Source organism: Pseudomonas sp. Irchel s3h9 (assembly GCF_900187475.1).
Taxonomy (GTDB): domain Bacteria; phylum Pseudomonadota; class Gammaproteobacteria; order Pseudomonadales; family Pseudomonadaceae; genus Aquipseudomonas; species Aquipseudomonas neuropathica.
Genome location: NZ_FYDH01000008.1, coordinates 170,105 through 225,677, shown reverse-complemented (window position 1 = coordinate 225,677; position 55,573 = coordinate 170,105). Strand labels below are relative to the sequence as shown.

58 protein-coding genes, 1 tRNA gene and 1 pseudogene (2 of these 60 cut by a window edge) are annotated in these 55,573 nt (G+C 56.8%); 22 read left to right on the top strand and 38 right to left on the bottom strand.

The genetic code is table 11. The features are described from left to right. A protein-coding gene (locus tag CKW26_RS15560) for an RNA methyltransferase (RefSeq protein WP_007911337.1) crosses the window boundary here: on the top strand, nt 1–154 show its 3' portion. Its footprint begins 317 nt before the window's first position; 154 of the gene's 471 nt are visible here — the last part of the coding sequence; its start codon lies off the left edge, out of view; the stop codon is at nt 152–154. 81 nt (nt 155–235) lie between these two features. Next, nucleotides 236–613, top strand: coding sequence for a DUF2892 domain-containing protein (locus CKW26_RS15555; RefSeq protein WP_095049253.1), 378 nt, complete (start codon nt 236–238; stop codon nt 611–613). Nucleotides 614–782: 169 nt separating this feature from the next. On the opposite strand, the gene CKW26_RS15550 is transcribed toward CKW26_RS15555, so the two are convergent. After that, nucleotides 783–2,012: a hypothetical protein gene (locus CKW26_RS15550; protein WP_095049252.1), complete on the bottom strand. Its 1,230-nt coding sequence runs from the start codon at nt 2,010–2,012 to the stop codon at nt 783–785. 35 nt (nt 2,013–2,047) lie between these two features. Further along, nucleotides 2,048–2,497, bottom strand: a complete 450-nt coding sequence (locus CKW26_RS15545) for a YcgN family cysteine cluster protein (RefSeq protein WP_093438229.1) — start codon at nt 2,495–2,497, stop codon at nt 2,048–2,050. A 279-nt stretch (nt 2,498–2,776) separates the two neighbouring features. Between CKW26_RS15545 and CKW26_RS15540 the strand changes: the two genes are divergently transcribed. Then, nucleotides 2,777–3,370: a nitroreductase family protein gene (locus tag CKW26_RS15540; RefSeq protein WP_095049251.1), complete on the top strand. Its 594-nt coding sequence runs from the start codon at nt 2,777–2,779 to the stop codon at nt 3,368–3,370. A gap of 132 nt (nt 3,371–3,502) precedes the next feature. Here CKW26_RS15540 and CKW26_RS15535 read toward each other — a convergent pair whose 3' ends face one another. The 4 genes from CKW26_RS15535 to CKW26_RS15520 form a co-directional block, all read right to left on the bottom strand. Then, a complete protein-coding gene (locus tag CKW26_RS15535) occupies nt 3,503–4,435 on the bottom strand; it encodes a D-2-hydroxyacid dehydrogenase (protein ID WP_095049250.1) in 933 nt (310 codons plus the stop codon). A gap of 104 nt (nt 4,436–4,539) precedes the next feature. After that, nucleotides 4,540–4,833 carry a YcgL domain-containing protein gene (locus CKW26_RS15530; RefSeq protein ID WP_093438239.1) on the bottom strand — a complete coding sequence of 98 codons (294 nt, stop codon included), beginning with the start codon at nt 4,831–4,833 and terminating at the stop codon, nt 4,540–4,542. Next, nucleotides 4,830–5,963 (bottom strand): ribonuclease D, encoded by a 1,134-nt coding sequence (gene rnd / locus CKW26_RS15525; RefSeq protein WP_095049249.1) that lies wholly within the window; start codon nt 5,961–5,963, stop codon nt 4,830–4,832. The genes CKW26_RS15530 and rnd overlap by 4 nt, the downstream gene beginning before the upstream one ends. 163 nt (nt 5,964–6,126) lie before the next feature. Beyond that, on the bottom strand, nt 6,127–7,776 hold the full coding sequence (locus CKW26_RS15520; RefSeq protein WP_095049248.1) for a phosphoethanolamine transferase: 1,650 nt from the start codon (nt 7,774–7,776) through the stop codon (nt 6,127–6,129). A 410-nt stretch (nt 7,777–8,186) separates the two neighbouring features. Between CKW26_RS15520 and CKW26_RS15515 the strand changes: the two genes are divergently transcribed. Both CKW26_RS15515 and CKW26_RS15510 read left to right on the top strand, forming a co-directional pair. Beyond that, on the top strand, nt 8,187–9,371 hold the full coding sequence (locus tag CKW26_RS15515) for a cyanate transporter (RefSeq protein ID WP_095049247.1): 1,185 nt from the start codon (nt 8,187–8,189) through the stop codon (nt 9,369–9,371). A 185-nt stretch (nt 9,372–9,556) separates the two neighbouring features. Continuing rightward, entirely contained in the window at nt 9,557–10,492 is a 936-nt protein-coding gene (locus tag CKW26_RS15510; RefSeq protein WP_095049246.1) for a LysR family transcriptional regulator, read from the top strand. A gap of 3 nt (nt 10,493–10,495) precedes the next feature. On the opposite strand, the gene CKW26_RS15505 is transcribed toward CKW26_RS15510, so the two are convergent. From CKW26_RS15505 to CKW26_RS15480, 6 genes are all read right to left on the bottom strand, one after another. Next, complete coding sequence (locus CKW26_RS15505) at nt 10,496–10,861, bottom strand: 5-carboxymethyl-2-hydroxymuconate Delta-isomerase (protein ID WP_093438263.1); 366 nt, start codon at nt 10,859–10,861, stop codon at nt 10,496–10,498. Nucleotides 10,862–11,029: 168 nt separating this feature from the next. Next, nucleotides 11,030–11,950 carry a LysR substrate-binding domain-containing protein gene (locus CKW26_RS15500; RefSeq protein ID WP_007911372.1) on the bottom strand — a complete coding sequence of 307 codons (921 nt, stop codon included), beginning with the start codon at nt 11,948–11,950 and terminating at the stop codon, nt 11,030–11,032. A 73-nt stretch (nt 11,951–12,023) separates the two neighbouring features. Continuing rightward, nucleotides 12,024–14,120 (bottom strand): DUF6311 domain-containing protein, encoded by a 2,097-nt coding sequence (locus tag CKW26_RS15495; RefSeq protein ID WP_095049245.1) that lies wholly within the window; start codon nt 14,118–14,120, stop codon nt 12,024–12,026. Then, entirely contained in the window at nt 14,117–14,503 is a 387-nt protein-coding gene (locus tag CKW26_RS15490) for a GtrA family protein (protein WP_095049244.1), read from the bottom strand. The genes CKW26_RS15495 and CKW26_RS15490 overlap by 4 nt, the downstream gene beginning before the upstream one ends. After that, nucleotides 14,500–15,210: a bifunctional 2-polyprenyl-6-hydroxyphenol methylase/3-demethylubiquinol 3-O-methyltransferase UbiG gene (locus tag CKW26_RS15485; RefSeq protein WP_095049243.1), complete on the bottom strand. Its 711-nt coding sequence runs from the start codon at nt 15,208–15,210 to the stop codon at nt 14,500–14,502. The genes CKW26_RS15490 and CKW26_RS15485 overlap by 4 nt, the downstream gene beginning before the upstream one ends. A gap of 3 nt (nt 15,211–15,213) precedes the next feature. Further along, nucleotides 15,214–16,179 (bottom strand): glycosyltransferase family 2 protein, encoded by a 966-nt coding sequence (locus tag CKW26_RS15480; RefSeq protein ID WP_095049242.1) that lies wholly within the window; start codon nt 16,177–16,179, stop codon nt 15,214–15,216. Nucleotides 16,180–16,455: 276 nt separating this feature from the next. On the opposite strand from CKW26_RS15480, the gene CKW26_RS15475 reads away from it, so the two are divergent. After that, on the top strand, nt 16,456–16,647 hold the full coding sequence (locus CKW26_RS15475; protein ID WP_016984684.1) for a DUF1508 domain-containing protein: 192 nt from the start codon (nt 16,456–16,458) through the stop codon (nt 16,645–16,647). Nucleotides 16,648–16,764: 117 nt separating this feature from the next. On the opposite strand, the gene CKW26_RS15470 is transcribed toward CKW26_RS15475, so the two are convergent. After that, entirely contained in the window at nt 16,765–20,265 is a 3,501-nt protein-coding gene (locus CKW26_RS15470) for a glycosyltransferase (protein WP_095049241.1), read from the bottom strand. A 978-nt stretch (nt 20,266–21,243) separates the two neighbouring features. Between CKW26_RS15470 and CKW26_RS15460 the strand changes: the two genes are divergently transcribed. Genes CKW26_RS15460 through CKW26_RS15450 form a run of 3 tightly spaced genes read left to right on the top strand, consistent with a single transcriptional unit; the run spans nt 21,244 to nt 24,478 of the window. Next, nucleotides 21,244–22,548 (top strand): HD domain-containing protein, encoded by a 1,305-nt coding sequence (locus CKW26_RS15460; RefSeq protein ID WP_177409258.1) that lies wholly within the window; start codon nt 21,244–21,246, stop codon nt 22,546–22,548. Next, complete coding sequence (locus CKW26_RS30380) at nt 22,535–23,719, top strand: DNA methyltransferase (RefSeq protein ID WP_305883318.1); 1,185 nt, start codon at nt 22,535–22,537, stop codon at nt 23,717–23,719. The genes CKW26_RS15460 and CKW26_RS30380 overlap by 14 nt, the downstream gene beginning before the upstream one ends. Before the next feature lie 18 nt (nt 23,720–23,737). Next, nucleotides 23,738–24,478 (top strand): methyltransferase domain-containing protein, encoded by a 741-nt coding sequence (locus CKW26_RS15450; protein WP_095049237.1) that lies wholly within the window; start codon nt 23,738–23,740, stop codon nt 24,476–24,478. Here the strand turns inward: CKW26_RS15450 and CKW26_RS15445 are convergent. From CKW26_RS15445 to CKW26_RS15435, 3 genes are all read right to left on the bottom strand, one after another. Then, nucleotides 24,475–25,035: an AAA family ATPase gene (locus tag CKW26_RS15445; protein WP_095049236.1), complete on the bottom strand. Its 561-nt coding sequence runs from the start codon at nt 25,033–25,035 to the stop codon at nt 24,475–24,477. The two genes, CKW26_RS15450 and CKW26_RS15445, sit on opposite strands and share 4 nt — an antisense overlap. Beyond that, complete coding sequence (locus tag CKW26_RS15440; RefSeq protein ID WP_095049235.1) at nt 25,011–25,925, bottom strand: hypothetical protein; 915 nt, start codon at nt 25,923–25,925, stop codon at nt 25,011–25,013. The genes CKW26_RS15445 and CKW26_RS15440 overlap by 25 nt, the downstream gene beginning before the upstream one ends. A gap of 237 nt (nt 25,926–26,162) precedes the next feature. Then, complete coding sequence (locus CKW26_RS15435; protein ID WP_095049234.1) at nt 26,163–26,957, bottom strand: DNA adenine methylase; 795 nt, start codon at nt 26,955–26,957, stop codon at nt 26,163–26,165. 288 nt (nt 26,958–27,245) lie between these two features. On the opposite strand from CKW26_RS15435, the gene CKW26_RS15430 reads away from it, so the two are divergent. Further along, nucleotides 27,246–27,422, top strand: a complete 177-nt coding sequence (locus CKW26_RS15430) for a DUF3606 domain-containing protein (protein WP_095049233.1) — start codon at nt 27,246–27,248, stop codon at nt 27,420–27,422. Nucleotides 27,423–27,453: 31 nt separating this feature from the next. On the opposite strand, the gene CKW26_RS15425 is transcribed toward CKW26_RS15430, so the two are convergent. From CKW26_RS15425 to CKW26_RS15400, 6 genes and pseudogenes are all read right to left on the bottom strand, one after another. After that, nucleotides 27,454–28,014: a lysis system i-spanin subunit Rz gene (locus CKW26_RS15425; protein ID WP_095049232.1), complete on the bottom strand. Its 561-nt coding sequence runs from the start codon at nt 28,012–28,014 to the stop codon at nt 27,454–27,456. Next, complete coding sequence (locus tag CKW26_RS15420; protein ID WP_095049231.1) at nt 27,996–28,559, bottom strand: glycoside hydrolase family 19 protein; 564 nt, start codon at nt 28,557–28,559, stop codon at nt 27,996–27,998. Before CKW26_RS15420 ends, CKW26_RS15425 begins: the two co-directional genes overlap by 19 nt. Before the next feature lie 330 nt (nt 28,560–28,889). Beyond that, complete coding sequence (locus CKW26_RS15415) at nt 28,890–29,939, bottom strand: phage late control D family protein (protein WP_095049230.1); 1,050 nt, start codon at nt 29,937–29,939, stop codon at nt 28,890–28,892. A 74-nt stretch (nt 29,940–30,013) separates the two neighbouring features. Continuing rightward, nucleotides 30,014–30,337 carry a hypothetical protein gene (locus CKW26_RS15410; RefSeq protein WP_095049229.1) on the bottom strand — a complete coding sequence of 108 codons (324 nt, stop codon included), beginning with the start codon at nt 30,335–30,337 and terminating at the stop codon, nt 30,014–30,016. A gap of 88 nt (nt 30,338–30,425) precedes the next feature. Next, nucleotides 30,426–30,632 carry a tail protein X gene (locus tag CKW26_RS15405; RefSeq protein WP_095049228.1) on the bottom strand — a complete coding sequence of 69 codons (207 nt, stop codon included), beginning with the start codon at nt 30,630–30,632 and terminating at the stop codon, nt 30,426–30,428. Further along, a pseudogene (locus CKW26_RS15400) lies at nt 30,607–31,308 on the bottom strand (phage tail protein); the annotation flags it as partial. The gene CKW26_RS15405 and the pseudogene CKW26_RS15400, both read right to left, overlap by 26 nt. A 125-nt stretch (nt 31,309–31,433) precedes the next feature. Between CKW26_RS15400 and CKW26_RS15395 the strand changes: the two are divergent. Genes CKW26_RS15395 through CKW26_RS15375 form a run of 5 tightly spaced genes read left to right on the top strand, consistent with a single transcriptional unit; the run spans nt 31,434 to nt 34,321 of the window. Further along, a complete protein-coding gene (locus CKW26_RS15395) occupies nt 31,434–31,853 on the top strand; it encodes a hypothetical protein (protein WP_095049226.1) in 420 nt (139 codons plus the stop codon). Then, nucleotides 31,850–32,392: a phosphohydrolase gene (locus tag CKW26_RS15390; RefSeq protein WP_095049225.1), complete on the top strand. Its 543-nt coding sequence runs from the start codon at nt 31,850–31,852 to the stop codon at nt 32,390–32,392. The genes CKW26_RS15395 and CKW26_RS15390 overlap by 4 nt, the downstream gene beginning before the upstream one ends. Continuing rightward, nucleotides 32,389–32,892 carry a hypothetical protein gene (locus CKW26_RS30065; protein WP_177409257.1) on the top strand — a complete coding sequence of 168 codons (504 nt, stop codon included), beginning with the start codon at nt 32,389–32,391 and terminating at the stop codon, nt 32,890–32,892. The genes CKW26_RS15390 and CKW26_RS30065 overlap by 4 nt, the downstream gene beginning before the upstream one ends. After that, nucleotides 32,889–33,104: an excisionase family protein gene (gene xisR, locus CKW26_RS15380; protein ID WP_095049224.1), complete on the top strand. Its 216-nt coding sequence runs from the start codon at nt 32,889–32,891 to the stop codon at nt 33,102–33,104. Before CKW26_RS30065 ends, xisR begins: the two co-directional genes overlap by 4 nt. Continuing rightward, nucleotides 33,101–34,321 carry an Arm DNA-binding domain-containing protein gene (locus tag CKW26_RS15375; RefSeq protein WP_095049223.1) on the top strand — a complete coding sequence of 407 codons (1,221 nt, stop codon included), beginning with the start codon at nt 33,101–33,103 and terminating at the stop codon, nt 34,319–34,321. Before xisR ends, CKW26_RS15375 begins: the two co-directional genes overlap by 4 nt. A gap of 32 nt (nt 34,322–34,353) precedes the next feature. Here the strand turns inward: CKW26_RS15375 and CKW26_RS15370 are convergent, their stop codons facing one another. The 6 genes from CKW26_RS15370 to dapA all read right to left on the bottom strand — a co-directional run bounded on the left by CKW26_RS15370 (nt 34,354) and on the right by dapA (nt 38,996). Continuing rightward, complete coding sequence (locus CKW26_RS15370; RefSeq protein WP_095049222.1) at nt 34,354–35,100, bottom strand: hypothetical protein; 747 nt, start codon at nt 35,098–35,100, stop codon at nt 34,354–34,356. Between the two features lie 201 nt (nt 35,101–35,301). Continuing rightward, a tRNA-Ser gene (locus CKW26_RS15365) sits at nt 35,302–35,391 on the bottom strand. Nucleotides 35,392–35,474: 83 nt separating this feature from the next. Continuing rightward, entirely contained in the window at nt 35,475–36,188 is a 714-nt protein-coding gene (purC, locus tag CKW26_RS15360; protein WP_007911389.1) for a phosphoribosylaminoimidazolesuccinocarboxamide synthase, read from the bottom strand. A gap of 28 nt (nt 36,189–36,216) precedes the next feature. Next, the gene (locus CKW26_RS15355) at nt 36,217–36,978 is read right to left on the bottom strand and encodes an MBL fold metallo-hydrolase (RefSeq protein ID WP_095049221.1); all 762 of its coding nucleotides are present in this window, start codon (nt 36,976–36,978) and stop codon (nt 36,217–36,219) included. Between the two features lie 6 nt (nt 36,979–36,984). After that, nucleotides 36,985–38,100 carry an outer membrane protein assembly factor BamC gene (gene bamC, locus CKW26_RS15350; RefSeq protein ID WP_093438304.1) on the bottom strand — a complete coding sequence of 372 codons (1,116 nt, stop codon included), beginning with the start codon at nt 38,098–38,100 and terminating at the stop codon, nt 36,985–36,987. Between the two features lie 17 nt (nt 38,101–38,117). Beyond that, nucleotides 38,118–38,996: a 4-hydroxy-tetrahydrodipicolinate synthase gene (dapA, locus tag CKW26_RS15345; RefSeq protein ID WP_095049220.1), complete on the bottom strand. Its 879-nt coding sequence runs from the start codon at nt 38,994–38,996 to the stop codon at nt 38,118–38,120. A gap of 330 nt (nt 38,997–39,326) precedes the next feature. Between dapA and CKW26_RS15335 the strand changes: the two genes are divergently transcribed. Next, complete coding sequence (locus tag CKW26_RS15335; RefSeq protein WP_034153153.1) at nt 39,327–39,887, top strand: glycine cleavage system protein R; 561 nt, start codon at nt 39,327–39,329, stop codon at nt 39,885–39,887. Between the two features lie 10 nt (nt 39,888–39,897). Further along, nucleotides 39,898–40,371, top strand: a complete 474-nt coding sequence (locus CKW26_RS15330; RefSeq protein ID WP_038358361.1) for a peroxiredoxin — start codon at nt 39,898–39,900, stop codon at nt 40,369–40,371. A gap of 134 nt (nt 40,372–40,505) precedes the next feature. On the opposite strand, the gene CKW26_RS15325 is transcribed toward CKW26_RS15330, so the two are convergent. Beyond that, on the bottom strand, nt 40,506–41,576 hold the full coding sequence (locus CKW26_RS15325; RefSeq protein WP_095049219.1) for an AI-2E family transporter: 1,071 nt from the start codon (nt 41,574–41,576) through the stop codon (nt 40,506–40,508). A 31-nt stretch (nt 41,577–41,607) separates the two neighbouring features. Continuing rightward, on the bottom strand, nt 41,608–41,847 hold the full coding sequence (locus CKW26_RS15320; protein WP_007911399.1) for a sulfurtransferase TusA family protein: 240 nt from the start codon (nt 41,845–41,847) through the stop codon (nt 41,608–41,610). Between the two features lie 98 nt (nt 41,848–41,945). Between CKW26_RS15320 and CKW26_RS15315 the strand changes: the two genes are divergently transcribed. Next, entirely contained in the window at nt 41,946–43,379 is a 1,434-nt protein-coding gene (locus tag CKW26_RS15315; protein ID WP_034153149.1) for a M48 family metalloprotease, read from the top strand. 82 nt (nt 43,380–43,461) lie between these two features. Here the strand turns inward: CKW26_RS15315 and CKW26_RS15310 are convergent, their stop codons facing one another. The 4 genes from CKW26_RS15310 to rpoE all read right to left on the bottom strand — a co-directional run bounded on the left by CKW26_RS15310 (nt 43,462) and on the right by rpoE (nt 47,279). After that, nucleotides 43,462–44,895 carry a DegQ family serine endoprotease gene (locus CKW26_RS15310; RefSeq protein ID WP_034153148.1) on the bottom strand — a complete coding sequence of 478 codons (1,434 nt, stop codon included), beginning with the start codon at nt 44,893–44,895 and terminating at the stop codon, nt 43,462–43,464. 210 nt (nt 44,896–45,105) lie between these two features. Continuing rightward, a complete protein-coding gene (locus tag CKW26_RS15305; protein WP_093438329.1) occupies nt 45,106–46,071 on the bottom strand; it encodes a MucB/RseB C-terminal domain-containing protein in 966 nt (321 codons plus the stop codon). 8 nt (nt 46,072–46,079) lie between these two features. Then, nucleotides 46,080–46,667, bottom strand: a complete 588-nt coding sequence (locus tag CKW26_RS15300; protein ID WP_007911408.1) for a sigma-E factor negative regulatory protein — start codon at nt 46,665–46,667, stop codon at nt 46,080–46,082. A 30-nt stretch (nt 46,668–46,697) separates the two neighbouring features. Then, nucleotides 46,698–47,279: an RNA polymerase sigma factor RpoE gene (rpoE, locus tag CKW26_RS15295; RefSeq protein WP_093425570.1), complete on the bottom strand. Its 582-nt coding sequence runs from the start codon at nt 47,277–47,279 to the stop codon at nt 46,698–46,700. 558 nt (nt 47,280–47,837) lie between these two features. Here rpoE and nadB point away from each other — a divergent pair. Further along, the gene (nadB, locus tag CKW26_RS15290) at nt 47,838–49,454 is read left to right on the top strand and encodes an L-aspartate oxidase (RefSeq protein ID WP_095049218.1); all 1,617 of its coding nucleotides are present in this window, start codon (nt 47,838–47,840) and stop codon (nt 49,452–49,454) included. Here the strand turns inward: nadB and CKW26_RS15285 are convergent. Beyond that, nucleotides 49,423–49,875, bottom strand: coding sequence for a protein YgfX (locus CKW26_RS15285; protein WP_095049217.1), 453 nt, complete (start codon nt 49,873–49,875; stop codon nt 49,423–49,425). The two genes, nadB and CKW26_RS15285, sit on opposite strands and share 32 nt — an antisense overlap. Further along, entirely contained in the window at nt 49,859–50,113 is a 255-nt protein-coding gene (locus CKW26_RS15280; RefSeq protein WP_095049216.1) for a succinate dehydrogenase assembly factor 2, read from the bottom strand. The genes CKW26_RS15285 and CKW26_RS15280 overlap by 17 nt, the downstream gene beginning before the upstream one ends. Nucleotides 50,114–50,263: 150 nt before the next feature. Here CKW26_RS15280 and CKW26_RS15275 point away from each other — a divergent pair, with 150 nt between their 5' ends. Both CKW26_RS15275 and CKW26_RS15270 read left to right on the top strand, forming a co-directional pair. Next, nucleotides 50,264–51,205: a folate-binding protein YgfZ gene (locus CKW26_RS15275; RefSeq protein WP_095049215.1), complete on the top strand. Its 942-nt coding sequence runs from the start codon at nt 50,264–50,266 to the stop codon at nt 51,203–51,205. Nucleotides 51,206–51,240: 35 nt separating this feature from the next. Continuing rightward, nucleotides 51,241–52,062 carry an HDOD domain-containing protein gene (locus CKW26_RS15270; RefSeq protein ID WP_093438380.1) on the top strand — a complete coding sequence of 274 codons (822 nt, stop codon included), beginning with the start codon at nt 51,241–51,243 and terminating at the stop codon, nt 52,060–52,062. A 106-nt stretch (nt 52,063–52,168) separates the two neighbouring features. Here CKW26_RS15270 and CKW26_RS15265 read toward each other — a convergent pair whose 3' ends face one another. Then, nucleotides 52,169–53,554, bottom strand: a complete 1,386-nt coding sequence (locus CKW26_RS15265; RefSeq protein WP_095049214.1) for a sensor histidine kinase — start codon at nt 53,552–53,554, stop codon at nt 52,169–52,171. After that, on the bottom strand, nt 53,547–54,218 hold the full coding sequence (locus CKW26_RS15260; RefSeq protein WP_007911422.1) for a response regulator: 672 nt from the start codon (nt 54,216–54,218) through the stop codon (nt 53,547–53,549). Before CKW26_RS15260 ends, CKW26_RS15265 begins: the two co-directional genes overlap by 8 nt. A 236-nt stretch (nt 54,219–54,454) precedes the next feature. On the opposite strand from CKW26_RS15260, the gene CKW26_RS15255 reads away from it, so the two are divergent. After that, on the top strand, nt 54,455–55,573 hold the 5' portion of the coding sequence (locus CKW26_RS15255) for an OprD family porin (protein ID WP_038358338.1). It continues 174 nt past the right edge of the window; only the first 1,119 of its 1,293 coding nucleotides appear in the window; its start codon is at nt 54,455–54,457; its stop codon lies off the right edge, out of view.

Below are 55,573 nucleotides of genomic sequence, written 5' to 3'. Positions count from 1 at the left end.
CGGTTCGCTGGACAAAGAGATCCGCGACTGGTGCGAAGACGTCGTGTACATCCCGACCACCGGCTGCATGAACCTCGCCGCCACGGTCAACGTCGTGCTCTACGACCGCATGGCCAAGGGCTTGAACACCCGCTCCGGACCAAAATTCCGCTAAAGCGTCGCACATCCGATGGAACGAGCTGACCGCTCCGGCAGTCAGCTTGTTTATCCATTACTCATTGCCTGGAGAAAGATCATGACCGAGCTCAAACGTGTCGAACGTATCGAATCCACCCCGTTCCAGAGCCGTTCCGAGCAGAACGTCGAAGGCTGGGAGCGCATCGGCTCACTCGCGGGCGGCGTGATCATGGTCGGTAAAGGCCTGCGCCGTGGCGGCGTGTTCGGGTTGATTCAGGTGGCGATTGGCGGCGTGGCCATGGCGCGCGGGATTACCGGGCACAGTTCGGTGAAAAGCCTGTTTGAGAAAAGTCGTCAGGACATGAACAACGTGCGGGCGAAGATCGAGCGCGCCGGGGAAGAGTTGAGCAAGCTGAAAGCCAATGCCGAAGCGGCGACCAGCACTGCCACCGTGACCGGCAATGATTCGGTGAAATCGCCGAAAGCCGGGGTTTGATCCGAGAATTGCGGTGGGGCTGACGGCCTCATCGCTGGCAAGCCAGCTCCCACAGGTTCTGTGGAGACCACAGAATTTTTGCCCAGCCCAAAATCGGCTTATGGGTTGTGCACTGATTTTGTGCCCATCCCAAAGCACTGTGGGAGCTGGCTTGCCAGCGATAGCGGTATTACTGCAGTAATGCGGTATCGAGGACCTTGGAGGACTCGTCGAGCACGCTCTCGGCCAGTTGCACAAACTCTTTGGTACTCACCGTCCCCAGATGCATCGCCCCACGCAACACGTCATCCAGCGAACGCTTGTTGCGCGTCTTCAAGCGAATTTCGCGATCCAGTTCCTGCAACAGCAACACCGCTTTCGCCACCTGCGCCGGGCTGATCTGCTCGCCGCGCAACGTGGTGACTTTCTGGCCGTCCCTGGCCAGTTTCGTCTGTAGTGCCTGATAACGCTCATCGCTCATGCCGCCGGCACGGCGCACCAGTTCAATGGCGTAATACTCGGCAAAACCCTCGCTGATCCAGTCGCTGCGCTGCTCGTCGTTAATCCGCCCGAACACCTGCGCCAGCTCGCGCACCAGCGCACTGCTGCCGCTTTCGCTGACCAGCGGCAATCGCGTGTTCACGTAGATGGATTCATGTGCGCCGAGGCTGCCGCGCCACATCGGGTCATTGGCACCGACGATCAACAGTTTCGCCGGATGGCGTGGATAAACCGCCTGCACCTGCGGCCAGACGAACGTAAGCAGGGTCAGCACGTCCATCCGGCGCATGCCCTGCCCTTGCGGCGAGGCCACGGTGACTTCGGTTTCGCCCAGGCGCGTACGGCGGCTGCCGAGATGGCCGGCGAGCATCCAGCCAGTCGGACGATCAAACAGGCGTGACGGGTTGTCGATGCGGAATTTGTTCTTGCCGATGCGCGGCCAAGCGGTTTCGATACTTTTCCAGCCATCGGGCAATTCGAATTGCAGACGCGCGATCAGTTCGGTGCCGTCCTGCTGATCGAGTTTGGCTGGCGGCACCAGTTCATCGCCACGCATCAACGCCCAGTTCGGGGTCATGCGGGTGTCGAAACTGCCGTTCTTGCGCCCGTGGCTGATGCGCACGCGGTAAGTCAGGCTGGCCTTGTCACTGGTCGGGCGCCAGACGCCCCGGGCGTTTTTGCCCGGGGTCAGCAGCCAATGGCCGTCAGCCTTGAAATCGCTGTAATGGCTACCGTCGCCAAGGTCGAAATCGAGACTGCGCACCGCCTCGCCTTTGCCCAGGGTCAGGCGCACCTCGGCCTGATCGCTTTGCGGCAACAGGCGCACGTGATAATCCAGATCGACTTTCTTCGCCGCCCACACCGGGGCGCTCAGCGCCAGCAGCGCAATCATCAACGCTCGCTGCAATCCGACAGCCATACGCACTCCTTGGTAAAGCTTGAATCAGCAGGTATTCAGCCCGCGCGGAAAATCAGGTGATCCTCCCAGTCATCCTCCGGCACGCTGCCTTCGGCGAGCATGCGCCCGGACTGGGAAATCCGCTCGTGGTGCACCGCGTCGCGATCGCCGCAGACCAGGTGGTGCCACAACGGCAGATCCTTGCCTTCGCTGACCAGTCGATAACCGCAGGTCGGCGGCAGCCATTTGAACTCTTCGGCCTGCCCCGGGGTGAGCTGGATGCAGTCCGGGACAAACTTGATGCGGTTCGGATAATCGCTGCACTGGCAGGTTTTCAGGTCCAGCAGTTTGCAGGCGATGCGCGTGTAATAAACGCTGTTGTCTTCCTCATCCTCAAGCTTTTGCAGGCAGCACAGACCACAGCCGTCGCACAGCGATTCCCATTCCTGGTGATCGAGTTGATCGAGGGTTTTGCGTTTCCAGAACGGTTCGACTTTGGCGGCCATGGCTCAAGCATCAACATCAGGTGGTGAAAAGGCCGCCAGTCTAGTGCCCAAGGCCTTGCGGGCCAAGCGTCGGCGACTGCCGGTTGCGCGGGGCTTGTCAGTTTTTGTGGCGGCGCGTAGCTTTGCCAGTCGCAAGGAGCCTTGCCCGCAAGCCATTAACGCGCGACCGCGTTGCATTGTGGTGAACCCTCAGGCTCGGAAAACCCCATCGTTCAGCGCAACTGATCCCGCCGGGTTTTCATTCAAATCCCTGACTCAAACGTAGCAAGGAATCTCTCGATGAGTGCCAACCCACGCGTTGCCGATTACGCCATTCACCCGCAATTCACCGACCGCTGGTCACCGCGCGCCTTCACCGGCGAAGCGATCCCGGAAGAAACCCTGCTGAGTTTCTTCGAAGCGGCCCGCTGGGCGCCCTCGGCGTACAACTCGCAACCTTGGCGTTTCCTCTATGCGCGTCGCGATACGCCAAACTGGGAGCGTTATCTGGGTCTGCTCAACGAATTCAACCGTAGCTGGGCGCAGCATGCCTCGGCGCTGGTAATCGTGATTTCGAAAACCACCTTCACTGCACCAGGCGCCACTGAAGAAACCCCGGCGCTGTGGCATACCTTCGACACCGGCTCGGCGTGGGGCCATCTGGCGCTGCAAGCAAGCATCAGTGGCTGGCACACCCACGGCATGGCCGGGTTCGATCAGGAACTGACGCGCAAAGAGCTGAACATTCCTGAAGGTTATGCACTGCATGCGGCCGTTGCCGTTGGCAAACTCGGTGACAAGGCAACGCTGGCTGAATACCTGCAGGCCCGTGAAGAGCCGAGCCCGCGCCGCCCGCTGAATGAACTGGCGGTGGAAGGCGACTTCACCCTCTAAGCCACACCGCAAATGATCGTTCCCACGCTCCGCGTGGGAATGACTCAAGGGACGCTCCGCGTTCCAATGGGACGCAGAGCGTCCCCGGCTGCATTCCCACGCGGAGCGTGGGAACGATCTGAAGCAAGGAGATCAATATCCGCGGTTGAAATCCACTTCCCCGCGCAACGCTTCACCCGCCTGATACGCCTTCAGGTTCTCGACAAACAGCTGCACCATCAACGCCGGTGACGTCGGCGCCGAACTGTGCCCGGTCAGCAGCAAGCCCCAAGCGGTCCAGAATGGATGGCGTTGCGGCAGTGGTTCCTGACGGCAAACGTCGATCACCGCCCCCGCCAGATGGCCTTCCTTCAACGCGTCCACCAGATCGGCATCGACCACCGCGACACCGCGCCCGGCGTTGATGAACAACCCGGTTGGCTTGAATTGCTTGAACAGCGCCGCGTCGTAGATATCGTGGGTGTGTTCGGTGTTCGGCAGCAGATTGACCACGTAATCCACTTCACCCACCAGTCGCGGCAGATCAGCCATCGAACCGACCTCGACAAACGGCGCCTGCTCACGGGCGCTGCTGGCAATCCCGTACAGCTCAATGCCGAAGGGCAGCAGGAACTGCGCGACACTCTGGCCGATATCCCCGGTGCCGACGATCAGCACTTTGCGCCCGACCAGGCTCTGGCCGCTGCGGTTGTCCCATTTACGCTCGACCTGGCTGACCAGTCGCGCCAGCACTTCGCGCTCATGGCCAAGGATGTAGGTCAGCACATACTCGGCCATCACCTGACCGAAAATCCCCACTGCACGGGTCAAACGGTAATCGCGGCGCAAGCCGTCAGCGAGCAATGGTGTGATACCGGCCCAGGTCGATTGCAGCCATTGTGGCTGGTGCCCCTGGCGCAACAGAGTCGCGAGCAAATCCGGCTGGCCCAGCCACACCGGGCAATCGGCGGCCTGCCGGGCCAGCTCGGCGGAGTCGCCGCTGGTCAGTATTTCAAGCTCGGGCGCTGCCTGACGCAGCAGCCGGGCGTATATCGCGTGGTCGTGTTCAGCAATCAGAACGCGCATCTTCAAACCTTTCGCAAACCGTGCAGATGGCCGCCGGATTAAGCCGGCCATCGCGGTAAAAACAGTTCCAGGGTAAACCGAGACTCAGAACAGAGCCGCGCAGATCAGACCGGGTCGTTGCGTCGCAGCAACTCTTCGGGCAAGTGCTCGATGTACTCGTCCTCGGCCGGCGGCATTTGCAGGTGATAGCCCTGCTTGTCGAGGTTTTCCAGGACCACGACGATGTCCTCGCTGGCCAGTTTGCGCTCAGGCGTCAACACCAGACTGAAGGCAAATATGGCTTTGCCGAAAGCCGCCATCAGGGCCTCGGGCACGCGTTCCAGCTCATCGCTCTTGAGCACATAGAGATACATGCCCTTGCGCTTCGAGCTTTGGTAAATAGAGCAAATACGTTTCAAGGCTGTTCTCCGGCGGTGGCCAGGCTGTCGAGCAGCATCTGGCCCATGAGTTCGCGGCGCCAGCCACGCAACGACTCAGGCAATTGGTAAGGACCCTCGGGGTAGCCACTTTTGACTAGGGCTTCGAGGGTTTTCTTGCGCAGCATCAGTTCCGGGGCAATGCCCAGACGCTCGGCCTCAGCCTGGCCCAATGCGCGCAATTGTTTGATCAACGCGGCGGCTTCGATCGGCAAGGGCTCCGCTACGGCGGGCGGCCATTGATCAGGCCCCACACTGCCAGAGCGCTTGATCAGATCAAGCAGAAATTGGCCGTCCTGACGCACGGTACGCGGGTGCATGTCTTCGATTTTGCCCAGCGCCGCGAGGTTGTCCGGTTGCGTGCGGGCCAGTGGCCACAGCGAATGCTCGCGGACGATGCGGTTGCGCGGCAGATCGCGGGCGCGGGCTTCCTTTTCCCGCCAGGCGCACAGTTCACGCAGAACCGCCAGTTGCGCACGGGAGAGTTTCCACGCCAGTTTGGCCTCGCGATAGACCTCGTACGGGTCGGTTTCACGTCGCAGGTTGGCGACCAGTTCAGCGCCGTCCTCCAGCACCCAGGCGAATTTGTCGTCAGACAGTTTCGGCCGCAGCTGTACGAAAACCTCCGCCAGATGCACGGCATCTTCGGCGGCGTAGCTGATTTGCGTCTCGGACAGCGGACGCTGCAACCAGTCGGAACGTGTCTCGCCCTTTGGCAGTTCGATGCCGAGCACTTCTTGCACCAGTCGCGAATAGCCCATCGAGAAACCGAGGTTCAGGTAAGCGGCGGCCAGTTGCGTGTCGAACATCGGGGCCGGCAGGCTGCCGGTCAGGCGCAACAGCACTTCGAGGTCTTCGCTGCAGGCGTGCAGGACTTTGAGTACCGCCGGGTTCTCCAGCAACGCAGCCAGCGGTTGCCAGGCATTGATGGTCAGCGGATCGATCAGGTAGGCGCGTTTGCCGTCGCCCACCTGCAACAGGCCGGCAATCGGGTAGAAAGTGTCGACCCGCATGAATTCGGTGTCGAGGGCAACGAACGGCAGCTGCTGCCACTCGGCGCAAAACTGCGCGAGGCTTTCGTTGTCGCGAATCCAGTGAATATCGATGGCCACACGGCTCTCCCTTGAAGAATGGCGCGCAGTATATATCGCCACTGGCGATTTACGCGCCTGTGAAGGGCAAGAGCTGTAACGAAATGTCCTTCCAGAGAGCAAGAATAGTCTGACAAAAGAAGCAGAAAGCCCCGTCGTATCAGAACGACGGAGCCGATTGGCCTCAGTCCTTGGCGAGTACGCCGTCGATCACCGCACCTCGGCAACCGGCAAACATGTCCAGACCCGGCTGATAGACCTTGCTCCTGACCTCGAGCAGGCCAAGCATCGAGTGGAACAGGTTGTCCTGGCTCAGCGGTTTGTCACGGCTCATTTGCAAGCAATGCGTGTCGACCGAATAGGCCTTCTGATAGTTATCGGAGAACCACGCCAGCATCGCTACATGCTTTTGTTGCTCTGGCGCCAACATGTAAGGCGTACCGTGCAGGAACAAGTTGTACTCGCCCAGCGACTCACCGTGGTCCGACAGGTACAACATCGCGGTATCGACTTTGTCCTGATTGCTGCGCAATACATCGATCAGGCTCGATAACACATGGTCGGTATACACCAACGTGTTGTCGTAACCGTTGACGATACTTTCGCGGCTGCAATTGTTCAGCGCGTTACTTTCACACACCGGGGTGAAGTGCTCGTATTCCTTGGGATAACGCTTGAAGTATTCCGGGCCGTGACTGCCCATCTGGTGCAAAACCAGCACGGTGTCCTTGTCCAGATGGTCGATAAAACTTTGCAGACCTTGCAGGAGGATTTCGTCGCGGCACTCGCTGTTGGCACACAGCGCCGGGTCTTTCAGGTTGCTGACATCTTGCAGGGTGACCCGGTCGCAAGTGCCTTTGCAACCGGACTGGTTGTCACGCCAGATCACATCGATACCGGCACGTTTGAGCACATCGAGCAGGCCTTCCTCATTCTTCGCCTTGCTGGCGTCATAATCCTTGCGGCCCATGTTGGAGAACATGCACGGCACCGAAACAGCCGTTTCCGTTCCGCAGGAATGCACGTCAGTGAAGGCGATCAGCCCGGCTTCCTTATCGAGTGTCGGCGTGGTGTCACGGTCATAGCCGAGGATACCGAAGTTCTCCGCCCGGGCACTTTCACCCACCACCAGCACGGTCAGGGATTTACGCGGTTGAAGCTTCACATCCGGATTGCGCTCGGCGTCCTCGCCGATCTTGATGAATGGCTGCCGCGCCGAGACTACTTGCTCACGCAGATAACCCGCCGAAGCACCGATGTAATTACTGGGCACCAGCATCAGGCGAATTTCGTGGTGATTGCGAAACAGCGATGACAAGCCCTGATAGTTGGCCAGCGCCACCCCACCAATCACCGCCACAGAAGCAACACCGACAATAACTTTGCTGATTAACTCACGATGCCAACGACGATAGTTGACTGGAACTTTCCACAACAACCAGGACGGTAATACACCGAGCAGTAGAATATAAGCAAACAACTTCAACGAGAGCAGATCACGCACTTCCGTTGCATTGGTTTCGGCAAAGTTGCGCAACATGCCGGCATCGATCATGACGCCATATTGACTCATGAAGTAAGCTACGCCGCCGCTGATCAGAAATATCACGGTCAACAGCGGCTTGAGCAGCGGACGGAAGGCGAGGACCGTCAGCACGATATTGAATGCCGCGAGAATCATCACCCCGAACGCCACACGCATGGCGATGCCCTTACCATCGGCGGCGGTGATCTCGAACAGGTGTTGCCAGAGGACAAAATTGCAGCCGATTAAAAGAAAGGCACTGGCAATTAACGTCACCCATTCCGGGCGCACGGCTTTTAACTTCAACATAGAAAGGGCGATTCCTGAAAAGAAGAGCCTCGGTCCATGAAAGAAATTTCAATTGTGAAAATTTCATTAACTAAGGCACGAGAAACTTTAAGCAGGCAACCATCAATTTTTTGTGAAAAAGACGCCAACGATTAGTTGGCTGTTGGCCATGCGATGAAAGTGTGAAGTATTTGAGAATGGTTCAGGTTTTATTCAGAAAAACAGCACGGTTGTCCATTGTGGGAGCGAGCCTGCTCGCGAAGAGGCCGGCACATTCAATATTTTTGCTGACAGACAATCCGCTTTCGCGAGCAGGCTCGCTCCCACAGAGAGTGGGGATATCGACTTTTTAAATACTGCTGTGGATTTTCTGGTTTGCCCGAACCAGACCGCTCCGCGCTTAATCATCTGCCCCGCCCAAAGGTCTGATGATGGAAAACGTCCGCACTACCGCTCGCCCCGCTGCCTGGTTGATGCTCGCCATCATTCTCGTAGCCCTCAATCTGCGTCCGTCGATGGCGGCAATCGGCCCATTACTGTCAGCCATTCGCGCTGACATCCCGCTGAACTTCAGCGTCGCGTCGCTGCTGACCATGCTGCCGGTGATGGCAATGGGGCTGGCGATGTTTTTCGGCATTGGCATCGGTCAGCGGCTGGGCGAGCAACGGACGGTTTTCCTGTCACTGCTGATCATTGGCCTGGCGACGCTGTCGCGGCTGTTCATCGAATCGGCCGCCGAAATGATCGTCAGCGCGGTGCTGGCCGGCCTCGGGATTGCACTGATTCAGGCATTGATGCCGACGCTGATCAAATCGCGCTTCGCCGACAATGTCGCGCTGTGCATGGGTCTGTATGTCACGTCGATCATGGGTGGAGCGGCCATTGCGGCCTCGTTCGCACCGCTGGTGATGCTGCAAACCGGGAGCTGGCGCGGCGGTTTGGCGATCTGGGCGATCCTGGCATTCATCGCGCTGCTGTTCTGGTGGTCGCAACGCAACCAGCTGTCCTCCACCGTAACGGCGACAGCCGGCAAGGATTCGTTCTTCAAGTATTCCCGTGCCTGGTTGCTGGCCCTCTTCTTTGGTCTGGGGACAGCGTCCTATACCTGCGTGCTGGCCTGGCTCGCGCCGTACTACGTGGAAAACGGCTGGAGCGAACAGAACGCCGGATTGCTGTTGGGTTTGCTGACGGCCATGGAGGTGATTTCCGGTCTAGTGGTTCCGGCTATCGCCAATCGCTGCCGGGATCGGCGTGTGATTCTGATGACACTACTGGCACTGATCATCGGCGGATTTTGCGGCCTGATCCTCAGCCCGCAACAATTCAGCCTGCTATGGCCATGCCTGTTGGGGCTGGGCATTGGCGGGTTGTTCCCGATGAGCCTGATTGTCTCGCTTGATCACCTCGACAACCCGCAACGTGCCGGTGGCCTGACTGCATTTGTGCAAGGCATTGGCTATCTGATTGCTGGTCTCTCGCCGCTGATGGCTGGAATGATCCGCGATCAACTGGGCAGCTTCGAGTGGGCGTGGTGGTCGTTGACAGCGGTAATGGTGGTGATGCTGTTGATGGTGTGGCGCTTCGATCCCCGGCATTACGCGAGGCACTTTTCCTGATCGGGCTAAAGGCCTCTGGCCATCTTTCTGCGGTTTGCCCCGTGACGTCGTGTTACTAAAACTTTCTGTCCCACAACTGACTGTGAAACGTCCTACAGGGCTTTGTCCTGGCACCATCGTTCCGTTAGGATCATTCGCACACGTTTGCGCGGATTCAGCGCAAGGAGCACAGCGAGACGGAACGGATGCTGAACAGTAACTTGCTTAGAAAGCTCGACATGCAGGATCTCATGGTGTTCATCGCTGTTTATGAGCAGAGCAGCGTCACTGATGTGTCAGAAACCCTGTTCGTCAGCCAGTCCACGGTCAGTTATTGTTTGAAAAAACTGCGCACCAGTTTCGAAGACGAACTGTTTATCAACACCCGCACCGGCATGCGTCCGACCTACAAGGCCAGCACCATGTATGGCCATGTGCAGAAAATCCTCGAAAGCATCAACCTGTGCCACGCCGGTGCCCCCACGTTCGACCCGACCCGACAAGCCGTCACCTTCAATATCTGCGCCCCGGAATACTTCGAGCAACTGATCCTGCCGCGTCTGTTGAAGCGTTTCGACTTCGACGATTTGCCGGTGATGGTCAACATGCACAAGTTCGAGACCGATGTCCCGGCGGATGAGCTGCGCGACGGCAGCCTCGATCTTGTCATCAGCTTCGGCCCCAACTTCCACCGTCATCACGCTGACCTGAAATCACAAATGCTGCTGGAGGACGATCTGGTCTGCGTCTTCGACAAACGCGCCACGCCACTGGAGCCGCGCCTGAGCCTGCAGGCTTTTACCGAACGCCGGCACGTGTTCCCGACGCCATGGACATCAACCACCAACATGGTCGATGGCTGGCTGGCGCGGCAGGCGCAGAAGCGTCAGATCGTCGCGCGCTCGAACAGCTACAGCGCGGCATTGAAAATGATCACGGGGACCGACTTCATCCTCACCCTGCCCCGCCGTATCCAGCGTTTACTGACCAACGAGGCGGTGTTCAATCACTGCGAGGCGCCAAATGGCTTGCCGGGCTTTACCCTCGACATGCAATGGAGCCAGAGCGTTGATCAGGACAGCGCCAATCTGTGGTTGCGCGAGCAGGTGGTCAAGGTGTGCAGCGAACTCGAAGCGGCCTGAGTCCTACACGCCAATAGCGGTTTTGCTGTAGGACTCGCGATCCATGTCGACCAGTTCGACACACAACTGCACCTCGACACCGGCCGGCCATTCGCACAGGTCCTGCAAGACTGCCAACAGGCTTTCTGACAACTGCTTCTTGATCTGCGGCGAACGCCCGCTGAGCAGCGCCAGCTTCACATAGACGAAGGCGCGCTCGGCCATGGCGGTTCCGACCTTGAAGGTCTCGACTTTCACCGCACGGCTCTTGATATCGAACTCCGCCGCGAACTGACCAGAGCCCACTAGGGTGTTGTTGAGCCGCATCAACGCTACATCGGCGTTCAACTGCGGCAGGTTGGCGGTGTATTCCATGTGCAGGTGTGGCATTGCAGGTCCCCAGTCAGTTGGCAGAAAGGTCGTACATATAGCACATGCGGTTCACACTAAGCCCTGTAGGAGCTGTCGAGTGAAACGAGGCTGCGATCTTTTGATCTTGGGATTTGAAGATCAAAAGATCGCAGCGTGCCGCAGCTCCTACAGGGGGAGTGTTATAGCTCAGGATGGCGTCAGTGGCCGTTCGCTCATGAACTGCTCCAGCCTTGAGCGCAACCAGCGCTCGGCCGGGTCGCTGTCGACGTGGCTGAGCCAGACCATCGACAAATCCAGCGTCGGTGTTTTAAACGGAAACGGCTCCTTAAACAGCAATCCGGAAGTGGCCATGGCTGCCGCCGTGTAATCCGGCAGACTGGCGATCAGGTCGGTGCCGGCCAGTAGCGCCGGCAACGCGCTGTATTGCGGTACCGACAGCACCACTTGGCGAGTACGACCGAGTTCGGCCAGCCACTCATCGGCAAAACCACTGACGTTGGCCGTGTGCGAAACCAGTACATGGGGGCGCGCGCAATATTCATCCAGCGTCAGCGGTGTATCGCTGGCGTCGGCGCGCAGGATGCTCGGCTGGATGTGCCGCAGCAATTTGCGCTTGGCATTGGCCGGCAAGCCCCGGGTCTGGCTGATACCGACCGTGATATCACCCGCTGCGAGCAGATCGGGGATGCGCCAGTAATCGACGTGTTGCACCACGAACACCACGTTCGGCGCTTCCTGGCGCAACGCACGCAACAGCGGCGGCAACAGGCCGAACTCGACGTCATCGGACAGACCGATGCGAAAGGTCATGGTGCTCACGGCCGGATCGAAATCGCGGGTCAGACTCAGCGCGACCGACAATGAGTCAAGCGCGGGCTTGAGATGGCGGAAAATATCTTCGGCACGCGCTGTCGGCTCCATGCGGTGGCCGACACGGATGAACAGCGGATCATTGAGCATGGTGCGCAAGCGATTGAGCGCCGAGCTGATGGTCGGCTGGCCGAGAAACAGCTTCTCGGCCGCCCGGGTCACGTTGCGTTCGAGCATCAAGGTCTCGAACACCACCATCAGGTTGATGTCAGCCTTGCGTAGTTCATTGCGGTTCATCCATTGCCCCCTGCCCCCCGGAATACCGGCAGTGTAGAAAGCGCAGGGCCCCGCCGTCCATCGCCACGCAGCGTCAGTTCACCGTCAGGCGTTTCAAGCCCAGCGCCATGATCCGTGAATCATCATTGATGCCCAATTGTTCCGGGCTGATGGCGTCGGGCAATTGCAGCTCGATCGTCAGGCGATCGTTGTCTGCCAGATGCTGACGGATCGCAGGACTGATCGGGATCTCCAGATGATTATCCTGATGTTGCACCAGCCGCGTGCTCAGTACCTGCTCGCCATTCAAACTGACAATCACTCGCTGCGCCGGGTGTTGCGGCAAAACGAATGCCATGACCTCCAGCGCAATCGAGCGCGCCTCGGGTGACACCCGCAAGTCGACCTGCGCCTGCTGTCCCGCCGACCATGTACCCCAGTTTTCCGGGGTCGACCAACCGCTGGTCAACTGCCGGGCGGAGTAGTTGAAGATCAGCGCCTGACCGGGACGCATCAGTGCCAGCAATGACATTCGGCGTCCTTCATCAGGCACGCTCAGGCACTGCGAGCAACGCTTCCAGCCCGGCGCCAGCACCACCAGACCATCCACTCGGGTCAGCAGATCCGTTTCACTGTTGACGCTTTTGGCGGCATCGGCCAGCACGGAGTCGTCGAGGATGTACAACGAGTCGGCATCGTATTGCCCTGATTCGAGCATGTGCTGCGTTTTCTGCCGAGCCTGATCCAGCGCTGTGGAACTCATGCGTCCCAGATAAACAGCGTCGGTTTTCAGACCATGGGTCGCAGCGAAATCGGCAATCACTTGCCAGCGTTCGGACTGATTCTGTGGCATCAGACTGCGCACCTTCGAGTAATGCGCCGCCGCACTCGCCCAGAATGGATCACGCATCAGCGTTGGCCATTGTGCGGAGGGCGTCATCATTTTGCTGTTGCGCAAGCCCATCCAGCCGTTGCGTGTGTCGACAATCTGTATCGTCAATGCCAGCGCCAACAACGCGACGACGATACGTGGCCGGTAACCGCGCACCAGCAGGAACATCACCATCAGGATGAGCGCGTACAACACGGGCCAGAACATCCGCCCCGACGCGCGAAAAATATTGGCCAGTTTGAGGGCGATTTTCGGCAGCGGATAGCTGAACGTGTGCGCGCCGACACCGATCTGGTTCGATAGCGCAAACAACGATAAACCGATCAACGCCAGCAACAGCCAAGGGCGAACGCGAAGCTCATCCTTCAGCGGCTGGCGATTTCTAAGCAAGGCAATCAGCGCCAACGGCACCAGCAACAGCACACCCAACCCCGGATAATTAAAGCCTTCGTAATCGCCGCTGGCTTTTGGCAGATCCGGCAAGATGAACGACCAGCCCGCTGGATCGAGTGGCGACAACAGGTTCATCCGGTACAACCCGAAACCGCCGGATTGCCCGCCGTCGGCAATGGCAAAGTAACCGGCCTGCCAGCAACACACACTCACCACGGCAAACAGCGAAACGCCTTCAAGCAGCCCCTGACGCCGAGTCAGTTGTTGGCTGAAAGTTTTGCCGAGCAGATCTGCTACCCAGATCAGCGCCACCATCGCCAGCAGGTACGCATGCACCATCGCCGTCACCGCCAGTAACGCGCCCCAGGCCAGGCGTCGTCGAGACAAGTTCGGCAACAACGCCAGGTACAGCGCCGCCAGAATCAGAAAATGCCCGGACAGGGAAAGGTGTCCGCCCATGCGCAGAAACATCGGCGGTGAAACCACCAGCAAACCGGTACCCAGCAAACGAATCAGCGGATTGCCGGTCATCAGCCCCAGCAGTTTCCAGGCGAACCAGGCTTGCAGCACGAAACACGCCAGCAGCCACAGACCGAAATACTGGAAGGTCGCCGGCAACCACGCATTGAACGGTTTGAACAGCAACGCCAGCAGCGGATTGGAGTCGGAAAAGATGATCGAACTGCCCAGCTCCAGACCATAGGAAGGGTTGAGTCCGAGCGGAAAGATCCAGGGTGAATGACGAAAATATTCCCAGCCCAGATAATGCGTCGCCGGATCGCCCTGCTCCAGCCAGGCAATGTTTTGCGGATCCAGCGCTTGCGGTCCGATCACGCAGAAAAATGCCAGAACGCCAAGCAGTAAAGGCAACACGCCCAGCGCCGGATGGTTTGGTGACGCCTTCATCGATAGGTCCAGAAATAGTGCAAGACAAAGGTGAACGCCGGAATCGTCAGCGCCACCGCAACGATGCCCAGCAGATAGTGCAGCCCGGCAACCTGCGCGGCCCAGGCAACGAACATCGCGAGGAAAAAGCCGCCCACGGACACCAGCAGAAAACGCAGCAGCGTTCGTCCGTGCAAGCGGGCAGAAAAACTCCAGGTGGTGTTAATCACGTAGGAAACCACCGTCGCCACGGCAAACGCCACGCCATTGGCCAGCGGCGGTTGCGCAGTAATGAAGTTGATGAACAGCACCGCCACCAGCGCATGCAGCGCAGTGACAAACAGCCCGGTCACGGCAAAGCGCAAACCTCGCTGAATCAATGCTGTTTTTTGCGCCGAGGTCACGGTTTGCGCGCCAGCACGAACACACTCAACCCGGCCAGACGGTTGATGCCCATCAACGGCAGTTCAAGACTGCATAGCGTCTTGAGAACACCGTTCACCAGCGGATGATGACGCTTGAGCTGTGAACGCGGCGTTTGGGCTTGTGCGCCTTGCGGCAGCAAGCGCAACGCCGCAGCGATCGGAAACACCGCACCGAAATAATAGGCACCGCGCTGCACCGTCAAACCGGCATCACGCGCCAAGGTTTCGAACTGCGCCAGGGTGTAGCGGCGCTTGTGCTCGAGAAAGTCATCGTGGCCACTCCACAAGAACTGGAATGCCGGTACCGTCATCAGAAACCTGCTGCCCGATGGCACTTTGTCGACGTACATCTTGAGCAGACCGAGGTCATCATCGACGTGCTCCAGCACGTCCATCAACAACACCAGATCGGCCTCGATGGTTTCGATCCCGCGACGGTAGTGCACCGGTTTGCCGGCGGTGGTCGCGCTGGAGTCGGCGGGGTAGCTGATATCCACGCACCATGCTTCGCGTGCATCGGTGTGCGTCAGCAAATGGTGGGAGAAAAATCCCGAGCCGGCACCGACATCGAGGATTCGGCTGATGGGTGCATCTCCCAGCAAACGCCGGGTGGCGGCGGCTTTTGAGCAGTAATACCAGTGCTCGTTGATGGCGTCGCCGAGGATGTCGGTTTCCTTGAGATCCATGTGTCAGTCCTTGGGGTCATAGACGCGACGCACCAGAAAAACCGGCCGGCGTTTGGATTCGATATACGTGCGGCCCAGGTACTCACCGAGCACACCGATGCCGATCAATTGCAGTCCACCGAGAAAGGTCACGGCCACCATCAGCGAGGCATAACCGGGCAGGTCGACACCGTGAATCAGCGTGCGCACGACAATGAACATGGCGAAGGCAAAAGACACCAGCGACACCAATGCGCCGACATACGTCCAGATCCGCAACGGTTCAGTGCTGAAACTGGTGATGCCTTCCAGCGCAAAGTTCCACAGGCGCCAGCCATTGAACTTGCTCTGCCCCGCCACGCGCTCCGGGCGCTCGTAATCGACGTGGGTGGTGCGAAAGCCGACCCAGGCGAACAGGCCTTTCATGAAGCGCCGGGATTCCGGCAGGGTCAGCAAGGCATCGACCACGCAGCGATCCATCAGACGAAAATCGCCGACTTTCTCGGGCAAAGGCTGTTCAGCGATCTTGTTGTGCAGGCGGTAGAACCAATGGGCCGACGTCTGCTTGGCCCAGGTATCGCTGCGACGGCTGATGCGGTGACCGAGCACCACTTCAAAGCCTTCTCGCCAGCGCTCGATCATCTGCACAATGACCTCGGGCGGGTCTTGCAGATCAGCGTCGATCGGCACCACGATCTGCCCGGTCGCGATCTGCAAACCGGCGGACAACGCTGCTTCTTTGCCGAAGTTGCGGCTCAAATCGACGATACGCAGACGCGCATCGTCCCGCTGATGTTCAAGCAGGAGCTCAAGCGTGGCATCTGTACTGCCGTCGTTGACGAACACCAGTTCAAGGTCGATCAACGCCTGCGTCTGAAAGACTTGATTGATTCGCCGCAGAAACGTGTCGAGGCTGTCCTCTTCGTTAAAAACGGGGACCACCAGCGATAACGTCACCAGCCCGGCCTGTTGCTTTCCGTGCTCAATCAAAGGAGTGCTCTTCTTATAGTGTTTGTCGGTCACCGAACAATATTCGACGCCATGAGCCGTCCCGTATTAAGCAGCAGCGTCGACGGTGTTGCAAGGATCAGACGGCGTCATTTTGGCCAATCCACAGGCCTATTGCTGCGCTCTAGCCCGCGTCCTTCAGAAACATCCGCGAACGATTGGAAACAAATGTCCGATAGCCAAAAAAAGCGTCTGCGCTAGGCTTGCGAGCATGCGCCACACCGGCTGTCGCACAATGAATCGCATGGAGCGAACTGAATGTATTTCGAGATTTACAGGCAATCCAGAGGCACCCCGAGCACCGGCAAAGGACAATGGCGCTGGAGACTGAGAGCGGGTAACCACGAGACCATCGCCAGTGGCGAGTCTTATGTGAACAAGGCGGATTGCTTGCATGTGATCGGGCTGATCAAGGCTGTGCAGGGGGAGACGCCGGTCAAGGAGATCTAGCCGCTCTGCACGATCCTGCAGATATGAAAAAGCCCCACAGTTTTAAGGCTGTGAGGCTTTTTTTCGGGCCGGTATCGAAAGACATTGAAGAAGCAGCGCGCAACGCTGGCCTCTTGCTCAGTCCGCCAGCCAGGCATTTCGCCACGCCAACAGATGTTCGTCCTTGAGCATCCAGTGATCGAGTACAACGCTGCGCAGGGCGTCTCCAGCCTTGGCGCTGGCATCGGGTTCAGCCAGATGTTCGCGAATAGCGGCAATCCAGTCTTGCGAACGGTTCCTGACCCTCGTCACCGGGAAATCACCACGATAACAAGGGATGTCCGAGCAGATCACGGGGAAACCACAGGCGCCATATTCCAACAAGCGCAAATTGCTTTTGCAGGCGTTGAAAAAGTTGTCTTTCAGAGGTGCCAAAGCCAGGTCGAGGTTCAGCTCAGCCAGTCTTTGCGGGTATTTTTCGATACTCACCCCCCTATGGAACTCATGGACATAGGGACGCAGTGCTGGTGGGCACATCCCCATGAACACCCATTCAACTTCTCCTTCCAGCGCACGAACCACTTCGGCAAGGACTTGCAGATCGGCGCTGTGACTCGAGCCGCCGGCCCAGCCAACCCGAGGCTTGCGGCCTTGTTGGCGCTGGCTGGTCAGGTCGCTCCACCAATGGCTCGGCAGACGGTTTTCCATCACCCGGATGTCGGCATTGAACCCCTTCAGCGCATTGGCCAGCGGCTCGGTAGACACCACCAACCGATCGCACAGCCCTACGGCTTTCTTCAAGCGTTTGGTGATGTCTTTGGGCAGCAATTCGTGGTTCAAGTTGCCAGCGGGCACGTCAAGAATATAGTCATCCAGCTCGTAAATCTTGAACGCCCTGGAGAATGCCTTGGTGTCCTGCATGTACTCCAGATGAGGCGTTGTGTGCTGTCCCTGGAAAATGATCGTGTCCGGCGCAATGCGCTCCAGTTCTGTCGGTTGCAGTCCCTCGTTGCTCACCGTTCCGCCGATCAGCTGCGCGGCTTTCAGGGCAGCGAAAGGCTGACGCACGCGGTAGTGTCCGCTGCCGAAAGAGTCGAGAGGGTGGCACAGCACGTGAGGCAATTCACGACTGGCAAACGGGTGCCAATCAGTGTCGGTGCGGTATTTGGAGGAGAAGCCACTACCCTCCAGGGTCAGGTTGCGGTTGTAGGCCGGATCGTTGGCGATTTGCGCAAGCCAACGCTGGTACATCACCGACTGTTCGCCCTTGAATCGTTTGCGCTTGGCTTCCTCCTTGGTCGTGTCGACGTTGTTCTGGCTCACACTGGCTTCGTGAACGAGCAGCGCATAAGGCGTCCAGACAATCAGCCGTTCAGCCTGGCCGACTTTCAGGCACAGATCCACATCGTTAAAGGAAACGGCCAGGCCGACCTCGTCCATACCCCCCACTTGCTGGTACAGCTCGGTGCTGATCATCAGGCAGGCGGCGGTGACCGCGCTGTAGTTCTGATCAAGATGCAAGCGGTGAAGGTAGCCGTTGGACTGCATTGAATCGCCGATAAACGGGTGGTCTGCAACACCACGCAACCCGAGTACCACACCTGCATGCTGAACAGTCCCGTCGAGGAATAACAGTTTAGCGCCCACTATCCCCACTTCTGGCCGCTGGGCGTGATGGAGCAGTGCACCAAGCCAGTCGCCATCAATGATCGCCGTGTCATTGTTGAGCAGCACCAGGTAATCGCCGCGGGCATGGCTGGCAGCAAAATTATTGATCGCCGAATAGTTGAACGGGTGCGGATAACGCAGGATGCGCACCTTGGGATTGTTCAACAGCTCCATACCGTTGAACCAGTCCCGGGCCTCGGCTGTTTCGCTGTTGTTGTCGACGATGATCAGTTCGTAATTCGTGTAGCTGGTTTTCTCCATGATGCTTTCGATGCAGCGCAGCAGCATCGGCAGGCAGTCCTTGGTGGGAATGAGGATCGACACCAGCGGCTGTTCCGCATGTTGGTAGACCACACGATTAGCCATTGGCAAAGGTCCGGCCAGCAGCTCATGCGCCACGCCCAGGCGCTGCAAGTGCGCCCCGACGATGGCTGCCGAGTTCACGATGACTTGCGGTTCACCGAGCCACTGAGGGAAATTGATGGCCTGATGCACCAGCACATCCGCGAGGTGCCCGACAGTGCCCAGACCGTGAGCTTCAATCAGCCGAAAAAGCAAATCATGGGGCGCCAGTTCGTTGAAGGCTGGATCAAAGCCGTCGGCAGACAGCGCGGCCTCGCGACTGAAAGCCAGTGCGCGGCCGACATAGGGATAACTGCGCAACATATCCAGATTCAAATCCGGCTTGAATACCGGACTCTGGCAGCCTTCAGCGGTCAGTGAGTCTTCATCGCTGTAGCATGCGCTGACACCGGGATTGAGCGCGATGCCTTCGGCGAGCAAAAGCAGCGCGTGGGGATCCAGTTCGTCTCCGCCACGCAAAAGGTACCACCAGTCAACGTCGATCTCCTGCAACAGTTCATTGAGCTGGCTCGGCCAGGATTCGGCCAACGGTAGCCAGACCAGATTATCGGCCGGCGTCACGCCTACAGGTTCGGCATTGGAGAGCACCACGATGGCCGCCGCCCGATAAAGCTGGCGGTCAATGCTTTCCAGGCTGGAACGCAACAGTCCGATATCACCCGTAGTGTCGGTCAACACCAACAACACGTCCGGTTGCCGCGGCCAGCTCGCCAGTCGCGCGGGCAAACCTTCGACCTCGACGGCGGCCAGTTGCCGACTCGCCAGCCAGCGCTGATAAAGGTCGATATTGCGCTGCTGCCGGCCAACATTCGCCAGAACGCCGAAAAACCGCTCTAACGTGTGTGCCAGGGTACCGTCGAGCTGGCCACTTTCAACTTCGAAATCGCTGCCCGTCAGTTGAATCCGCTCCAAAGGCGCAAACACTTCAATGCGCGCAAAGAACATGGTGCCGGCAAAATAATCCGCTTCGTTGATGCCCTGCGGCTCAATACCGCCACGCTCGGCCAGGGTGACAAGCAACGCGCGGTTGCTTTCGCTGAGGAATCGGGTGACTGGCACCAGGTATCGCTGAGGACCCAGCATCGGCACATGCACCGGGTCGGCAAGGTGTTCCAGCGCTCGACTGAATCGTACCGGGTCTAGCAGATCATCGAATAGTTCAACGCCCCAATCGATCGCCCCGCCCAAGTGCAGCGAACGCTTGGTGTGCAGCTTGACCAGCGTGCGGATATTGTCGGCACGCAAGAACGGCAGCACCCGCAGAAACGGCAAAACATCCCTGCCGTGATTCGGCACCCGGTATAGCGAAAAACTCAATGTGCTGGCCGTCAGCTGAGCACATATCTCATCTTCACGACCGGCTACGCAGGTTACGTAGAGGTGCAGGCGTTCAGTCAGTTTAATCAAACGGCGCAGGATATCTTTCAGCACCTCGGGGTAATACGCATGGATAACCACGCCGACTGGCGGCTCGCCATCCTCGAACGCTGGCGGCTGCGCAACCAGCACTTCGCAGTCTTCGACGTGGGGTGCGGCGCTGCTGCCTGACCTGACGGACTGACGTTCAGAAACGCGGTGAGCACCTTGGGCTGATGGTGGAATTTTCATATTCAAACCAATTCAAATAGGGAGCGTGGCTGGAACTCGCTGGATGCGCCTTTCACGGCCGAGGTGAGCAAGTATCCACTTTAGTGAGAGCGCTGGCCTCATGACTGGACAGAGGATAAACGACGACAGGTCGTGATTTGGCGGCCGATCGCTGGCCAATAATGACAGCCCCTACTCTGCGAGCGCGGCTCTAAATGGGTCGGTGAGTCCTGTGAGCGTTGTGTCTCTAATGTCGGCAGAGGCTGTGTTTACTTAAATTGCCTCTCTGCCGAGGACCTCACCATGCACGACGCGCTTCAGCGCTATCGCAACGAATGCTGAATTCGCAGAAACAAAAAAGCCCCGTAGATTTTCATCTACGGGGCTTTTTCTATGTAATGGCGGAGAGATAGGGATTCGAACCCGATCAGACGAGACCGCAGACCGCTACTGCCCACTATTGGTGGGGCTAAATCCTCGTTTAAAAGGGCCAGCAACGGCCTATAACGGTCTGCGATTTGCCCTAAATTTGCCCTAAAAATACCTCCTCGATTGGTGGTGACTTCCTCACATGAGCGCAACGCATCCCGATGAAAAAATATCTTGTTTAGGCGATTTACTGCAGCTGGGTCGCCGTCAAGGGCGCTCGACCCTGCAAGCTTGCACTGTGATCTTGACCGGGTAGACATGCGGGCGCTTGGAGTTCAACGCCTCACCTACTTAGGTACGGCCTCTATTCGGTCTGCCGTTGCCGGGGAAAAGCCTACCTGGATATCCAAGGAAGGCTGTACATGATCCTTGCTCAGGCGGCTTTGCTTGGTCTGGCACTGACAGTGCTGACCAAAGATGTCGACATCAAGGGTGCAAATCGGTCAGTCATGGGCGTAGCGTCCCCGGCAGCATGGGGATCGCTTGAGTGGCATGTGATATACGCACCTTTAGCGTGTACAATTGACCAATTTGGGTTTACGCCCCGCTACATTTGAAATGAAGGGCCATATGGAATTCCACGACATCTTGCATGGGCTCATGAGGTTTTCAGATGAAAGCCTAACTTCGTTACTCGCCGATCTCATAGATAGCCCGGAGATTCACAGGCTACGAAACATGCGTCAAATGAATTTTGATGTGCCTCTTATCCAAGAACTCGGAAGATCTAGACGTCTCCCCCATTCGATCGGGGTCACTTATCTTGCTGTAGAATTAGCGCACAAAAGCAATTTAAGTATAGATGCAACAAAGGCGCTACTCGCCGCGGCAATTTTACATGATGCAGCCATTCCACCGTATGGCCATCTCGTGGAATCTGAACTCAAACGTGTAGCCCCTAACTTTAATCATGAGGAAACGCTGTCAGCTTTAATTAGCGGAACGCTCAACAAAGATAATGCGTATCTAGAAATTGTTCCAGGCAAGCAGTTGCAACTTGAGAAGATCCTGCGCAAACACAACGTCAATCAGGATGCGGTAATTAACCTAGTTTGTCCAAAACCTGGATTCCACAGCGCTGTATCCGCGGACATTGATATCGATAATATCGACAACGTTCATCGAATGGCAGCGATGCTTGGATGGGACAATGCTAGAGAAAACATAGTTGAACTGCGCAAATGCATGAAGTTGAACGAAAAATCTGGACTCATTTTTAGCGAAGCAGCTATTGAACCACTAAAGAAGTGGATAGATTTCAGACAACGCATCTATACAATGATAATTGCACACCCTGAATGCATTCCATACAACGCGCTCCAAACGGATTTAGTTCGTCGAGCAGTTGAGAACGAAGTGATCACACTTGAAAATTGGCATATGACTGAACCGGAGTTTGAGGAGAAACTTCGCAAACATCCAAGCACAGCGACTTTGGCACAGCAGATCATTTCCGGATGCCAATATCACCTTATTGATTATGTATGGTTTAAAAACTTTCATACTTCCAAAAAACTTAAGAATGCGGAGATTGCTGAGTATATTTCCCATCGTGTGGATGTACCATTCAATGATCCGACATATTTCGTATGGAATGAAAAAGGTCTGATTTGCCGTGAAATCAATATACCTCTTGACAACGACAAGGGGACAGTCATTCTCGGCAAAAACTCTACTAGCTGTATGATTTCGCTGATTAAGACGACACCAGGCAAACCTAAAATGTTATTGCCAGATATAATCGAATGGAGAAAAAAGGTTACGGCTGCATTCTGTGATCTTTTTGAAGTCGATATTTTTGAAGCTGAGTTCCCGGAAACATATAAAGGAAGCTTCTACGCCGAAACGGATGAATTCCCATTTGAACTTAACTGAGCATTTAGAAAATATAGATTGGTCGTTCCCAAATCTCAGCAATTCGGGAATTCACTCACTCCATTGGTATCCAGCAACCTATATTGCGGCGATTCCCGGCACGCTAATTCCTGCTTTTACGCAAAAAGGAGATATTGTTTTAGATCCTTTTAACGGATCTGGAACAACGGGAGTAGAGGCAGTCAGACTAGGTAGAAAATTTATTGGGATTGATACAAACCCAATTGCGTTACTTATGACCGAAGCAAAACTTTACTTTCCTGACCCAAAGAGTCTTCGAAGGCAAATTGAAGTTATTATCAATGAATCTGAAAATCTTTTTGGGACCAAACTAGCAGAACCTCATCCTCACGAGGAAGAACTGCGTGCATGGTATCACCCGGACACCCTTTTCATATTAAATCGATTGTTAGCTTCCATACTTGAAACTGAAAGCCTACAACTTAAAAAGTGTTTGCTAGCGATTTTCTCCGGAATTCTGAAAAACACTTCTTCACAGGGTCGTCATTGGGGATGGGTTTGCGATAACGTAAAACCAAAACCGTCCGAGATAGTTCCAAAAGATGCACTATTAACATTCCGCAACGCCACTAATGAATATCTTAAAATAACTGAATTTTCTCACAAAGCAGTTCAAGTTCACGTAGAGAAGGAATCGAGAATACAAACTCGATCTCGTTACAAACTACTTGCTGGCGACTGTGTCGCGAACATGGAGTCTATCCCGAACGATCACATTGACTTCATCATGACCTCTCCACCTTATTACGGTGTAGCCGACTATGTAAAGTCACAACGACTCAGTTACTTGTGGTTCGATAAAGACGAGCTTGCTGCTGAACGCCTAGGTTTTAGAGACTTTGAGAAGCTTCGCTCTGCTGAGTCTGGGGCCAGATCAAATCGTTCTAGAAAAAACAGTCATGAATTATACATGAGCTTCATGGCCAGTTTTTTCAAACAGAGTTTTCGCGTACTTAAAAAAGGCTCATCTATGGCGTTAGTCGTGGGTGAATCGCAGGCAAGAGCCTCGACTACCGACGAGTTAATACTTTCAGCAATCAATCAGGGATTCACTCTCGCGCTAAGGAAAGAAAGAAACATAAAAATAAGTCGCAGACGCTTAATGGCAAAAGTTAAATGCGAAGACATTCTTATATTTATAAAAAATTAAGATCCGAGGGAGTGGAGTATGAACGAAGAAGATTTTGAGATGATCGAACCTGGCGTTCTCAAATATAAAAAAAATGAGAAAGGGCCAAGTGAGACAATATATAAAGGCACCAAATATTTCAGGTTCATGGATTACTTCTATACTCATACTGAGCAGCTCGACGAGCTGAAGCCAATAGAAGTCAGCAACCTATGCCGCGCTCGCGCCCAATTCCCTGAGTTGATAAGCCCCGCGAATGGTAAAGTCCGTTCTTTATTTGAATCGCTGGCTATTAAAATTGCTCCTTCCAGCCTTCTAGAAATCGGCGCAGGCAAAAACCCCGTATTTAAAGTCAATGCTGCGCCGGGAATGCATTACGTCCTTTCGGATGCAGATGAGATAGTAGTCAAATCCCATTCTAGCAACGATCTTGACTGCTATATTTTCTCTGACACTGCATGCACTCTTCCTTATGAAGAAGGCTATTTCGAAATGGTGATTGCCGTATTTGTACTGCACTTTCCATTTTACAAAGTTCAACTAACCGAACTTAGCAGAACCTTAAAATCAACAGGAGTCATTGTTGCAAACGTATATCGGCGCAGCATCGCTGCCAGAGACAAGCTCGCTTCAGACATTCAAGATTGCGGTTTTAAGATACTCAGAATCCATGACGCAAGTGGTTTATGTCTAAATCACGAGTATTGGATACTTGGCAAAAGCGATGCGCAGATGGAGTCCTGCGCAAACACTTTAAAACAACTTCTAGGCCTTACTTAGGAGTCAGAGCCCCACTTTTTCAGAGTCTGATCAATCCTTTGTTTTAGACTCTCAAAATCTCTTTCATTTATAATCACCTCATCCGCTCTTGACACAAGCTCAGGAACATCTAGTTCACTTCTCGACAGTACTAAACCATCAAACGCTTCACGAGAAATACCCACATCTTTAAATTCTGTCCGGTCTCTGAGCGTTCTATCAAAACGCACATTCGGATCTGCCGTGACAGCCAAAAGTTTGAAACTCGGTACTTCAGAGAACCGCTTTATCTCCTCTGGATAGCGAATACCATCGACCACTATACGCCCCAAGTGAAGGTTATCGAGACGGTACTTAGCGATAATATCGTTCCCCAAAACTTTGAAGATCGAGTTACCCAACCTTCCCAAGTTTTCTCGATTAGAAGGTATTCCCATACCGTCTAATATTTCCCTAAGCACGTCAGAGTTGGAAGCGGCGACATACCCGTACTTCTCAACCAAATATTTTGTAACCGTTGTTTTACCGGCTCTAATGGGCCCTACTAAGCCAATTATTTGAGGAAGCTCGGCGGCCATATCAACACCATCATCGAATAAACATAAACAGTAGAAAGGAAAACCATCATCACCGCTGCCTTAGTTGAAGGCGGATGGTCACGCTTAGTATTTTTCCGGGTATCTTCGCCTGGGAAAAGCTTGATCGCGAAGTATTCGAGTTGTTTGCCCAATGCGAAAAACAAAAGAAGAGCAATTAGCGATATATCGCCCCATAGTGCTTCGTATGGTGTACCGGCAGATGGCGCGGCTCGGCTAACCATCCAAGCGGCGAAAACACAGAGCAATGAGATAGAGCAGTATGTCAAAAGCCCTTGAATGAAAGAGTAAAACCTTTCGCGAATAAGAACAGGATGGGGAGTACGTGGACTATAGATAACATCTACAATCACGTCCCAGACAAAGAAGACGGAAAATACCCACATCATCTGGAGTGCTTCGGGACGAGCAGACGCCACTCCAACATATGTAGAAATTTGCTTATCTTTCATATACTCCGTAAAATTTTGTTCCATTGTTTTGGCAATAGCAAAATACAGGACAACAAGAAATACTTCGATTAATAAGAGTACAAACTCCTTTGAAAAAATATGTGCAATTTCAGTCTTATGGCCAGCAGCTTGAGACTTAGACCACATAACCCAGCTCATGGATACCATAAGCAACGCCAGAAAAGAGTGCGTAAGCGATGCAAAAAGCAGCCCATTGCCGGAAAGTAAATTCTCCCACATCTTCGATGGACTAGATGCCATATCCCAACCACCGGTGATTACAAACAATAGCTCAGCTATTTGCTGAGCTATTGTCGCTGCGACCAGGGCAAACAACATTGCAATAAATGTTCGCCTAAGTTCATTCTGACTTGTACCATTATTTACGTTTGCATTACCGCTTTGAGCCGAGTTGCTCATAGACATTCCTTTGAATTATCTTGAAATAGACAAATAGCTTTGGCTGGCTAATGTAACGTGCCGCCACACAGTGTTTCCATCGAAACTCATGCATCCAATACGACCCCGATGGTAGGCAATGCTTCTCTAACACTACCGGATACCGATCTTCTTTGCGAACGCGATCAGCCCGCAGGCACCGTATTCACTGGTTGCCGGTCACGCACGGTGCTTGCCCTACCATTCTGGTTATGCCTTCTAAAATAATCCGCCAGAGGATACCGGATCCCAATTCATGATCACCAGTTCTTGACTGATCTCAGTTATCCCTTGCCGCTGATTGGTGCTGCTGTAGCGGATGCCCAGTGTCTCGAAGTGGAAGTCTTCGAAAACACGGCGGATGTCCGGGTGGTCATTGATGCTGACCATCACTTTGCCCTTGCAGCGACGCATGAAGTCAGCCATACGTTCGTAGTTCTCGAACGGGAAGTCGACTCCATAACCAGCGGTCTGCCAGTAAGGCGGATCCATGTAATGAAACGTGTGGGCACGGTCGTAGCGTTCAGCGCATTCAAGCCAGGGAAGATTTTCGACGTAGGTGCCGGACAGGCGCTGCCACGCTGCCGAGAGGTTTTCCTCGATGCGTAGCAGGTTGATGGCCGGTGCGGTGGTCGCCGTGCCGAATGTCTGACCGGAGACCTTGCCGGCAAAGGCGTGGTGCTGCAGGTAGAAGAATCGGGCTGCGCGCTGGATGTCGGTGAGGGTTTCAGGGCGGGTCATCTTCTGCCATTCGAACACCTGTCGCGAACTGAGCGCCCATTTGAACTGGCGCACGAACTCTTCGAGGTGGTTCTGCACGACGCGGTAAAGCGTGACCAAGTCGCCGTTGATGTCATTGAGGACTTCGACCGGTGATGGCTGGGGCTTCATGAAGTACAGCGCGGCACCGCCGGCAAAGACTTCGACGTAGCATTCGTGTGGCGGAAAAAGCGGAATGAGGCGATCGGCCAGGCGGCGTTTGCCGCCCATCCAAGGGATGATGGGTGTAGACATTGAAAGCAAGACCTTTACTGTATGGATAAACAGGTGCTAGGCTCGCCGCGCTTTGTGCACGGAGCAAGAGCCTCGGCTGGACTTGCAGGGACAATCTGCAGGTGCGGCGGTCGTTCCGGATGTTGACGCATCCGACTCGGCCGCTCTTTTTCAAATTCTCGAACTCAGCCAAGCGGCTGGTTCGGTATCAAATAATTGACGATGTGTAATGCTCTGCTTAGCTATAGGGTGCCCGGCTTAATGGAAGCCATAACCCGTCGGATCAAAACGACTAAATGGAGTAGCGACATGCCTGACGATCTCAGCAAAACCGGAAAATCAGACCGAGATAAGATCAACGTCAACCAGGCGCACGAACTACGCGACTGGTCAGAAAAACTCGGCGTGACTCCGCAACAGCTCAAAGACGCCGTGGCGAAAGTCGGCGTGCAGGCAGATGATGTGAAAAAACATTTCAAAAAGTAAGCGCAGGAACGCCCCGTTTGAGGGGCGTTTTTCATTGCCGCCCTCCCGTACTGATGCTTCGAGAAACCTCTCTTATGTAAGCCTGACAGGCCGCGAGGGCGATCAGCCCTCGGTCGCCGTCGTCGGTGATGCCGATAATTCGTTGAGCATGCGCCGGGTCAAGTTCGGCTCTTGTGGGGCCATGAACCACGCCGCCGGTGGCGGTGGTGGCTGACACCGATCCGTTGCCGGTATCGGCGGTGGCTTTGAGTAGGACTGACAGGCGCAGATCAGCAGTGGCAAGGCGGTCGCGCAGGCGACCTTGATCACGTTGGGCATCGCTCAAGGCTCGGTAATGGGTTTTTTCGCTGGATGCCAGGCGCTGCTCGAGCGCGAGGCGTTTGTCCTGTTCCGCACGCTGTTGCGCGGCCGTGGCCAGATTCAGTTGGTTGAGGGTTTCGGTGTGCAGCCGGGACTGCTCGCTGAGGCGACTACCGTAGCGCCAGTCCTGCACCTGCCAAGTGATTGCTGCGGATGTGCCGGCCAGGGCGATCAGTAGCACCGGTTTGACCATCAGCCGGTAAGGCGCTGGCATTAAGTCGCCGAATCGCATAACACCGCCCTCGCCCGCTCCCACAATTCGAGCCGATCCTGCAGGCCATTTAAACCGCCGTTGATTCTGCGGGTGATCGCGTTGAATTCGTTTTGATCCGCAAGCGTGTTTAACCCATTCACCGACCAGAACCACGCGGCTGACTCAGCAGCCCATTGCGGCAGCTCCAGCAGCTCCGGAGTGCGTAGCAACCGCTCATCGGCGAACAGCGCTAGGCTGCAGCGCAGGTAGTTGTCATGGCCGGTGACCTGAATCAGTCCGCGACCGCGATAGCGCTGGCCATCGCCATCCGCCGCCGGGGTGTTGCCCAGTTTTGCGGCCAACGTACCCGTGTCGTATTTGCTCAGGTATTGATCGCCGCCCAGCTCGCGCACGTACTGCAGTTGACCAGACTCGTGACCGACTTGAGCCAAGAATGCGGCTTGGCGTTTCGGTGTGTTGATCTGTCGATGCGCCATAGCTGCGTTGAGGGCGGAAACAAAAACGCCCGCTTGGCGGCGGGCGTTGGGCATGATGGTTTGAATCTGCTGCGTCGTTATCTGCATAAATGCTCCAAATGAAAAAGCCCGCTTTACGCGGGCTTCTCAGTTAATTGACCTTTCGATCAAAGGGTACATTTCGAGGTGGTAGGGTGGCGCATCATTTCATGCGCGCATTCTAAGTCAGCATTCCTCTTCTCAACGAATGGCGGCAACGCTGCTGCTGCAAATGCGAGCATCGGCACGAAATACAACGTTAGGTACAGTCTTCCAAGCATCACAAGCTACCTTTCTGGTGGGTTTCAGAGACGCTAACGAAAAGCCAAACTCCATGCCATCGAACACGATGTAATTACTCGAAGTGGGTTCAACTTCCATACGAGCAGGGACGCTTCGCTACTGCTTGAGCTGAACGACCTTCAGATCCTTCACCGCTTTTTTCTTCTTGCCTTTGGCCTTCGCCTTGCCTTTTTTGCCACCGTTGCACTCGACCGTCGTGCTCCAGCCGGACTGTACGAACACTTGTTCCACCGAGTCGACCAGGTATTCGCCATCAAGGCCGACTTTGAAACCTTGGGCATTGATCGACCGCTCGGCGAACAGATCGGTGCGCCCTGGCATTTCCAGTCGAACACCGGCCGTGGACCGGTTGAAGGCAGCCAGCCGCGCCTTGGCCGCTTCTTCAGCTGCAGACTTGTTCGGGTAGATGTGGCGGTCGGTATGCACAGGCGGCAAGCCGTCCGGTGATTCGTCGTTGTCGAGAGTGACGACCGCGAGCTTTCCGGTTTTCTTGTCTTGGTGCTTGGTCGATACCGCTTTGTGCGTGTTGCGATCTCCGAGGCGAAACTGGAAGCGACTTACGTCGCGCCGCTGGATCAATACAACGCCAAAGCTCTTGCCCGAGGCGCTCTGCCCGGCTTGGCGCGGCAACACCAGCAGCTTGCCGTCGGCGACCTTGGCCGTGCAGTCGTACTGCTTAGCCAGGCGGGTGATGAAATTGAAATCCGATTCGCTGAGTTGATCCGCGCGAGGCACTTTGGTTTGCATCGGACACACCGGTTGCCATCCATTGCGTGCGGCGACGTCGGCTACGATCTGCGACAGTGGAACGTTCTCCCAGCTGCCACTGCGGGTGGTCTTGCCGCTGCCACGCATGTCACTGGCTTTTCCGGTGATCACCAGCGTATCCGGTGGACCGGACAGCTCAATCTCGTCGACGACATAACGGCCGATGCGGGTCAGCGACGTTTCGACGTAACCAAGGAAGATCTCGATGCTGGCTCCGCGTGGAGGCAGCACCACCGCGCCGTCGCGGTCATCGATGCGCAGCTCGAACTCATCGGACTCCATGCCAGGCTTGTCAGTTGTTTTCAGCTGCAGCAGTCGGTCATTGATCAGTGCCGTGATGTCGGCGCCATCTGCCACGACGCGAAAGGCTGGGGTCATTTGCTCCGTCCATAAAAAAGCCCGCACTAGGCGGGCTGAGTTGATTGCATGCTGCAAGCGATAGGTATCGCCGGTCAGTCGATTTTGATGAGGACGAGACTGTCTTCTCGCACAGCCATACAGCTACCGCACACCGGGCAAGCAAAGACATCTGCCTTGGGGTCTACAGGAAGCGTTTTAGTGCAGGCCGGGCAGTTGCCCTGAAGGAAGGTTTCCCGGAATCCAAAGGTTTTATAGAGGATTGCCAATACCAATCCCAAGGCCAGCAGCCAGCCCAATACGGGAATGAAGCACAGGAGAATGGCACCGATGGTGCCGAAAATTATCCAGTTCAATCGGTAATTGAATTCCCCCCAAAGGCTCCGTTTTACTTTCCTTAACGCTGTTGATCTTTCCATAAGGGGTCTCTCGTACCTTCCAAAAAAGGGAAAGTCTATCGAGGCTTGAAATCTACGGCAAACTGCCACCACTGAAGGTAAGCACGCTTCAGCCCCACAACATCACGTCGCCATTGCTGGGTGCCGGCAGATCCGGCAGCTCAATCACGATGCCGGCGCGGTAAGGTTGAGGCTCATCGGCCAGCCCCTGATTGGCATCAAGCACCGCCTCGACAGTGCCTTCCAGATGCCCATAGGCGTGATAACACAGGGTATCGAGCAGATCTCCGTCAGACGTTCTGCATGTCATCGCCATAACGCGCGAACTCCAAAGTAAATGCCTGCTTGCGTGGGATCCCACCCTGCAGCAGCGCGCTCTGTTCTTCTTCAACGTTCTTCAGGCACCAGGTGCCCAGCACGTCACCATAACCGGTGGTGAGTGTCAGCGGTTTCAGCTGGGAACCGAGACTGCGCAGGGTATCCAGTTGTTTGAGGCCTCCTTTGAAGCCCGGGAAGATCGCTCCTTTCAAAGTGATTTTTTCCTCCCCGATGCCCACCGCTTGTTGCGCCGGCCGGCGGGTCAGGCGTTCCTGCGACGCCCAGCGGAACTCCGTCGAGCGCCGCAGCTCATCAAAGGCTGCTGTGTCCAGATTGAAGTAGTACGGCTGTGCGTTGGGATCGAGCGGCTGCACGATCAGCAAGTGCGGGAACGGCTGGACCGCTTCCGGTAACGGCGTAGCGTCGCCGGCCAGCGAACCGGTCGGCACGATGTTGGCCAGTGACGGACTGACCTTGCCGGCGATCTTGTTGATCGCGGTGGAGGCACGTGCCGCCTGCTCCTTGAGTTCACCCATGCGTTCATCGATCTGTGACACGGCGCGAGTGGCCTTGTTGTAGGTGGCCACGACCTGACCGACCTTGGCTTGAGCCGCATTGACGCTGCGCATCACGCGCTGCAGCTTGGCCCCAACCGCTGGCCCCACGATGGGGATGATCGACATCCGCGCCTACAAGGCCGACGAAGACATGCAGCGACAGCAGGACGACACCAACGAGTAACAACCAAAAACCGAATGGCTGCCACCACCAGCCAATGACATCACCAGGAGCACACCACATGACTGCAATTCAGATCTGCGCGCTCATCGCCCTGATCGCCTTCGCCGCCCTCCTCGTCTGGGCCAGTTACAAAATGGGCCACACCGACGGCAAGACACTTGGCAATAAAGAAGGCGACGAGATCCAACGCGCTGAAAGCGCCAAGACCATCTGCGAACTGAAAGCGTCTCTCAACTTCAATAAGGCTGATCACATTCATTTGGTGCAGTTCAGCAGCCGCCTCCAGAAAGTGTCGGCATCCGGCGAAATAGAACGTCATTTGCTATTGAATATCGCTGAGAAACTCCGGATTGCCGCGGAGATCTACAACGCGTTCCGTACCGGCAAAAAGCTGGAGCGCGACACTCGCGCATTGCGTGATCAAGTGCTCGCCATGGCCGTTCTGCTAGGACCAACAACGCAGGGGAGCCCAGCATGAGCGAGATCCTAACCTTCACCAGCAAATGGTTCGACCTACATGAGCCTGACGCAGATCTGATCGACCCGCGAGACATCACCCACTCGCTGGCCAATCTGTGTCGTTTCAACGGCCACACCCGCGAGTTCTATAGCGTGGCGCAACATAGCTGTCTGGTCGCAGATCTCGTACCCGAGCAGGACAAACTAGCCGCGCTCCTTCACGACGCGACTGAAGCCTACGTCGGCGATATGGTGAGCCCCCTGAAGCAATGGATGCACGCATATCAGGATGTAGAGAATTGGATATGGGAACGCATATGCACCCGATTCAACCTCGCATCTGATCTTCCGGCCTCCGTCCGCCATGCCGACTTGATTGCTCTAGCTACCGAGCGTCGCGACCTCATGCCACCCAATCCGGCCACCTGGGATTGCCTGATCGGTATAGAGCCCACGACAGAAACCATCCGCCCATGGTCACCTACCGAAGCCAGGCTTACGTACCACCAGCGCTTGATGGATCAACTCTCTATCGAACTTCGCAGGAAAGCGACATGACTCATTCTCAGACCGGCAACCAGTCCCAAACCGCGTTGCTCCGCAGTACCAGCGGGATCGACACGCCTCTAAAAAACAGTCTTTGCTGCGTTGCAGCAGGCATTACTGCTCCTTCCTGCAGTGCAGCCGAGGTGCCTACCCCCCACAAAAAGCTGCGCGAGGCAGCCGCACCCGATGCAACGCGAAACGCTCATAGCCGCCCGCCCGCGCAGCCTGTTGTAGGGTATACGCAAGCTAACTTCAACCCCAAAAGTCCCTCACAGGCGGCCGTCAACGAGGTGCTGATCGACGAGCGCACCGAGTTCGAAAATGAGTTCCCCGTGCCCGAAGGCCTGCAGTACTGCGCACAGCGCGAGACGTACATCACCGCACACGGTGCGAAGACATCCGATTCGTTCGCTCGTGAGCATTACGCTTACCGGGCGGGCTTCGCTGCTTGGAAACGCAGAGCGTGGAAGCATGCAGCACTCGTAGGTCAGCAACAGGAGACCGAGGTATGAGCGCCGCAGAGAAAATTGATTTTCAAATAACACCAGGCGCTTGGTTCCGCCAAGACCTGCTTTATCCAGTGTTCGGACTCAGCACGGAAGCTGTCCGCAAGTATCGTTCTCGCGGGCTTTGGCTGGAGGGCAAGCACTACCGAACCGACCCCGCCAATGTGCTGGTTTACAACAAGCAAGCAATTGAAAAGTGGATGGCAGGTCAACCATGAGTGACAAGATGCCCACAGGTGTCGAGATGAACGGCAAACAGCTGCGCATCTGGTTCATCTTCAATGGCCAGCGATGCCGGGAACCACTTGAGGGGATCTCGAAGGTTAACAAAGCTGCGATTGCCTATGCCGACAACAAACGCCGCACAATCCTCGCAGAGATTAAAGAGGGCCGCTTTGACTATGCGGCCCACTTCCCTAACTCTCCCAGGGCAGCAATGTTCACCGGAACTGGCGGACCATCTCTGAAGCGCACGGTGAAGGAAGGTATCGACCGATGGCTGGAGGTTCAGCGCGCACTCAAAGCATCAAGTACCGTTGTTAATTACGTTAGCAAGGCCAAGCACGTCGAAAACAAATTTGGCAAACGCAGAATCGTGGACATCAGCAAGAGCGATATAGAGCTGTTTCAAGCACAACTGCTGAAGCAAGGCCTATCCCCAAAGACAGTAAACGACATCTTCACCGTCGTCCGAGGCGTCTGGGCTGACGCCTTCGGCGACGGCATCTTGAAAGCCAACCCACTGGACCGAATCAGCAACGTCGGCTCAGATGTCGACCTCGAGCATGCTGACCCTTTCAGTCGCACGGAGATTGATTTGATCGGCAAAACGGATCCGGCGCGACGACCTGATACTAGGATGATTGAGTTCAACTGCTGGGCTGGACTATCGCTATCCGAACTCATTGCACTCGCTGTTGAGGACATCGATCTTCTGGCCGGCCTGGTGCATGTCCGACGCGCGTTGGTGGTGGGCGAGTTCAAAGTCCCGAAAGAACGCTCCAGGGTAAGGGTCGTCGAGTTAATAGACCCAGCAATTGAACTGATGCGAGAGATCGTTGCAGCAGCCAAAGACGCGGTTTCGGAAGAGATCACCATCATCCAGCGTGACAACATCACATCGAAGCGGATGAAAGTAAGATTCCTTTTTCGCAGCTCGACTAGTGGTTTGCTTTGGAGCGGTAAGACACTGAGCAATTGGTTCACCGCGCATTTGAAAAAAGCCGATGTGCGTCACCGAGGCGCAAACCAATGCCGCCACACATTTGCCAGCCAAATGCTCTCAAGCTATGTGCCTGTCGAATGGGTCGCCAGACAGCTCGGACATGCCGACACAACAATGGTGCGAAAGCATTATGGTAGATGGATACCAAAAGACACCAAAAGCATGGCGGGCATTGTTTCAAAAATGCTTGGGTTTAGGGTTGATGAGTGAGATTTTGAAAAACAATAACTTGCATATTTTTATCAATCATCCGCCTCGAAATTTTGGTACTCCATCCATGTCAATGCCGCCTCAAAAAACTCAGTGACTCTCAACAAAAGTGCCCCCATATAGAGCTCCATTTGTTTTCGATGTGCAAAATACGCAGTCACATCTTGAATGTTCGATGTGATCTGAGTCGCGTAGTCCCCATTTGCATCCACAGGCTGCGCGCCGTACTCATCGGCAAGCAGCCTGATCTTATCCGTCAGCACAAACCAGTTCAGAGCATGCTGCGGGGATAACCCCACAGCAAGGCTGAGAGCATGTTGAAAATCCGGGTACCGAGAGTGTCCAGTCTGCAGTGCAAACTTGAGTCGAACGAAATCAGATCCTTCTTTAAGACTATCAAGAGTAGATTTCAGCTTCGAACGCTTGAGGATCATTGGATCGAGTGAGTTCAGAGATCGCTCATGAGCAAACATGCTTGCCTTATCGTATGCCTCGACTACAGACGCGATCAGCAAATTCAAAACCCGCAAGGTTTCAACCTTTTTGCGGTGACTCGGCAACAGCTCAATGATCACATAAAACACATATGCAGATATGAGTCCGACGAGCAGATCGCTGGTGACGTTCATAGTTGCGTCTGCGCAGAGAAAAGCGGCAATAGCTCCACCTTCCAAAATTTGCCACAAAGGCAACCTTGTGTTTACTAGGCAAAGTAACGCGAACACCGTCACTACAGCTGCCAATAACCAACGCTCTCGTGCTTCCTGCCAAACCCACATACCTAATCCCTCGATACGCCGCAAAGTATCGCGTGCGCCCTCGCCATTAGTGTAAGCACCAACCACTGGCCGTAGCCAACACTGGCCCAGAGCGTCCTCACGATGTCATTTTTTGCCCTAAAAATGCCCTAAACAAAATTCCAAAAACGAAAAAGCCCCCGGAATCATCAATGATTACGGGGGCTTCGTCTTGTTCAATAATGGCGGAGAGATAGGGATTCGAACCCTAGGTACCGGTGAAGGTACAACGGATTTCGAATCCGTCCCATTCGGCCACTCTGGCATCTCTCCAACGGCGCGCATCATAACAACACTTTTACCGAAAGCAAACCCTCTTTCGAAATTTTCTTCGTGCTATCAGATGCTTGCGTCGATTAAAGCGGTACACCCAGACGATTGGCGACTTCTTCGTAGGCTTCGATAACGTCACCGAGGCCCTGACGGAAGCGGTCTTTGTCCATCTTCTTCTTGGTGTCCTTGTCCCACAGACGGCAGCCGTCCGGGCTGAACTCGTCACCGAGGACGATGGAGCCGTCGCTGAACACGCCGAACTCAAGCTTGAAGTCGACCAGCAGCAGGCCAGCGTCGTCGAACAGCTTGGTCAGGACTTCGTTGACCTTGAGCGACAGTTCTTTCATGCGCACCAGTTGCTCGGCGGTGCCCCAACCGAATGCCACGACGTGGGATTCGTTGATGAACGGGTCGCCCTTGGCGTCGTCCTTCAGGAACAGTTCGAAGGTGTAAGGATTGAGCTTCAGGCCCTCTTCGACGCCCAGACGCTTGACCAGACTACCGGCAGCGTAGTTACGCACGACGCACTCGACCGGGATCATGTCGAGTTTCTTCACCAGGACTTCATTGTCGGCCAGCAGTTTGTCGAATTGGGTCGGTACGCCGGCCGCTTCGAGTTTCTGCATGATGAAGGCATTGAACTTGTTGTTGACCATGCCTTTGCGGTCGAGCTGCTCGATACGCTTGCCGTCGAACGCCGAGGTGTCGTTGCGAAACAGCAGGATCAAGCGGTCAGCGTCGTCGGTCTTGTAAACCGATTTGGCTTTGCCGCGGTAGAGTTCTTCACGTTTTTCCATGATGGGCTCCGCTTGCTAAGTAGGTGGGCTAGGCGATGTGGCGCCAGTCGAGCCCTGAATCTTGATCGGCCAGTTGCAGCCAGTCCGGGTCGCACCCGAGGGTGTCGACAAAACATTGCCGGGCCAACTGCGGCAGGTTGTTCTTGCTGCTCAGATGGGCCAGGACCAGGTGTTGCAAGCCCTGCCAGCCCAACTCGGACACCAGGAATGCCGCCTGATGGTTGTTCAAATGTCCCAGCTCGCCGCCCACCCGCTGCTTGAGAAAGTACGGGTAATGACCACGGGCCAGCATATCGCGACAGTGGTTGGACTCGATCATCAACGCATCGAGGTCCCGATAACCATCCAGCACCCGCTCGCAGTAGGAACCCAGGTCGGTCAGCAGGCCGAAGCGCCGCTGCTGGTGATCACTGAAGACGTACTGGGTCGGTTCCTGCGCATCATGGGCCACGGCAATGACCCCGATGCTCAGTGCACCGATCTGCAGTTGCTCGCCGCCGGCCAGAAAGCCTGCGGGTTCAATCGGTTTGCGCATCCCGCGCAGTGTGCCGCGACTGAGGTAGACCGGTAGATTGTAGCGCCGAGACAGTAAACCCACGCCATGCACGTGGTCGGCATGTTCGTGGGTTACGAGTATCGCGCTCAGTTGCGCCGGGGTCACACCCAGGCGCAACAGGCGTTTTTCGGTTTCCCGCAGGGAAAAACCACAATCCACCAGCACATACGTATCAGCACTGGCGATCAGCGTGCCGTTCCCTTGGCTACCGCTGCCGAGAACGGCAAAACGCATGGTTGATCAGCCCAGGTTGTCCTGAATCACGCTCAACACTTTGCGTGCCACTTCAGCCGGCGCGACGGTGTTGATGTTTTTCTCGACGGTCACCTGAATGTTCTCGCCAACCTTGCTCAGGCGAACCTGATAACGCTCGGCACGGGCTTCAACTTCTTCCTTGCTCGGCGCACTGCCGAACAGGCTGCTGAAGAAACCAGGCTTGTCGTCTTTCTTCTCGGCTTTTTCGGCCAGGTTGATGTAGTACAGGCCCAGGCTACGGTTGATGTCTTCAACGCGCCATTCGCCTTGTTCCAGTGCACGGCCAACGCTCGACCAGGCACGGTCCAGATCGTTACCGACGTTCAACACCGGGTTGCCGCTGCCATCTTCGCTGAGGCTGACACGGCTTGGCGTATCGAAATCACGCGAGGCCAGCATCGACACCGAACCGCCCTTCTCGGAGATCCGGCTCATGCTCGCGAGCATGTCGTCGACCAGCGCTGCGTCCAGGCCAGTGTTGACCGAACGGTTGGTGAAGGCCACATCGGCCGTGCTGCCGGCTGGACGCTCGGCGCTGACCACGTAGATTTCACTGGTGTTGCGCTGCACGCCCGGCTCGATCCGCACACGCACGCGGGTTTCGCTGTCGCTGGCGATGCCGGCTGCGCTCAGGCGCTTGGCCATGGCCGCGGACAGTTCGTCGGAATGCTGCCAGGTGGTGGTGAACTCGCCGGTCTGCGGGCGCTGTTCATCCAGACGGAAACCGTTGTCCTGGAAGAACTGCACCGCCACTGGCCAGACTTCGGCCGGTGGGTGCTGGGCCACGACCCAGCGGGAGTCACCGCTCTTCTGCAGCGAGTAATCGCTGGCATCGGCAACGGCCGACAGCGGCTGAGGACGCGGCACAATGTATTCGCCCTTCTCGGTGTCATCAGCAACGTTACGCGGGATCGGCAACAGCGGATCCAGACGCTTGGAAGTGCTGACTTCCGGTGGCAGTTGCATTGGTGCAGTCTGTTGCGCTTGCAGGTAATCGCTACCACGGTCGCGGAAATAACCTTCCGGCCCCCAGACCCATCCGCAGCCGCTGGTGCTGGAGATAATCAAGGCAAGTGCGGAAAGTCCGGCCATTCGCTTCATGCGTTGTACTTCCTCAATTAAACCAGGACGCTGCACTGGCGCAGGGCCAAGCGGAGCGTTTCGTGACAAGGTGTGCTCAGCCAGGTCAGTGGCAGGCGGATGCCTTGATGCATCAGGCCCATTTCCACCAAAGCCCACTTCACCGGAATCGGGTTGGCTTCGATGAACAGGTCTTTGTGCAGTGGCATCAGTTTTTCGTTGATCGCCCGTGCGGTGTCGGCGTCGCCCTTGAGCGCGGCCTCGCACAGATCGGCCATTTCGCGTGGCGCGACGTTGGCGGTTACAGAGATGTTGCCTTTGCCACCCAGCAGGATCAGCTCAACGGCGGTCGGATCATCGCCGGACAGCACGATGAAATCCTTGTTCACACCATCGATAATCGCTTTGGCGCGTTTCAGGTCGCCAGTGGCTTCCTTGATACCGATGATGTTCGGCACGGTGGACAGGCGAATCACGGTCTCGGCTTGCATGTCGCAAGACGTGCGGCCAGGAACGTTGTAGAGAATCTGCGGAATGTCGACCGCTTCAGCGATGTGCTTGAAGTGCTGGTACAGACCTTCCTGAGTCGGCTTGTTGTAGTACGGAACCACCAGCAGGCAGGCATCGGCCCCGGCTTCCTTGGCGTTGCGGGTCAGCTCGACAGCTTCGCGGGTCGAGTTGGCGCCAGTGCCGGCGATGACCGGAATGCGCCCGGCAACCTGTTTGACCACGGCTTTGATGACGGCGATGTGTTCTTCTACATCAAGGGTTGCCGACTCGCCGGTAGTACCGACCGCGACAATGGCATGGGTGCCGTTCTTGAGATGGAAGTCCACGAGTTTGCTGAGGCTGTCCCAGTCAAGACGCCCTTGTGCATCCATGGGAGTGACCAGTGCCACCATACTGCCCGCAATCATGAAACCGCTCCTGCCGGAAAAAGAGAGCGGTAATGGTACTGGCGCCAAGATGCTTGCACAAGCGAAGTACTGCGCTGCCGCCATTCCCCTTGGCGCCGCTTTTCGCTACCCTTCAGACTTTGATCGGTACTGATCAGCTTGTACGCCGGGTTCCAGCCTCCCTTTACGGCCTCCCAGACCCCGTTCCTGCGTCGCATCGACGCGCTCCCGCTATAGTGGAGCGAGCCGCGAGCGCTTGCCGGGCCTCTTTGTACGGACAGCCAGAACAGGCACTCCCCGGTGGCCAACGCCCGTAAACCTACCGACCGCTCATCGCTTTAGGAATGCTGCATGTCCACCCCCACAGTTCGCGAACAATTCCTTGTCATCAGTGCCCTCGGCGCCAACCCCATGGAGCTGACTAACGTCCTGTGCCGCGCCAGCCATGAAAATCGCTGCGCCGTGGTTACTTCACGCCTGACTCGCCACGGCGAGTGCAGCGCTTTGGTCCTCGAGGTCTCCGGCAGTTGGGATGCCCTCGCCCGCCTGGAAGGCAGCTTGCCGGGTCTGGCCAAGAAACACGCCTTTACCGCCAACGTGGTGCGCAGCGCGCCGCTGGAAAATCGTCCGCAGGCCCTGCCGTATGTGGCGTATGTCAGCTCGGCATATCGCCCGGACATCATCAATGAGCTGTGCCAGTTCTTCATGGATCACAACGTCGAACTGGAAAACCTGACCTGCGACACGTATCAGGCGCCGCAGACCGGCGGCACCATGCTCAACGCCACATTTACCGTGACCCTGCCCGCCGGCACCCAGATCAGCTGGCTGCGCGACCAGTTTCTCGACTTCTCCGACGCGATGAACCTGGACGCACTGATCGAGCCTTGGCGCCCACAGAACCCAATGTAAGGAAGCTTTCATGGCTGTTGTCATCGACCAACCGGTTGCCGATTTCGAAGCACCTGCCACCAGCGGGCAGACTGTCAGCCTGTCTGCCCTAAAGGGCAAACAAGTGGTGATCTATTTCTATCCGAAGGACAGCACCCCGGGTTGCACCACAGAAGGCCAGGGCTTTCGTGATCAGTACGCCGCCTTCAAGGCCGCCAATACCGAGATTTTCGGTATCTCCCGTGACAGCCTGAAGTCCCACGAGAACTTCAAGTGCAAGCAGGAGTTTCCCTTTGAGCTGATCAGCGACAAGGACGAAGCCGTCTGCCAATTGTTCGACGTGATCAAGCTGAAGAAGCTGTACGGCAAGGAATACCTGGGCGTTGATCGCAGCACGTTCCTTATTGATAAGGACGGTGTGCTGCGTCAGGAATGGCGTGGTGTGAAAGTGCCGGGGCATGTGGATGCTGTTTTGGCAGCTGCGCAGAATTTGAACAAGGCCTGATGTTTCTCTGGCGTCTTCTCTGACGCCATCGCTGGCAAGCCAGCTCCCACAGGTTTTGTGTGCACCGAAACCCTGTGGGAGCTGGCTTGCCGGCGATGAGGCCTTAAGCCGCACCGAACAATCTGGATCAACCGCTACAGCAGCGGCGCCACCACCGGCTCCTTGCGCGGCCACGCATCCAGCACTGCCTTGAATAGGGTCGCCAGCGGGATCGCAAAGAACACCCCCCAGAATCCCCACAACCCGCCAAACAACAGCACTGCACAGATGATTGCCACCGGGTGCAAATTGACCGCCTCCGAGAACAGCAGCGGCACCAGCACATTGCCATCCAGTGTCTGAATGATCCCGTAGACCGCCATCAGATAAATGAACTGATCGCTCCAGCCCCACTGGAACAGCGCAATCAGCAGCACCGGCACGGTCACCACCACGGCACCGACATACGGCACCACCACCGACACACCGACCAGCAACGCCAGCAGCGCCGCATAGTTGAGTCCGAGGGCGGCAAACGCGATGTAGGTCACGCCGCCACAAATCACGATTTCGATGACCTTGCCGCGAATGTAGTTGGCAATCTGCCGGTTCATCTCCTGCGCAACCCGAGTGATCAGCGCGCGCTCACGCGGCAAGTAGCCACGCACCCATTCGCCGATCATGGCCCGGTCCTTGAGGAAGAAGAACACCAGAATCGGCACCAGTACCAGATAGATCATGATGTTCACCAGCAGCGGCAAACTCGACAGAGAGAATGTCAGAGCCCACTGGCCGAACTTGCCGATCTCGCCACGCGCCGCCTCGATCGCCTGCAACACTTGCTCATCGGACACCAGGTGCGGATAGCGTTCCGGCAGCAGCAACAGCAGCGACTGCCATTTGGCGAGCATGCCCGGCAACTCATTGAACAGGGTGATCAACTGATGCCAGAGCAGCGGCAACACCACGAGGATAAACAGCATCAGCACGCCCATGAACAGCGCGAACACCAATCCTACCGCCACACCACCCGGCACGCGCAGACGCTCGAGCGTGACCACCAGGCCCTGCATGAGATACGCCAGCACCATCCCCGCCAATACCGGCGCAAGCATGCCGCCGAGGGTGAGCACGGCCGTGAAGGCGAGAAACAGCAGCACCGCCAGCACCACCGCTTCCTCATCGGAGAAATAGCGCTGAATCCAGTCGCGTAACACTTTGAACATCAATAATCCTTAGATTGTAACGCTGTCGATTTCAGGCCTTTTTCAACCAGTAACGGTAGACACCTGCTTCGTCTTCTTCGCGCAGCAGCGTATGACCGGCCAATTTGGCAAAGGTGCGAAAGTCGCGTTGCGAGCCCGCATCAGTGGCGATCACCTTGAGGACGGCGCCACTCTGAAGCTTGTTCAGCTCCATTTTCGCCTTGAGCAACGGCAACGGACAATTCAGGCCACTGGCGTCCAGTTCCACGTCATGGGCTACAGCGTCAGTCATTGCGTCACTCCGGTTCAGGTCTTCGAGCAGCCTAGAATATCTGGTCGCAGCATCGGTGTCCGGCTACAGTAAGGTCTTTGTCTTCTAAGGCTTTGTGCATGACTTTTCTGCGCCCTACCCTGCTGACGCTCGCTTGCCTGCTCGCCTCACCAGGCTTTGCCGACGATCTGCCGTCACTTGGCGACGCCAGTTCTGCCATTGTCTCGCCGCAACAGGAATACCAGCTTGGCCGCGCCTGGCTGGCGATGTTGCGCAGCCAGGTTTCACAGCTCAACGATCCGCAGCTCAAGGACTACGTCGAATCCAGCGTCTATAAGCTGGTGGAGACCAGTCAAGTCACTGACCGACGCCTTGAATTCATTCTAATCAACAGCCCGCAGCTCAACGCCTTCGCGGCGCCGGGTGGCGTGGTCGGGGTCAATGGTGGCTTGTTCCTCAATGCGCAGACCGAGGGTGAATACGCATCGGTACTGGCGCACGAACTGGCGCACTTGTCACAACGCCACTTCGCGCGCGGCGTCGAGGCATCGCAACGAATGCAGGTACCGATGATGGCCGCGCTGCTGGCCGGGATCGTCATTGCCGCAGCCGGTGGCGGTGACGCCGGTATTGCGACCATCGCCGGTACGCAGGCAGCGGCGATTCAGTCGCAACGCACCTTCTCCCGGCAGAACGAACAGGAAGCCGACCGCATCGGCATCCTCAATCTGGAAAAAGCCGGGTATGACCCGCGCTCAATGCCGACCATGTTCGAACGCCTGATGCGTCAATACCGTTTCGACGCCAAGCCACCGGAATTCCTGCTGACTCACCCGGTGACCGAATCGCGTATTGCCGACACCCGCAACCGCGCCGAACAAGCCAAACCGGGCGGCATTGAAGACTCCAAGCGCTATCAATTGATCCGCGCGCGCGTGCAGTTGATCTACGAAGAAACCCCGGGTCTGGGCGCCAAGCGTTTCCGTGCGCAGCTGGATGAAAACCCGAAGAACGATGTGGCGCGCTACGGTCTGGCGATTGCGCAGATCAAGGGTGGCCAGTTGAATGAAGCGCGCGAGAATCTCAAGCAATTGCTGGCGACGTCGCCGAACGAAATCATCTACAACCTTGCCCAAGTCGATCTGGACATCACCAATAATCGTTTGCCGGATGCACAGTCCCGTGTGGACCGGATGCTTACACAATATCCGGGCAACTATCCGCTGAATCAGGTTCGAGTGGATCTGCTGCTGAAACAGAATCGCGCGCCGGATGCCGAGAAGGCGCTGGAAGCATTACTCAAATCCCGCCCGGATGATCCGGATGTCTGGTATCAGGTCGCCGAAACCCGTGGCTTGTCGGGGAACATCATTGGCCTGCACCAGGCGCGGGCCGAGTATTTCGCGCTGGTTGGCGATTATCGCCAGGCGATCCAGCAACTCGATTTTGCCAAGCGCAAGGCTGGCAGCAACTTCCCGCTGTCTTCACGCATCGATGCCCGCCAGCGTGAGCTGATGGAACAAGAGCGGATGGTCAAGGACATGATGGGCTAAGCCTCCTGCCGTCCAGACAAAAGCTTCAGGCATAAAAAAACCGCCTCTTTCGAGGCGGTTTCTTTTTTACCTTAGCGCTGGATTATTCAGCCAGTTTGAAGGTGATGAAGCTGGCACGACCTTGACGCAGAACGCGCATCGACACCGAACGGTTCTTCGGCAGAGCCTTGGCGATCTCGCCGAACTCCTTGGTGGAGCCGATGGCCTGGTTGTTCAGGTGCGTGATCACGTCACCTGGCTGCAGACCAATCAGCGCCGCAGGACCGTCCTGCACTTCCTTGATCACCACACCACCTTTGAGGTCGTAGGTTTTCTTCTGCTCGGCGGTCAGCTCGCCCACCGACACACCGAGGCGGTTGCTGGTGCTTTCAGTACCGGACTTCGGTAGCGCATCCAGCTCTTTGTCTTCATCAGGGATCGCGCCAACCGTCAGCTCGACATTCTTGCGCTTGCCTTCACGAATCACTTCCAGATTGGCTTTGGCGCCAGCTTTCAGTGCGCCGACCAGATGCGGCAGATCAGCTGACATGACGATCGGCTGACCATTCATGCTCAGGATCACGTCGCCAACTTGCAGGCCACCTTTGGCTGCCGGGCCGTCATCCTGAATCTGGGCAACCAGCGCGCCGGCCGGTTTATCCAGGCCGAACGACTCGGCCAGATCCTTATTCACTTCCTGGATGACCACGCCCAGCCAGCCGCGGCTGACTTTGCCACCGCTCTTCAGCTGATTGGACACATCCATCGCCACGTCGATCGGGATCGCGAACGACACGCCCATGAAACCACCCGAACGGGTGTAGATCTGCGAGTTGATGCCGACCACTTCACCGTTCAGGTTGAACAGCGGACCACCGGAGTTGCCTGGGTTGATCGGCACGTCGGTCTGAATGAACGGCACATAGTTTTCGTTCGGCAGGCTACGACCCACGGCACTGACGATGCCTTGAGTCACGGTATGGTCGAAGCCAAACGGCGAACCGATTGCCACGACCCACTGACCGGCTTTCAAGTCCTGGGATTTGCCGAGTTTGAGCACCGGCAGGTCCTTGCCTTCGATTTTCAGCAAGGCCACGTCGGAGCGTGGATCGGTGCCGATCAGCTTGGCTTTCATTTCACTGCGGTCGGCGAGGCGGACGAGGATCTCGTCGGCATCGGCGATTACGTGGTTATTGGTCAGGATGTAGCCATCCGGGGAGATAATGAAGCCCGAACCCAGCGACTGCGCTTCACGCTGACGACCACCACCGCCCGGCGAACGCTGCTGAGGCGGCATGCCACGTTCGAAGAACTCGCGCAGCATCGGCGGCAAGCCTTCCAGATCAGGCATCTGCTGGTTCACTTTGCGATCCGGCAGTTTCTGCGTGGTACTGATGTTCACCACGGCTGGCGAAGCTTGTTCGACCAATTGGGTGAAGTCAGGCAGATCGGCCGCTTGCGCCGCAGGCACCGCCTGACCGAGCAACAGCACAGTGGCGAAAATGGAGAGATAGGATTTCAAACTTGGTATCGACATACAGCTCCCGTTACGACGAGCAGGGTTAAGCGATATGGAGCAAGGAACGCCGGAAACCACCGACCGGCATTTTTGTTCCGGGAACAACAAACAAGGCCAGAGCCGTGAGGCTCTGACCTATAAAAAATTTTCGGGGTATTTGCAAATGAAAATGCTCAGCAAACATTTCATCTACGTCTCGATGAAGACGTGGTAATGACTGAAATCAGCTCACTGCTTACTGGTTGCAGTGCCATCGGTATTTCGCATCGACAGAGCAATTCGTTCGGCAGTGCCAATTGGAATCTCACCAACCACAGTGACCATCATCTCGCCTTCAGGCGTTGTCAGGCGACGGGAAACGGCAACGGTTGGACCCAGTTGCGTGCGAGTGTCAGTGACGGTTGCGCCGTTCAAAGGCTCAAGGAAAACCGAAAAACGTGCCAAGCCGTCGTCGTACAGCAAACTGTTGACCTGAGTCTTGGTTTCCGGGTCCTTGTGCGAGGTGCTGCTGGTCAGTTCAAAACCCGGCGGCAGCCAGTCCGAATGCCAGACCTGAGCGGTCTTGACCGCGGAAGCCTTGTCGCTGTCGAGCGTTATCGCTTTACAGTCAGCATCAGCCTGCAAATCTTTGTCCGACGGGACTTCGTCAGTATCGAGACTGGTGAACTGGAAGCGTTCGAGCAACTGCCCCTTGTCGTTCAGCAGCAACGACTTCAGCGGCAAACCCGTTTTCTTGTCCAGATGCAATTCAAAACCGTAACGATGCTGATCGCGAGGCGTCAGCGATACAATCACTGCGTCTCGCCCAGCCACGCGCGATTTGCCGATGACGGCAAGGTCATACCAGTTTTTCAGCTTTTGCGGATCGAGAGGACGAGCGGCTGAGTTGGGGGAATCCCCCAGACCGGCAATCAGGGTGCCGCTGACGCATTGAGTGTGTCCATCAATGCGCACGACTTCCTGCGCCGAACCGTCGAGCTGGAGTAAACGCTCGCGAACCTGGCCATTCTGGACGCGATGCCAGATGTTATGGGTAGAAAAGCTACCGTTACGCTCGTATACGAAAGTGCCGTGAAAGCTTTGCTGCTGCTCGGCCTGGCCCAGACGGGTCAACCAGTCCTGGGCCTCATCAGCGTGGGCTGGAACTATGAACCAGCCACTGAGCAGAAGCGAAAGTAGAGGTATGGCGCGCATGATCCTCCTTAACGGTTTTCCAGACTTGCTGCACGTGCGTATGGCAACGCGCTTTCAGTGCCTTTCAGTGCGGCCTGTTGTGCGTGCTGACGCAGGTAGCCTGGCAGACGCTGATCATGCCAGCCTGGCTGACCTTGCAGTACGCCGTTGGCCATAGGGCCAGTGGCTTCCGAACTTTCACTATAGCCTGCCAGAACAGCCGGACCTTTGACCTGTGGGGTGGCCAAGGTTGGCTGATTGGATTGCTGAGCCAGCTCAACACCAGCGATTTCGTCCTGATTGTACAGGCGAACACCGGCCAGAACGGCAACAGTCACCGAGGCTGCAACAGCCAGACGGCCAAGATTGCGCCATGGGCTGCGAGATACTTTGGCCGGAGCCGTTTCGTCTTCCAGTGCAGCAGACACTGCCGCAGCGATATCCAGACGTGGCAGCAGCAGATCCTTGTGCATGGCTGCCCGAGCGATCTGGTAACGAGCCCAGGTCTCACGGGTTTCTACGTCGTCCAGTGCGTTGAGCACCCGACGCAATTCCAGTTCGTCCGCTTCGTTATCCATCACTGCGGACAGCGATTCCTGCAGGGCTTCACGACTCATGGCGTTCCTCTCTTGGCTGTCGCCGCTGTCTCAGTTTTCCTGCAACAACGGCTGCAGGGCTTTATCGATGGCCTCCCGGGCGCGGAAAATCCGGGAGCGCACGGTACCCACCGGACATTGCATGACGCTCGCAATGTCCTCGTAACTCAGACCATCGAATTCACGTAAAGTTAACGCCGTACGCAAATCCTCTGGCAGTTGCTGAATGGTTCGATGGACAGTGCCTTCGATCTCATCCCGCAGCAGTACACGTTCTGGTGACTCGAGATCCTTGAGGCCATGATCGCCATCGTAGAACTCTGCATCTTCGGAACTTACATCGCTATCCGGCGGCCGGCGGCCGCGTGAAACCAGGTAATTCTTTGCCGTGTTAATGGCAATACGGTACAGCCACGTATAAAACGCACTGTCGCCGCGAAAGTTTCCAAGCGCTCGATATGCCTTGATAAAGGCTTCCTGAGCCACGTCCTGGGCTTCATGGGTGTCGTGCACGAAACGCACGATCAACCCGAGAATCTTGTGCTGATACTTCAGCACCAACAGATCGAAAGCTCGCTTGTCGCCGCGTTGAACGCGCTCGACCAGCTGCTGATCCTCTTCCTGGGTTAGCATGAACACTCCTCGATAAGCCCGAAGGAGACTTGCATAACTAAACGACCAGACTTGCAAACATAGACTCGGGCTTTTCGCAAAAGTTCTCCCCCTCCAGGCAAGTTTCCTGCGGGCTCTGATTTGGCACGCACGAAAAGCGCAGCTCGGGATAAACCGGCTGCGCGAATAATCTTGTCATCGGTTTCGCCGGCAGGAATCCAACCGCAGATTCCGCACTGAAGCCGACACTGTCCCTTATCTCTGGCACCGACTATTGATCTTGGGCCTTTGGCAAAAGTTCCAATTATTTATAGCCGTCACCACCTGACATTGGGCGACCCTGTGCAGAAAAAGTCTGTTTCAGCACCGATACAGTCGTCTTTTCCCCAAATGGGTGAGAAAAACTTCCGACGAAGCACACGGTTTTTTCGGTCACAGTAGTTTCACAATGCCATGTCGGCCCGGCTATTGTGCCGATCCCCCCCTCTATATACTAGTGGGCTGTGTGGCTGCCTTGACTCGCCGATCCGGCAGTCCTGCACCACCCCCGACCCGGGTCGCTTTGAGCGGAATCCTGTAATGAGCCAACAATTCCAACATGATGTTCTGGTCATTGGCAGCGGTGCTGCCGGTTTAAGTCTCGCGCTGACCCTGCCGGGTCATTTGCGCATTGCCGTATTGAGCAAAGGCGATCTCGCCAACGGATCCACCTATTGGGCCCAGGGCGGCGTCGCAGCTGTGCTGGATGACACCGACACTGTCGAATCCCACGTCGACGACACCCTGAACGCCGGCGGCGGTCTATGCCACGAAGACGCAGTGCGTTTCACCGTCGAGCACAGCCGCGAGGCCATCCAGTGGCTGATCGACCAAGGCGTGCCTTTCACCCGCGACGATCAGTCCGGCACTGAAGACGGCGGATTCGAATTCCACCTGACCCGCGAAGGTGGCCACAGTCACCGCCGCATCATCCATGCGGCCGATGCCACCGGCGCTGCCATCTTCAAAACCCTGCTGGCCCAGGCCAAAGAGCGTTCGAATATCGAACTGCTGGAGCAGCGGGTCGCCGTCGACCTGATCACCGAACGACGCTTAGGCATGCAAGGCGAACGATGCCTCGGCGCCTACGTACTCAACCGCAAGACTGGCGAAGTCGACACCTACGGCGCACGCTTCGTGATTCTGGCCTCGGGCGGTGCCGCCAAGGTCTATCTCTATACCAGTAACCCCGACGGCGCCTGCGGTGACGGCATCGCCATGGCCTGGCGTTCGGGTTGCCGGGTGGCGAACCTGGAGTTCAACCAGTTCCACCCGACCTGCCTATATCACCCGCAAGCCAAGAGTTTTCTGATCACCGAAGCCCTGCGCGGCGAAGGCGCCCATTTGAAGCTGCCCAATGGCGAACGCTTCATGTCCCGCTTCGACAAGCGCGCCGAGCTGGCACCGCGTGACATCGTCGCCCGGGCCATCGACCATGAAATGAAGCGCTTGGGCGTTGACTGCGTGTATCTCGACATCAGCCACAAACCCGAAGCGTTCATTAAAAGTCACTTCCCGACTGTTTATGAGCGCTGCCTGGGATTCGGCATCGACATCACCAAACAGCCGATCCCGGTCGTCCCGGCCGCGCATTACACCTGTGGCGGCGTGATGGTCGATCAGAACGGTCGCACCGATGTGCCGGGCCTGTATGCCATCGGCGAAACCAGCTTCACCGGCCTGCATGGCGCCAACCGCATGGCCAGTAATTCGCTGCTGGAATGTTTCGTCTATGCCCGTTCGGCGGCGGCGGACATCCTCGCGCAACTGGACGATGTCGCCGCGCCAAGCGCCCTGCCCGTCTGGGACGCCAGCCAGGTCACCGACTCAGACGAGGACGTGATCATCGCGCACAACTGGGATGAACTGCGACGGTTCATGTGGGACTACGTCGGCATCGTGCGCACCAATAAGCGCCTGCAACGGGCGCAACACCGCGTGCGCCTACTGCTGGACGAGATCGACGAGTTCTACAGCAACTATAAGGTCAGTCGCGATCTGATCGAACTGCGCAACCTGGCACAAGTCGCCGAACTGATGATTTGCTCAGCCATGGAGCGCAAGGAAAGTCGCGGCCTGCATTACACTCTCGACTATCCCGACCTGTTGCCTGAGGCGCTCGACACTATTCTGGTGCCGCCCACCTACGCCGGCTGAACTTGAGCCGTACTCGCAGGCGCCGGTGCAGATCCGCCGCCTGCGAGTCCCGTGGTACACAGATTGATCTGACCCGCCATTCCCCGCGCAGACGAAAACGCAAAACCACGATCAACGGCAGCGCCAGGCTGTCCGGCCTCAACTGCACGGCTTGCCAGCCATCCGCCTGATTCCACAACTGCCAGCCATCGGCGTCCCGGCGCAATCCGCGAAACGCCTGAGGGTGATTTAGCAGAATCTGCCGAGGCAACACCCAATATCCGTGAAGCAGACAGCCAAAAGCCCCGAGCAAACTTGCCCAGAGTGGAATAGAAAGCAGGAACACCGAACCCAGTGCGAACGCCTGGGCCAGCAGATACGCCGCCAGCAACTGCCGTGAGGCATGCCAGCGGCATTCGAACGTGTTACTTGGGCTGGACACGGTCCAGGATCATGCGAACCATACGCTGCAGCTCCGGATCTTCAGACTCGCTGCGCTCCATGAACCAGCCGAACATGTCCTGATCCTCGCACTCCAACAGGCGAACATACAACGCACGATCCACCTCGTTCAGATCGGCATAAACCTCTTTCACGAACGGCACCAGCAACACGTCAAGCTCAAGCATGCCGCGACGGCTGTGCCAAAAGAGGCGATTCAGTTCAACTTGTTCGACCATGGAGCCCTCCTCAAATTTGGCGGCAAGTATACAGCGCCGAGGCGGGTCGCACAGTCGGCTTTGGTCGGGCACCACCGATCCTTTATCAACTACCCATTTCACCAACGCGCCCTTATGATGTGCCCCAGTCTATTTACCCTGCGAAGACCCATGGCCGATTCTGCTTTTTTCTGCACCCTGTCTCATGAAGGCGTTCTCGCGGTTCGCGGCGCGGATGCCGGAAAATTCCTGCAAGGCCAGTTGACCTGCAATCTCAATTACCTGAGCGACAGCCGCGCCAGCCTCGGTGCTCGTTGCACACAGAAAGGCCGGATGCAGTCGAGCTTCCGCATTCTGCTTGAAGGCGATGGCGTGGTCCTGGCGATGGCCAGCGAGCTGCTGGAGCCGCAACTGGCGGACCTGAAAAAGTACGCGGTGTTCTCCAAATCAAAACTGACCGACGAAAGCGCCGCTTGGGTACGCTTCGGCCTGGCCCATGGCGACAACGCCTTGACCAGCCTCGGTCTGGATCTGCCGGCAGAAACTGACAGCCTCGTGCGCAATGAAAGCCTGATCGCGATTCGCGTCTCGCCGGATCGCGCCGAACTCTGGGCACCGGTCGATCAGGCTGACGCGATCAAAGCCAAATTGTCCGAAGCCCTGCCTGAAGCCGAGCTGAATCAATGGCTGCTGGGCCAGATCCGCGCCGGTATCGGTCAGGTCATGCCAAGCACTCGCGAGCTGTTCATCCCGCAGATGCTCAACCTGCAAGCCGTCGGCGGCGTGAGTTTCAAGAAAGGTTGCTACACCGGCCAGGAAATCGTTGCGCGCATGCAGTACCTGGGCAAACTCAAGCGTCGTCTGTATCGATTGAGCCTGGACGCTGCTGACTTGCCGGAGCCTGGTACACAACTGTTCGCGCCAAGCCACAACAGCGCCATCGGCGAAGTGGTGCTGGCCGCCAAGGCCGGGCAAAACATTGAACTCCTGGCGGTGCTGCAGGCCGAAGCTGCCGAAGCCGGTGATTTGCGTCTGGGCACCCTCGAAGGTCCCGCGCTGCATCTGCTCGACCTGCCTTACGAACTGGATCGCGACCGCGAAATCCAGCGCTGATCGCAGCATTTGTTGCAACACCCTAGAGAGTTTAAATGAGCGAACTGGCGGAAAAAGTCCAACAGGATTTGGTTGCGGCCATCGATAACGATGACCTGGTTCTGCCCACGTTGCCGGAAGTGGCCCTGCAGATTCGCAAGGCTGCTGAAGACCCGGAAATCAGCGTCAGCGACCTGAGCAAAGTGATCGGCCGTGACACGGCACTGTCGGCGCGCCTGATCAAAGTGGTCAACAGCCCGCTGCTGCGCGCCGCGCAGGAAGTCACCGACCTGCACACAGCCATCACCCGGCTGGGCATCAACTACAGCAGCAACCTGGCCATCGGCCTGGTGATGGAGCAGATCTTCCACGCCCGCTCCGAAGTGGTCGAGCAGAAGATGCGCGAAGTCTGGCGCAAGAGCCTGGAAATTGCCGGGGTCAGTTACGCGTTGTGCCGCCGCTACACGCAACTCAAGCCCGATCAGGCAGCCCTTGGCGGGCTGGTGCATCAGATCGGGGTACTGCCGATTCTGACTTACGCCGAAGATCACTATGAGCTGCTGTCGGATCCGGTCAGCCTCAACCATGTGATCGACCATATTCACCCGTTGCTCGGCGACAAGTTGCTGCGCGTGTGGGAGTTTCCGGAACGATTGGTGGAGTTGCCGGGGCGCTATCAGGACTTCAAGCGCGACTCGACGGCCATTGATTACGTCGATCTGGTGCAGGTGGCGAGCCTGTATTGCCACAAGGGCACTGACCACCCGTTTGCGCGGATTGATCCACTGAGCGTGCCGGCGTTCAGGAAGCTTGGGATTGATCCGGAGAACAAAGCGTTGTGTGAAGATCTGGAAGAGTCGCGGACGATGTTTTACTGATCCGAGACCGCGCCGCCACATTCGCGAGCAGGCTCGCTCCCACAGGAAAATGCATTCCAGAGTGGGAGCGAGCCTGCTCGCGAAGGGGCCAGCAAAACCACCACAATCAGCCGGCAATAAAACTGACCCGCACCTTCAACCCCGCCTGCTCACCGTCATGCAAACTAATCTGCGCCAGATGCGCCCGGCAGATCTCGCCAACAATCGCCAGCCCCAATCCTGAACCCGCCACCTGCTGATTACGCCGATAGAAACGCTCGAACACCCGATCGCGCTCTTCCAGCGGAATCCCCGGGCCGTCATCTTCCACTTCAAGCACCGCCGGCGCCGTCACCCGCAAAATCACGTTGCCGCCCGATGGCGTGTGCGCCAAGGCGTTGTCCACCAGATTGCTCAGCAACTCATTGAGCAACGTCGGTTCACCGCGCAGCCACACCGGTTCGTCCGCCTCTAGCGCAAGGGCCACCCCGCGCTTGTGCGCCAGTGGCGCCATGGCCATGCCCAGCTCTCGGGCCAACTGACTCAGATCGAGCAACTGCGCGCCGCCCTCGGCAATCGCCCGGGCGCCGTTTTCGACCCGCGCCAACGACAGCAACTGATTGGCCAGATGTGTCAGGCGATCAGTGCTTTGTGCCGAGGACTCCAGCGTCGAACGCCAGACCTCGGCATCATTGGAACGCAGGCCCAGCTCAAGCCGCGCCTTCAGCGCTGCCAAAGGCGTACGCAACTCATGGGCGGCATCGGCAATGAACTGCGCCTGCCGCTCAAACTGCCCGCGCAGACGCTCGGTGAAATGATTGAGCCCGCGCACCAGCGGCCACAGTTCATGCTGCACTTCAACCAATGGCAGCGGGCGCAAGTCGTCGGGCTGACGCTCTTCCACCGCCGTGCGCAAGCGCTCCAATGGGCGCAGTGCCGCACTGACCGCGAACCAGACCAGCAACAACGCGCCAATCGCCAACATACCCAAACGCAGCAAGGTATCGGCGGCCAGACTACGCGCCATGCTCACCCGCGCTTCGTCGGTTTCGGCCACGCGGATTTCCGCCATGCCGTTCATGTTCGGCTCGCTCACCGCTTTCAGCAGACTGACCACGCGCACGTTCTGACCGTTGTAAGTGGCGTTGTAGAAGCGCGCCAACGCGGGATAACTGTCCGTTCGCGGCGTCCCTGGTGGCGGGCCGGGGAGGTTTTCGTAGCCGGAAATCAGCTTCTGATGGATATCGTTGACCTGATAGTAAATCCGCCCGGCGCTGTCGTAAGCGAAGGTATCGAGTGCGACGTAGGGCACATCGGCGCTCAGTGTGCCGTCACGCTGCGACAGGCCCGCGGCGATGGTCCGCGCCGAGGCCAGCAACGTGCGGTCATACGCGGTGTCGGCGGCTTCGCGACCATTCCAGTATGCGCTCAAACCGCTGGCGAGCATCAGTACCACCAGCAGCAATGCAAGGTTCCACAGCAAGCGCCAGCGCAGGCTGCTGGGCTTATGCATCGCGGCTTTCCAGCAGATAACCCAGACCACGGAACGTCACGATTGCCACTGGTTGGCCGTCGAGTTTCTTGCGCAAGCGGTGCACGTAGATTTCGATGGCATCGGGGCTGGCCTCTTCGTCGAGACCGAACACCTGGGACGCCAGTTGCTCCTTGCTCATCACCCGTCCCGGCCGGGCGATCAGCGCCTCCAGCACCGCTTGTTCGCGGGACGTCAGCGTCAGCAACTCTTCGCCGAGGGTGAAGCGCCGGGTGTCGAGGTCGTAGGCCAGCACACCGCAGCGCTGCTGGCGTTCACCACCGAGCACACTGCGGCGCAGCAAGGCTTTGACCCGTGCTTCCAGCTCAGTCAGCTCGAAAGGCTTGGCGAGGTAATCGTCGGCGCCCAGATTGAGGCCATGGACGCGATCCTTCACATCGCTGCGCGCCGTTAGCATCAACACCGGCAGATTTTTGCCGCGTGCGCGCAAACGCGCGAGCACCTCGAAACCGTCCATGCGCGGCAGGCCGACATCGAGGATCGCCACGGCGTATTCCTCACTGCCCAGCGCCAGATCGGCGGCCACACCATCGTGCAACACATCCACGGTCAGACCGGTGCTCTTGAGCGCCTGCGCAACGCTTTCAGCCAATTGCAGATGGTCTTCGACGAGCAGAACACGCATGGATTTTTACCTCGTTCAGGAATGGCCAACGCCACGCTTTGCCGCGGAGTTTACAGCCGCAACCGCCGCTGTGAAGCCCGAAAACCTTGAAAGTCAGCTGAAAGGTTAGCGAAAGGTTAGCTCGTTACAGTCGGCCCACGGACAGTTCCGACTGCCGTCGCTGATGCCACACAGCGTAAAGAAAAACGCCTCGAAGCGTTTTCGACCAATAAGAACAATAAACGGAGTAAACCCGCATGCCGTCCATGCAGCCTCAGGCCTCCACGCCTGTCCGCCCTTCCCGTTTCAGCCACACCGCCCTCGCCAGTGCCGCCGCCCTTGCCGGTTTTTCGCCGTTGAGTTTTGCCGACTTCATCGAAGACAGCAGCGCCACCTTCGAAACCCGCAACATGTATTTCAACCGCGACTTTCGCGATGGCACCAGCGCCCAGCAATCCAAGCGTGACGAATGGGCTCAAGGGTTCATGCTTAATCTGCAATCGGGTTACACCGACGGCACCGTGGGGTTCGGTGTCGATGCGCTGGGCATGCTCGGGGTCAAACTTGATTCAAGCCCGGACCGCACCGGTACCGGCCTGCTGCCGACCCATGATGACGGGCGCGCGGCGGATGAATACTCCAAAGTCGGCCTGACCGGCAAAGTGAAAATTTCCGCCACCGAGCTGAAAATCGGCAGCCTGATTCCTGAACTGCCGATCCTCAAGCCCAACGACGGGCGCATCCTGCCGCAGACCTTTGAAGGCGGCTTGCTGACATCCAAAGAGATCAAGAACCTGACCTTCACCGGTGGCCGTCTGGAGAAAGCCAAGGATCGCGACAGCACCGATTTCGAGGACATCGCCCTCAACAACAAGAACAGCCGTTTTGCCGGCACCGCCGCTGGCAAGCACTTCGATTTTGGCGGCGTGGACTACAAGTTCACCGACAAGATCACCGGCAGTTACCACTTCGCCCAACTCGACGAAGTCTACAACCAGCACTTTTTCGGCCTCGTTGCCTCGCGACCTATGGGACCCGGTACGTTTGCCACCGACCTGCGTTTCGCCGTCAGTGATGATCAGGGCGCAGCCCGTGGCGGCGAGATCGACAACCGCTCGCTCAACGGTCTGGTCAGCTACGCGCTGAGCGGCCACAAGTTCAGCGCCGGTTACCAGCACATGTCTGGCGACAGTGCCTTCCCTTATGTCGATGGCAGCGACCCGTACCTGGTCAACTTCGTGCAGATCAACGATTTCGCCGGCGCTGAAGAGCGCTCCTGGCAGGCGCGCTACGACTTCGACTTCGCCAAACTCGGCATCCCCGGTCTTAGCTTCATGAGTCGCTACTTGAGCGGTGACAACATCAAGCTCAAGAAC

Excerpts from the sequence above, each read along its gene's own strand:
- CKW26_RS15555 (WP_095049253.1), top strand. The coding sequence starts at position 236 with ATGACCGAGCTCAAACGTGTCGAACGTATCGAATCCACCCCGTTCCAG.
- CKW26_RS15550 (WP_095049252.1), bottom strand. The coding sequence starts at position 2,012 with ATGGCTGTCGGATTGCAGCGAGCGTTGATGATTGCGCTGCTGGCGCTG.
- CKW26_RS15545 (WP_093438229.1), bottom strand. The coding sequence starts at position 2,497 with ATGGCCGCCAAAGTCGAACCGTTCTGGAAACGCAAAACCCTCGATCAA.
- CKW26_RS15540 (WP_095049251.1), top strand. The coding sequence starts at position 2,777 with ATGAGTGCCAACCCACGCGTTGCCGATTACGCCATTCACCCGCAATTC.
- CKW26_RS15535 (WP_095049250.1), bottom strand. The coding sequence starts at position 4,435 with ATGCGCGTTCTGATTGCTGAACACGACCACGCGATATACGCCCGGCTG.
- CKW26_RS15520 (WP_095049248.1), bottom strand. The coding sequence starts at position 7,776 with ATGTTGAAGTTAAAAGCCGTGCGCCCGGAATGGGTGACGTTAATTGCC.
- CKW26_RS15515 (WP_095049247.1), top strand. The coding sequence starts at position 8,187 with ATGGAAAACGTCCGCACTACCGCTCGCCCCGCTGCCTGGTTGATGCTC.
- CKW26_RS15510 (WP_095049246.1), top strand. The coding sequence starts at position 9,557 with ATGCTGAACAGTAACTTGCTTAGAAAGCTCGACATGCAGGATCTCATG.
- CKW26_RS15505 (WP_093438263.1), bottom strand. The coding sequence starts at position 10,861 with ATGCCACACCTGCACATGGAATACACCGCCAACCTGCCGCAGTTGAAC.
- CKW26_RS15500 (WP_007911372.1), bottom strand. The coding sequence starts at position 11,950 with ATGAACCGCAATGAACTACGCAAGGCTGACATCAACCTGATGGTGGTG.
- CKW26_RS15495 (WP_095049245.1), bottom strand. The coding sequence starts at position 14,120 with ATGAAGGCGTCACCAAACCATCCGGCGCTGGGCGTGTTGCCTTTACTG.
- CKW26_RS15485 (WP_095049243.1), bottom strand. The coding sequence starts at position 15,210 with ATGGATCTCAAGGAAACCGACATCCTCGGCGACGCCATCAACGAGCAC.
- CKW26_RS15475 (WP_016984684.1), top strand. The coding sequence starts at position 16,456 with ATGTATTTCGAGATTTACAGGCAATCCAGAGGCACCCCGAGCACCGGC.
- CKW26_RS15470 (WP_095049241.1), bottom strand. The coding sequence starts at position 20,265 with ATGAAAATTCCACCATCAGCCCAAGGTGCTCACCGCGTTTCTGAACGT.
- CKW26_RS15460 (WP_177409258.1), top strand. The coding sequence starts at position 21,244 with ATGGAATTCCACGACATCTTGCATGGGCTCATGAGGTTTTCAGATGAA.
- CKW26_RS15450 (WP_095049237.1), top strand. The coding sequence starts at position 23,738 with ATGAACGAAGAAGATTTTGAGATGATCGAACCTGGCGTTCTCAAATAT.
- CKW26_RS15445 (WP_095049236.1), bottom strand. The coding sequence starts at position 25,035 with ATGGCCGCCGAGCTTCCTCAAATAATTGGCTTAGTAGGGCCCATTAGA.
- CKW26_RS15440 (WP_095049235.1), bottom strand. The coding sequence starts at position 25,925 with ATGAGCAACTCGGCTCAAAGCGGTAATGCAAACGTAAATAATGGTACA.
- CKW26_RS15435 (WP_095049234.1), bottom strand. The coding sequence starts at position 26,957 with ATGTCTACACCCATCATCCCTTGGATGGGCGGCAAACGCCGCCTGGCC.
- CKW26_RS15430 (WP_095049233.1), top strand. The coding sequence starts at position 27,246 with ATGCCTGACGATCTCAGCAAAACCGGAAAATCAGACCGAGATAAGATC.
- CKW26_RS15425 (WP_095049232.1), bottom strand. The coding sequence starts at position 28,014 with ATGCGATTCGGCGACTTAATGCCAGCGCCTTACCGGCTGATGGTCAAA.
- CKW26_RS15420 (WP_095049231.1), bottom strand. The coding sequence starts at position 28,559 with ATGCAGATAACGACGCAGCAGATTCAAACCATCATGCCCAACGCCCGC.
- CKW26_RS15415 (WP_095049230.1), bottom strand. The coding sequence starts at position 29,939 with ATGACCCCAGCCTTTCGCGTCGTGGCAGATGGCGCCGACATCACGGCA.
- CKW26_RS15410 (WP_095049229.1), bottom strand. The coding sequence starts at position 30,337 with ATGGAAAGATCAACAGCGTTAAGGAAAGTAAAACGGAGCCTTTGGGGG.
- CKW26_RS15405 (WP_095049228.1), bottom strand. The coding sequence starts at position 30,632 with ATGGCGATGACATGCAGAACGTCTGACGGAGATCTGCTCGATACCCTG.
- CKW26_RS15395 (WP_095049226.1), top strand. The coding sequence starts at position 31,434 with ATGACTGCAATTCAGATCTGCGCGCTCATCGCCCTGATCGCCTTCGCC.
- CKW26_RS15390 (WP_095049225.1), top strand. The coding sequence starts at position 31,850 with ATGAGCGAGATCCTAACCTTCACCAGCAAATGGTTCGACCTACATGAG.
- CKW26_RS30065 (WP_177409257.1), top strand. The coding sequence starts at position 32,389 with ATGACTCATTCTCAGACCGGCAACCAGTCCCAAACCGCGTTGCTCCGC.
- xisR (WP_095049224.1), top strand. The coding sequence starts at position 32,889 with ATGAGCGCCGCAGAGAAAATTGATTTTCAAATAACACCAGGCGCTTGG.
- CKW26_RS15375 (WP_095049223.1), top strand. The coding sequence starts at position 33,101 with ATGAGTGACAAGATGCCCACAGGTGTCGAGATGAACGGCAAACAGCTG.
- CKW26_RS15370 (WP_095049222.1), bottom strand. The coding sequence starts at position 35,100 with ATGTGGGTTTGGCAGGAAGCACGAGAGCGTTGGTTATTGGCAGCTGTA.
- purC (WP_007911389.1), bottom strand. The coding sequence starts at position 36,188 with ATGGAAAAACGTGAAGAACTCTACCGCGGCAAAGCCAAATCGGTTTAC.
- CKW26_RS15355 (WP_095049221.1), bottom strand. The coding sequence starts at position 36,978 with ATGCGTTTTGCCGTTCTCGGCAGCGGTAGCCAAGGGAACGGCACGCTG.
- bamC (WP_093438304.1), bottom strand. The coding sequence starts at position 38,100 with ATGAAGCGAATGGCCGGACTTTCCGCACTTGCCTTGATTATCTCCAGC.
- dapA (WP_095049220.1), bottom strand. The coding sequence starts at position 38,996 with ATGATTGCGGGCAGTATGGTGGCACTGGTCACTCCCATGGATGCACAA.
- CKW26_RS15335 (WP_034153153.1), top strand. The coding sequence starts at position 39,327 with ATGTCCACCCCCACAGTTCGCGAACAATTCCTTGTCATCAGTGCCCTC.
- CKW26_RS15330 (WP_038358361.1), top strand. The coding sequence starts at position 39,898 with ATGGCTGTTGTCATCGACCAACCGGTTGCCGATTTCGAAGCACCTGCC.
- CKW26_RS15325 (WP_095049219.1), bottom strand. The coding sequence starts at position 41,576 with ATGTTCAAAGTGTTACGCGACTGGATTCAGCGCTATTTCTCCGATGAG.
- CKW26_RS15320 (WP_007911399.1), bottom strand. The coding sequence starts at position 41,847 with ATGACTGACGCTGTAGCCCATGACGTGGAACTGGACGCCAGTGGCCTG.
- CKW26_RS15315 (WP_034153149.1), top strand. The coding sequence starts at position 41,946 with ATGACTTTTCTGCGCCCTACCCTGCTGACGCTCGCTTGCCTGCTCGCC.
- CKW26_RS15310 (WP_034153148.1), bottom strand. The coding sequence starts at position 44,895 with ATGTCGATACCAAGTTTGAAATCCTATCTCTCCATTTTCGCCACTGTG.
- CKW26_RS15305 (WP_093438329.1), bottom strand. The coding sequence starts at position 46,071 with ATGCGCGCCATACCTCTACTTTCGCTTCTGCTCAGTGGCTGGTTCATA.
- CKW26_RS15300 (WP_007911408.1), bottom strand. The coding sequence starts at position 46,667 with ATGAGTCGTGAAGCCCTGCAGGAATCGCTGTCCGCAGTGATGGATAAC.
- rpoE (WP_093425570.1), bottom strand. The coding sequence starts at position 47,279 with ATGCTAACCCAGGAAGAGGATCAGCAGCTGGTCGAGCGCGTTCAACGC.
- nadB (WP_095049218.1), top strand. The coding sequence starts at position 47,838 with ATGAGCCAACAATTCCAACATGATGTTCTGGTCATTGGCAGCGGTGCT.
- CKW26_RS15280 (WP_095049216.1), bottom strand. The coding sequence starts at position 50,113 with ATGGTCGAACAAGTTGAACTGAATCGCCTCTTTTGGCACAGCCGTCGC.
- CKW26_RS15275 (WP_095049215.1), top strand. The coding sequence starts at position 50,264 with ATGGCCGATTCTGCTTTTTTCTGCACCCTGTCTCATGAAGGCGTTCTC.
- CKW26_RS15270 (WP_093438380.1), top strand. The coding sequence starts at position 51,241 with ATGAGCGAACTGGCGGAAAAAGTCCAACAGGATTTGGTTGCGGCCATC.
- CKW26_RS15265 (WP_095049214.1), bottom strand. The coding sequence starts at position 53,554 with ATGCATAAGCCCAGCAGCCTGCGCTGGCGCTTGCTGTGGAACCTTGCA.
- CKW26_RS15260 (WP_007911422.1), bottom strand. The coding sequence starts at position 54,218 with ATGCGTGTTCTGCTCGTCGAAGACCATCTGCAATTGGCTGAAAGCGTT.